45 protein-coding genes, 2 tRNA genes, 1 other RNA gene and 1 pseudogene (1 of these 49 running past the window's edge) are annotated in these 57,671 nt (G+C 72.1%); 21 read left to right on the forward strand and 28 right to left on the reverse strand.

The genetic code is table 11. The annotated features are described in order from the left end of the window. Positions 1 to 1,223: 1,223 nt before the first annotated feature. The 9 genes from Ani05nite_RS15125 to ffs all read right to left on the reverse strand — a co-directional run bounded on the left by Ani05nite_RS15125 (position 1,224) and on the right by ffs (position 12,686). On the reverse strand, positions 1,224 to 2,276 hold the full coding sequence (locus tag Ani05nite_RS15125) for an ABC transporter ATP-binding protein (RefSeq protein ID WP_203768861.1): 1,053 nt from the start codon (positions 2,274 to 2,276) through the stop codon (positions 1,224 to 1,226). A gap of 71 nt (positions 2,277 to 2,347) precedes the next feature. Next, complete coding sequence (locus tag Ani05nite_RS15130) at positions 2,348 to 3,415, reverse strand: ABC transporter ATP-binding protein (RefSeq protein ID WP_203768862.1); 1,068 nt, start codon at positions 3,413 to 3,415, stop codon at positions 2,348 to 2,350. Between the two features lie 12 nt (positions 3,416 to 3,427). Then, positions 3,428 to 4,429, reverse strand: a complete 1,002-nt coding sequence (locus Ani05nite_RS15135; RefSeq protein WP_203768863.1) for an ABC transporter permease — start codon at positions 4,427 to 4,429, stop codon at positions 3,428 to 3,430. Positions 4,430 to 4,528: 99 nt separating this feature from the next. After that, a complete protein-coding gene (locus Ani05nite_RS15140) occupies positions 4,529 to 6,307 on the reverse strand; it encodes an ABC transporter substrate-binding protein (protein ID WP_203768865.1) in 1,779 nt (592 codons plus the stop codon). Between the two features lie 69 nt (positions 6,308 to 6,376). Then, positions 6,377 to 7,384, reverse strand: coding sequence for an ABC transporter permease (locus tag Ani05nite_RS15145; RefSeq protein ID WP_203768867.1), 1,008 nt, complete (start codon positions 7,382 to 7,384; stop codon positions 6,377 to 6,379). A gap of 374 nt (positions 7,385 to 7,758) precedes the next feature. Further along, positions 7,759 to 8,352: a recombination mediator RecR gene (gene recR, locus Ani05nite_RS15150; RefSeq protein ID WP_203768869.1), complete on the reverse strand. Its 594-nt coding sequence runs from the start codon at positions 8,350 to 8,352 to the stop codon at positions 7,759 to 7,761. Between the two features lie 4 nt (positions 8,353 to 8,356). Then, positions 8,357 to 8,665 carry a YbaB/EbfC family nucleoid-associated protein gene (locus Ani05nite_RS15155; protein ID WP_239130031.1) on the reverse strand — a complete coding sequence of 103 codons (309 nt, stop codon included), beginning with the start codon at positions 8,663 to 8,665 and terminating at the stop codon, positions 8,357 to 8,359. Positions 8,666 to 8,761: 96 nt separating this feature from the next. Beyond that, a complete protein-coding gene (locus Ani05nite_RS42375) occupies positions 8,762 to 12,478 on the reverse strand; it encodes a DNA polymerase III subunit gamma and tau (RefSeq protein WP_203768873.1) in 3,717 nt (1,238 codons plus the stop codon). 112 nt (positions 12,479 to 12,590) lie between these two features. Next, positions 12,591 to 12,686, reverse strand: an RNA gene (gene ffs / locus Ani05nite_RS15165) — signal recognition particle sRNA small type. A 79-nt stretch (positions 12,687 to 12,765) separates the two neighbouring features. Here ffs and Ani05nite_RS15170 point away from each other — a divergent pair. Continuing rightward, a tRNA-Ser gene (locus Ani05nite_RS15170) sits at positions 12,766 to 12,853 on the forward strand. Positions 12,854 to 12,910: 57 nt separating this feature from the next. On the opposite strand, the gene Ani05nite_RS15175 is transcribed toward Ani05nite_RS15170, so the two are convergent. From Ani05nite_RS15175 to Ani05nite_RS15200, 6 genes are all read right to left on the reverse strand, one after another. Then, positions 12,911 to 14,575 (reverse strand): heparinase II/III domain-containing protein, encoded by a 1,665-nt coding sequence (locus tag Ani05nite_RS15175; protein WP_203768875.1) that lies wholly within the window; start codon positions 14,573 to 14,575, stop codon positions 12,911 to 12,913. Positions 14,576 to 14,781: 206 nt separating this feature from the next. Further along, complete coding sequence (locus tag Ani05nite_RS15180) at positions 14,782 to 15,123, reverse strand: STAS domain-containing protein (protein WP_203768877.1); 342 nt, start codon at positions 15,121 to 15,123, stop codon at positions 14,782 to 14,784. Positions 15,124 to 15,204: 81 nt separating this feature from the next. Next, positions 15,205 to 15,729: a DUF6886 family protein gene (locus Ani05nite_RS15185; RefSeq protein WP_203768879.1), complete on the reverse strand. Its 525-nt coding sequence runs from the start codon at positions 15,727 to 15,729 to the stop codon at positions 15,205 to 15,207. Between the two features lie 107 nt (positions 15,730 to 15,836). Continuing rightward, entirely contained in the window at positions 15,837 to 16,046 is a 210-nt protein-coding gene (locus Ani05nite_RS15190; protein ID WP_203768881.1) for a hypothetical protein, read from the reverse strand. Between the two features lie 228 nt (positions 16,047 to 16,274). Then, on the reverse strand, positions 16,275 to 16,748 hold the full coding sequence (locus tag Ani05nite_RS15195) for a universal stress protein (protein ID WP_203768883.1): 474 nt from the start codon (positions 16,746 to 16,748) through the stop codon (positions 16,275 to 16,277). Continuing rightward, the gene (locus tag Ani05nite_RS15200) at positions 16,745 to 17,971 is read right to left on the reverse strand and encodes an SLC13 family permease (RefSeq protein WP_203768885.1); all 1,227 of its coding nucleotides are present in this window, start codon (positions 17,969 to 17,971) and stop codon (positions 16,745 to 16,747) included. The genes Ani05nite_RS15195 and Ani05nite_RS15200 overlap by 4 nt, the downstream gene beginning before the upstream one ends. A 58-nt stretch (positions 17,972 to 18,029) precedes the next feature. On the opposite strand from Ani05nite_RS15200, the gene Ani05nite_RS15205 reads away from it, so the two are divergent. Beyond that, positions 18,030 to 18,443 carry a glutaredoxin domain-containing protein gene (locus Ani05nite_RS15205; protein ID WP_203768887.1) on the forward strand — a complete coding sequence of 138 codons (414 nt, stop codon included), beginning with the start codon at positions 18,030 to 18,032 and terminating at the stop codon, positions 18,441 to 18,443. Between the two features lie 12 nt (positions 18,444 to 18,455). Here Ani05nite_RS15205 and Ani05nite_RS15210 read toward each other — a convergent pair whose 3' ends face one another. Then, the gene (locus Ani05nite_RS15210; protein ID WP_203768889.1) at positions 18,456 to 19,535 is read right to left on the reverse strand and encodes a hypothetical protein; all 1,080 of its coding nucleotides are present in this window, start codon (positions 19,533 to 19,535) and stop codon (positions 18,456 to 18,458) included. 136 nt (positions 19,536 to 19,671) lie between these two features. Between Ani05nite_RS15210 and Ani05nite_RS15215 the strand changes: the two genes are divergently transcribed. Then, entirely contained in the window at positions 19,672 to 23,031 is a 3,360-nt protein-coding gene (locus Ani05nite_RS15215) for a TIR domain-containing protein (RefSeq protein WP_203768891.1), read from the forward strand. Here the strand turns inward: Ani05nite_RS15215 and Ani05nite_RS15220 are convergent. Beyond that, positions 22,991 to 23,404, reverse strand: coding sequence for a ribosomal maturation YjgA family protein (locus Ani05nite_RS15220; RefSeq protein WP_203768893.1), 414 nt, complete (start codon positions 23,402 to 23,404; stop codon positions 22,991 to 22,993). The genes Ani05nite_RS15215 and Ani05nite_RS15220 overlap by 41 nt on opposite strands. Before the next feature lie 1,425 nt (positions 23,405 to 24,829). Here Ani05nite_RS15220 and Ani05nite_RS41045 point away from each other — a divergent pair. Further along, positions 24,830 to 25,155, forward strand: a pseudogene (locus Ani05nite_RS41045) (transposase); the annotation flags it as partial. Positions 25,156 to 25,233: 78 nt separating this feature from the next. Here Ani05nite_RS41045 and Ani05nite_RS15225 read toward each other — a convergent pair. Beyond that, positions 25,234 to 25,323: transfer RNA gene (locus Ani05nite_RS15225), tRNA-Ser, on the reverse strand. Positions 25,324 to 25,431: 108 nt separating this feature from the next. Between Ani05nite_RS15225 and deoD the strand changes: the two genes are divergently transcribed. Next, a complete protein-coding gene (gene deoD / locus Ani05nite_RS15230; RefSeq protein WP_203768895.1) occupies positions 25,432 to 26,139 on the forward strand; it encodes a purine-nucleoside phosphorylase in 708 nt (235 codons plus the stop codon). Between the two features lie 30 nt (positions 26,140 to 26,169). On the opposite strand, the gene tadA is transcribed toward deoD, so the two are convergent. The 4 genes from tadA to Ani05nite_RS15250 all read right to left on the reverse strand — a co-directional run bounded on the left by tadA (position 26,170) and on the right by Ani05nite_RS15250 (position 27,886). Then, positions 26,170 to 26,616, reverse strand: a complete 447-nt coding sequence (gene tadA, locus Ani05nite_RS15235; RefSeq protein ID WP_203768896.1) for a tRNA adenosine(34) deaminase TadA — start codon at positions 26,614 to 26,616, stop codon at positions 26,170 to 26,172. Next, positions 26,616 to 27,140: a tRNA adenosine deaminase-associated protein gene (locus tag Ani05nite_RS15240; protein WP_203768897.1), complete on the reverse strand. Its 525-nt coding sequence runs from the start codon at positions 27,138 to 27,140 to the stop codon at positions 26,616 to 26,618. Before Ani05nite_RS15240 ends, tadA begins: the two co-directional genes overlap by 1 nt. A gap of 88 nt (positions 27,141 to 27,228) precedes the next feature. Beyond that, positions 27,229 to 27,432: a hypothetical protein gene (locus Ani05nite_RS15245; RefSeq protein WP_203769167.1), complete on the reverse strand. Its 204-nt coding sequence runs from the start codon at positions 27,430 to 27,432 to the stop codon at positions 27,229 to 27,231. Between the two features lie 67 nt (positions 27,433 to 27,499). Continuing rightward, positions 27,500 to 27,886 (reverse strand): hypothetical protein, encoded by a 387-nt coding sequence (locus Ani05nite_RS15250; protein WP_239129994.1) that lies wholly within the window; start codon positions 27,884 to 27,886, stop codon positions 27,500 to 27,502. Positions 27,887 to 27,952: 66 nt separating this feature from the next. Here Ani05nite_RS15250 and Ani05nite_RS15255 point away from each other — a divergent pair, with 66 nt between their 5' ends. Continuing rightward, positions 27,953 to 28,714 carry a M23 family metallopeptidase gene (locus tag Ani05nite_RS15255; protein ID WP_203768898.1) on the forward strand — a complete coding sequence of 254 codons (762 nt, stop codon included), beginning with the start codon at positions 27,953 to 27,955 and terminating at the stop codon, positions 28,712 to 28,714. Between the two features lie 74 nt (positions 28,715 to 28,788). Here the strand turns inward: Ani05nite_RS15255 and Ani05nite_RS15260 are convergent, their stop codons facing one another. Continuing rightward, entirely contained in the window at positions 28,789 to 29,919 is a 1,131-nt protein-coding gene (locus Ani05nite_RS15260; RefSeq protein WP_203769144.1) for a hypothetical protein, read from the reverse strand. 111 nt (positions 29,920 to 30,030) lie between these two features. On the opposite strand from Ani05nite_RS15260, the gene Ani05nite_RS15265 reads away from it, so the two are divergent. Both Ani05nite_RS15265 and Ani05nite_RS15270 read left to right on the forward strand, forming a co-directional pair. Beyond that, on the forward strand, positions 30,031 to 31,035 hold the full coding sequence (locus Ani05nite_RS15265) for a prephenate dehydrogenase (protein WP_203768899.1): 1,005 nt from the start codon (positions 30,031 to 30,033) through the stop codon (positions 31,033 to 31,035). A 41-nt stretch (positions 31,036 to 31,076) separates the two neighbouring features. Beyond that, a complete protein-coding gene (locus Ani05nite_RS15270) occupies positions 31,077 to 31,649 on the forward strand; it encodes a DinB family protein (protein WP_203768900.1) in 573 nt (190 codons plus the stop codon). Here the strand turns inward: Ani05nite_RS15270 and mtnA are convergent. After that, the gene (gene mtnA / locus Ani05nite_RS15275) at positions 31,646 to 32,608 is read right to left on the reverse strand and encodes an S-methyl-5-thioribose-1-phosphate isomerase (protein ID WP_203768901.1); all 963 of its coding nucleotides are present in this window, start codon (positions 32,606 to 32,608) and stop codon (positions 31,646 to 31,648) included. The two genes, Ani05nite_RS15270 and mtnA, sit on opposite strands and share 4 nt — an antisense overlap. A gap of 22 nt (positions 32,609 to 32,630) precedes the next feature. Continuing rightward, the gene (locus Ani05nite_RS15280) at positions 32,631 to 34,472 is read right to left on the reverse strand and encodes a M48 family metallopeptidase (RefSeq protein ID WP_203768903.1); all 1,842 of its coding nucleotides are present in this window, start codon (positions 34,470 to 34,472) and stop codon (positions 32,631 to 32,633) included. 133 nt (positions 34,473 to 34,605) lie between these two features. On the opposite strand from Ani05nite_RS15280, the gene Ani05nite_RS15285 reads away from it, so the two are divergent. The 9 genes from Ani05nite_RS15285 to Ani05nite_RS15325 all read left to right on the forward strand — a co-directional run bounded on the left by Ani05nite_RS15285 (position 34,606) and on the right by Ani05nite_RS15325 (position 45,169). Beyond that, the gene (locus tag Ani05nite_RS15285; RefSeq protein WP_203768904.1) at positions 34,606 to 35,574 is read left to right on the forward strand and encodes a DUF4034 domain-containing protein; all 969 of its coding nucleotides are present in this window, start codon (positions 34,606 to 34,608) and stop codon (positions 35,572 to 35,574) included. 18 nt (positions 35,575 to 35,592) lie between these two features. Further along, the gene (locus Ani05nite_RS15290; RefSeq protein WP_203768905.1) at positions 35,593 to 36,660 is read left to right on the forward strand and encodes a PHP domain-containing protein; all 1,068 of its coding nucleotides are present in this window, start codon (positions 35,593 to 35,595) and stop codon (positions 36,658 to 36,660) included. A 38-nt stretch (positions 36,661 to 36,698) separates the two neighbouring features. After that, positions 36,699 to 38,369 (forward strand): DUF885 domain-containing protein, encoded by a 1,671-nt coding sequence (locus Ani05nite_RS15295; protein WP_203768906.1) that lies wholly within the window; start codon positions 36,699 to 36,701, stop codon positions 38,367 to 38,369. 561 nt (positions 38,370 to 38,930) lie between these two features. Continuing rightward, complete coding sequence (locus Ani05nite_RS15300) at positions 38,931 to 40,007, forward strand: hypothetical protein (protein WP_239129997.1); 1,077 nt, start codon at positions 38,931 to 38,933, stop codon at positions 40,005 to 40,007. Continuing rightward, positions 39,994 to 42,798 carry a sensor histidine kinase gene (locus Ani05nite_RS15305; RefSeq protein WP_203768907.1) on the forward strand — a complete coding sequence of 935 codons (2,805 nt, stop codon included), beginning with the start codon at positions 39,994 to 39,996 and terminating at the stop codon, positions 42,796 to 42,798. Before Ani05nite_RS15300 ends, Ani05nite_RS15305 begins: the two co-directional genes overlap by 14 nt. Continuing rightward, positions 42,795 to 43,265 (forward strand): roadblock/LC7 domain-containing protein, encoded by a 471-nt coding sequence (locus tag Ani05nite_RS15310; protein WP_203768908.1) that lies wholly within the window; start codon positions 42,795 to 42,797, stop codon positions 43,263 to 43,265. Before Ani05nite_RS15305 ends, Ani05nite_RS15310 begins: the two co-directional genes overlap by 4 nt. Beyond that, a complete protein-coding gene (locus tag Ani05nite_RS15315) occupies positions 43,262 to 43,732 on the forward strand; it encodes a DUF742 domain-containing protein (RefSeq protein ID WP_203768910.1) in 471 nt (156 codons plus the stop codon). The genes Ani05nite_RS15310 and Ani05nite_RS15315 overlap by 4 nt, the downstream gene beginning before the upstream one ends. Further along, positions 43,710 to 44,342: a GTP-binding protein gene (locus Ani05nite_RS15320; RefSeq protein ID WP_203768912.1), complete on the forward strand. Its 633-nt coding sequence runs from the start codon at positions 43,710 to 43,712 to the stop codon at positions 44,340 to 44,342. Before Ani05nite_RS15315 ends, Ani05nite_RS15320 begins: the two co-directional genes overlap by 23 nt. A 134-nt stretch (positions 44,343 to 44,476) precedes the next feature. Then, positions 44,477 to 45,169, forward strand: coding sequence for a hypothetical protein (locus Ani05nite_RS15325; RefSeq protein WP_203768913.1), 693 nt, complete (start codon positions 44,477 to 44,479; stop codon positions 45,167 to 45,169). 10 nt (positions 45,170 to 45,179) lie between these two features. On the opposite strand, the gene Ani05nite_RS15330 is transcribed toward Ani05nite_RS15325, so the two are convergent. Genes Ani05nite_RS15330 through Ani05nite_RS15340 form a run of 3 tightly spaced genes read right to left on the reverse strand, consistent with a single transcriptional unit; the run spans position 45,180 to position 52,705 of the window. Next, positions 45,180 to 50,045, reverse strand: coding sequence for a DNA repair ATPase (locus Ani05nite_RS15330; RefSeq protein ID WP_239129998.1), 4,866 nt, complete (start codon positions 50,043 to 50,045; stop codon positions 45,180 to 45,182). After that, positions 50,042 to 52,105, reverse strand: coding sequence for an SPFH domain-containing protein (locus Ani05nite_RS15335; protein ID WP_239130000.1), 2,064 nt, complete (start codon positions 52,103 to 52,105; stop codon positions 50,042 to 50,044). Before Ani05nite_RS15335 ends, Ani05nite_RS15330 begins: the two co-directional genes overlap by 4 nt. 24 nt (positions 52,106 to 52,129) lie before the next feature. Then, positions 52,130 to 52,705, reverse strand: a complete 576-nt coding sequence (locus Ani05nite_RS15340; RefSeq protein WP_203768915.1) for a hypothetical protein — start codon at positions 52,703 to 52,705, stop codon at positions 52,130 to 52,132. 447 nt (positions 52,706 to 53,152) lie between these two features. Here Ani05nite_RS15340 and Ani05nite_RS15345 point away from each other — a divergent pair, with 447 nt between their 5' ends. The 4 genes in view from Ani05nite_RS15345 to Ani05nite_RS15360 are tightly spaced (at most 32 nt apart) and all read left to right on the forward strand, a layout consistent with a single transcriptional unit that may run on beyond the window. Further along, positions 53,153 to 54,502, forward strand: coding sequence for a glycosyltransferase family 2 protein (locus tag Ani05nite_RS15345; RefSeq protein ID WP_203768917.1), 1,350 nt, complete (start codon positions 53,153 to 53,155; stop codon positions 54,500 to 54,502). 32 nt (positions 54,503 to 54,534) lie between these two features. Further along, positions 54,535 to 55,731 (forward strand): non-hydrolyzing UDP-N-acetylglucosamine 2-epimerase, encoded by a 1,197-nt coding sequence (gene wecB, locus Ani05nite_RS15350; protein WP_203768919.1) that lies wholly within the window; start codon positions 54,535 to 54,537, stop codon positions 55,729 to 55,731. Next, positions 55,731 to 57,356: a DUF2334 domain-containing protein gene (locus Ani05nite_RS15355; RefSeq protein ID WP_203768921.1), complete on the forward strand. Its 1,626-nt coding sequence runs from the start codon at positions 55,731 to 55,733 to the stop codon at positions 57,354 to 57,356. Before wecB ends, Ani05nite_RS15355 begins: the two co-directional genes overlap by 1 nt. 2 nt (positions 57,357 to 57,358) lie before the next feature. Then, positions 57,359 to 57,671 carry the 5' portion of a hypothetical protein gene (locus Ani05nite_RS15360; protein ID WP_203768924.1) on the forward strand. 50 nt of this gene lie beyond the right edge of the window, so only the first 313 of its 363 coding nucleotides appear in the window; the start codon lies at positions 57,359 to 57,361; its stop codon lies beyond the right edge, outside the window.

Genomic DNA, 57,671 nt, shown 5'->3' on the forward strand with positions numbered 1-57,671 from the left:
AGGGCGGCGGCGCAGGGCGGCGGCGCAGGGCGGCGGCGCAGGGCGGCGGCGCAGGGCGGCGGCGCAGGGCGGCGGCGCAGGGCGGCGGCGCAGGGTGACCGCTCCGCGGTTGGTGGCGGGACGCGAGGGTGACGGGCGCAGCCGCAGCAGCAGCCGGCAACGGATAGCGGCGCGGTCCCTACCCGGTGGGGGCGTCGCGAGGGGGCAGCGCAGTCGCCGCCCCGTCACGGCCCCGCGGTTGGCGGGCGACGCGACGGTGACGGCGCAGCCGCAGCCGCTGCCGGCGACGGATGGGAGCCGCAATCGCTGCCCGATGCGGCGCGAATCGCTGCCCAATGCCGACTCCGCGGTTGGCACCACAGTCACGACCCGCTCGGGCGGCGGTGCACTCGCTGCCGCATGGCGGCGCGGCGACGCAGTTGCGGTCGCGGCCGATGGCGGCGACGCAGTTGCGGTCGCGTCGATTGCGGCGCGGCGACGCTATAGCCCCCTGGGCGGCACGACGGCGGTCGCAGCCCAGGAAGGAATGCCGGGGTGAGAGCGGAGCGGCGGCAATGGCAGTGGGCTGCCGGCGGCGCAGAGGTCGCGAGGCGGCGGTTACACCACGCACTACCCGCAGACACGGATCTTGTGGAGTCAGGGTCGGGTTTGAGGCACCGGCGCTTCAAGATCCAGCTAAATCGGACCTCGATGGCGGGCAGGGCGGCTGCAAATGGCCAGGACGCTCGGGGCGGGCCGGGAAGCTGGGGGTATTCAGGGTGACAAAGGCCGCGAGCCGGCCGGCAGGCCGCTGGACCGCCCCGCGCCACGCGGGAGCGAGGCTCATGCCGACCCCGCTCACGCGCGAGGCCGACTCCCGCGCTGGGTCAGCCGGATGCCGGATGCGGGATGCCGAGTGCCGCTGCCAGTGCCGATCCCGCTGCCCGGTGCCGAGTGCCGAGGGAACAGGAAAGGTCGTAGCGGCCGTCCCGAACCCCGCCCCCGCTCGTCGACGGGCACCCGGGGTGACACGGCGGCAAAGCGCCATCACCCGCGCCCCCATCACCCGCCGAAAAGCCCGAACTCCCAAAACCGAACCAGCCCGACCATGCACCCAGCCCGCACCGACTGGAACAAAGCACGAACCCCGCAATCGGCGGGAGCGACGGTCAGCACCATGCACCCAGGCACGACATCAAGATCTTGACCTAGAACTTGATCTTGATCTTGATGGGAATGAGGTCCTAGACCGAGGTGCCGGCCGGCGACCGCCCAACCACGATCTCTTCCTTGGTCACCGGGAAGTGGCAGGCCGTCTGGTGCGACTCCGGATCGTCCAGGCGGGCCACCAGCGGCGGCTCCTCCGTCGCGCAGATGTCCTGGGCCTTCCAGCAGCGGGTGCGGAAGCGGCAGCCCGAGGGCGGGTTGATCGGGCTCGGCACGTCGCCGGTGAGCAGCACCCGCTCGCGCTGCGCCCGGTCGCGCCGCGACGGGTCCGGCACCGGGACCGCCGACATCAGCGCCACCGTGTACGGGTGGCGGGGATTCTTGTACAGCTCGTTGCGGTCGCCGATCTCCACGATCTTGCCGAGGTACATGACGGCGACCCGGTCCGAGATGTGCCGGACCACCGACAGGTCGTGCGCGATGAACACGTAGGTCAGGTCGAACTCGCGCTGCAGGTCGTCGAGGAGGTTGACCACCTGAGCCTGGATCGACACGTCCAGCGCGGAGACCGGCTCGTCCGCGATGATCAGCTTGGGGCGCAGGGCCAGCGCGCGGGCGATGCCGATGCGCTGGCGCTGGCCGCCGGAGAACTCGTGCGGGTACCGGTTGTAGTGCTCCGGGTTGAGGCCGACCAGCTTGAGCAGGTCCTGCACCGCCGTCTTGACGCCGTTCGGCGTCGGGATCTTCTGGATCTGCAGCGGGGCCGCGATGATCGAGCCGACCGTGTGCCGCGGGTTCAGCGACGAGTACGGGTCCTGGAAGATCATCTGTACGTCGCGGCGCAACGGGCGCAGCTTGGTGGTGTTCAGGTGGCTGATGTCCTCGCCGTTGAAGACGATCTTGCCGCCGGTCGGCTCGAGGATGCGGGTGAACAGCCGGCCGGCCGTCGACTTGCCGCAGCCGGACTCGCCGACCAGGCCCAGCGTCTCGCCCTGGCGCACCGACACGTCGATGCCGTCGACCGCGCGCACCGCCCCGACCTGGCGCTTGAGGAGACCCTTCGTGATCGGGAAGTGCTTCTGCAGGCCAGTCACCTCGAGCAGGTTCTCGCCCTGAGCCGCCTTGGTCATACCGTCGTGGCCCTTCCCTTGTTCCTTGCTCCGGTGCAGGTCATGACCGTCCTCGTGAATCCCGCTCGTGCTCACAGGTTGGGCGCCACTTCCTGCTCGAAGATCCGCCGGCGGTCCTCCGGCGGCAGATGGCACGCCACGGCGTGCGCCCCGCCGCGCAGCTCCGGCACCTCGGTGAAGGAACGGTCGCCGTTGCGGCCCGCGTACGGGCAGCGGGGGTGGAAGGCGCAGCCGGACGGCAGATTGATCAGGCTGGGCGGCGAGCCCTTGACCGGGTTGAGCCGGTCGCGGACGTCGCGGTCGAGGCGGGGCATGGACCCGAGCAGACCCCAGGTGTACGGGTGCTGCGGGTCGTGGAAGACGCTCGTCGCCGGGCCACGTTCGATGATCTTGCCGCCGTACATGACCAGGACGTCGTCGGCGAGTTCGGCCACCACGCCGAGGTCGTGCGTGATCATGATGACCGCCGAGCCGAACTCCGCCTGCAGGTCCCGGATCAGGTCCAGGATCTGCGCCTGCACGGTCACGTCGAGCGCGGTGGTCGGCTCGTCGGCGATCAGCAGCTGGGGATCGTTGACCAGCGCCATGGCGATCATCGCGCGCTGGCGCATGCCGCCGGAGAACTGGTGGCCGTAGTCGCCGAAGCGCTTCGCCGGCTGCGGGATGCCGACCCGGGCGAGCATGTCGATGGCCCGCTCCCGGGCCTCCTTCTTGGACGCCTTCGGGTTGTGCACCCGGTACGCCTCGACGATCTGCGAACCGACCGTGAAGTACGGGTGCATCGCGCTCAGCGGGTCCTGGAAGATCATCGCCATCTTGCCGCCGCGCAGCTTGCGGACCTCTTCGTCGGTGGCGGTGACCAGTTCCTGGTCGTCCAGCCAGATCTGGCCGGAGACCTTGGCGTTGCTGCGGGTGCGGTGCAGGCCGAGCACCGCGAGCGAGGTGACGCTCTTGCCCGAGCCGGACTCACCGACGATGCCCAGCGTCTTGCCGCGCTCGACGGTGAACGACGAGCCCGAGACCGCCTGCACGATGCCGTCGTCGGTCTCGAAACGAACGGTGAGGTCCTTGACCTCGAGGAACGGTCGGGTGTTGCGGTCGCCCGGCAGGGTGAGGCCGGCGAGCGAGTCGGTAGACATGTGGTTCTCTCCTCAGCCCAGCCGGACCCGCGGGTCGATGAAGCCGTACAGCACATCGACGATGAGGTTGATGAAGACGATGAAGAACGCCGCGATCAGGGTCACGCCGATGATCACCGGCAGGTCGTTGCCGCGGATGGCCGTCAGCGCCTGGTAGCCCAGACCGCGCAGGTTGAACACCGCCTCGGTGAGGACGGCGCCGCCGAGCAGGGCGCCCAGGTCCAGGCCGAAGACGGTGACGAGCGGGGTCAGGCCGGAGCGCAGCGCGTGCTTGCCGATCACCGTGCGCTCCCCGAGGCCCTTGGCCCGGGCCGTACGGATGTAGTCCTCGCCCAGGGTCTCCAGCATGTTCGCCCGGGTGAGCCGGGCGTAGGTGGCGGCGAACAGGAAGGCCAGGGTGACCCAGGGCAGGATCAGGCCGGAGGCCCAGCTGAGCGGATTGACGAAGAACGACGTGTAGTCGGCGTTGGGCAGCCAGCCCAGCCAGTACACGAAAATGCTCAGCGCCAGCAGCCCGGTGAAGTAGATCGGCAGGGAAACGCCGGCCAGGGCGCCGGTCATCACCGCCCGATCCAGCAGGCTGCCTCTTCGGAGTGCGGAGATGACACCGGTGGAGACCCCGATGAGTACCCACAGCACCGCGGCTCCCAGCGCCAGCGACAGCGTGACGGGCAGGTCGCCCATCAGCAGCGGGAAGACTTCCTGGTCGGTCTTGAACGAGTAGCCCATGCAGGGTGCGGGGCAGTGCGTGACGTCGTTGCCGTTGGCGTAGTCCCGTCCGGCGACAAGACCCTTGAGGAACTTGCCGTACTGCACGATGACCGGGTCGGCCAGGCCCAGCTTGGTCCGGATGCCCTCCACCGACGCGGCGTCGGCGGTCTTTCCGATGTAGAGCAGCGCGGGGTCACTACCGGTGATCTTGGGCACCATGAAGAAGATGCCGAAGGTGACGAGCGTGACCACCAGGAGGGTGAGCACGGCGTTGACTGCCCGCCGGATGAGATATGTCAGCACGACGTTCGGCCGAACAGGGAGCGGGCGCCGTTTCCTCGCGGAACCGGCGCCCGCCCACTGCGGGCGGCCTTCACCTGCCCTTCGGTGCTAGAAGATCGACTACTTGCCGTCGCTCAGGCCGATGGCCTGGAAGTCGATCATGCTCAGGGCGGAGTGCTCGTAGACGTTCGTCAGCCGCGGGTTGCGGTAGTTGAGCGCCTTGTCGACCACGAACGGCAGGTAGTACGCGCCCTCCATGACCTTGGTGTTGATCTGCTTGTAGATGTCGGCCGCCTTGACCGGGTCGGTCTCGCCGGCGGCCTGGTCGTACAGCGCGTCGATCGAGGGGTCCTTGATCTCCGGCAGGTTGTAGTTGCCGTTGGCCGGGATGAAGCGGCTGTCCGACAGCGGCTGCATGAAGCCGGCGCCGGTCGGGTAGTCGGCGCCCCAGCCGCCGATGATGATCCCGTAGCCCTTCTTCTTCACGTTGTCGGGCGAACCGGTGATCGAGGCCTGCTGCGCGCCGTCGTACTGGTCGATCTTGGCGTTGATGTTCGACGCCTTGAGCGCGGCCTGCAGCGCCTCGGCGCTCTTGACCTCGGCCGGCTTGTTGTTGCGGACCGCGATGGTCACGTCGAAGCCGGTCGGCTTGCCACACGCCTCGAGCGCGGCCTTGGCCTTCTCCGGCTGCGGCTTGCCCTGGAGCCGGTTGTACGGGTCGTACGCCGGGTCGGAGCCGGCGATGTTCGGCGGCAGCATGTTGGTGCCGATGTCGCCACCCGCGATCGGACCACCGCGAGCGGTCTGCAGCGACGTCGGGTCGGCCGCGTAGATGATGGCCTTGCGGCAGTCGATGTTGTCCAGCGGCTTGACCGAGGTGGCCAGGCCCGCGTACCGCAGGAAGCCGGTGGTCGGGGCGTCGGAGTTCGCCTTGAGCTTCTCGTCCTGCAGGATCTGGGTGCGAGCCTGCGTCTGCACACCGGTCTGGCCGGCGTCCAGGTCGACCGTGCCGTCGATGAGACGCTTGTCCATGTCGTCGGCGTTGGTGGTGATCGTCAGGTTGATCGCGTCCGGCAGCGCCTTGCGGATCGTGTCGGTCGACTGGTCCCAGTTCGGGTTACGGACGAACGAGACGCTCTTGCCCGGCACGATCGCGCCCGGCTTGAGCATGTACGGGCCGGAGGACGCCGGGGCGGAGCCGTACTGCGCTCCGGTGTCCCGCGCCTTGGGCACCGGGCCCGAGCCCGGCATCGCCAGCAGGTAGAGGAAGTCCGAGAAGGGCTTCGCCAGCTTGAACACGATGGTCGAGTCGTCCGGCGTGGTGACGGACTTCAGGCCCAGCTTGTCGGGGTCGGTGTCCTTGTACGGGCCGGGGTACTTCTGGCCCTGGTCCAGGACGCCGGGCAGGTAGACCGGGCCGCCGGAGATGACGTCCGCCGCCCAGACCCGCTCGATGCCGTACTTGATGTCCTTCGACGTGATGGGAGCGCCGTCGTCGAACTTGATGCCGCTCTTCAGCTTGAAGGTGTAGGTCAGCTTGTCCGCGCTGATCTCGGGCTCGGCCGAGGCGAGGTCGGGGACCAGCTTGAGGCCGTCCTTGCCGGGCGCCGCGGCGTAGTCCACGAGCTTGCGGGTGTAGAGCCGGTTCAGGTTCCACACGAATGCGTAGTAGGCCCGCGCCGGGTCCATCGAGTCGACGTCCTGGGACGACATCAGCTTCAGCGTGCCGCCCTTCTTGTCACTCGGGTTGACCACACCGGTCAGCGCGGCGTTGTAGCCGGATTTGCCGTTCGACGAACCCTTGTCGGAGTCGCTGTCGGACGTGCCACCGCAAGCGGCGGTGAAGCCCAACGCGACGGCGAGCCCTGCGGCCGCCACCACCCTCGTCTTGCTAACCACCTGTACTCCTACCTCCTAGACAGCGAACCCGAAGGCCGCGGAACATGCTTTGGTGCTGTGGCCCCGGTGTCAGCGGGCCTTGGGATCGAGCGCGTCACGCAGGCCGTCACCGAAGAGGTTGAAGGCCAGCACGGTGATGAAGATCATTCCGCCCGGAACGATCATGTACATCGGGTCGTAGCGGTAGAAGTTCACCGCGTCCGACAGCATGCCGCCCCACGACGGGTTCGGCGGCGGGATGCCCACGCCCAGGAAGCTCAGGGCGGCCTCGGTGAGGATGTTGGTAGGAATGATCAGCGTCGTGTACACGAGGATCGGCGCCGCCAGGTTCGGCAGCAGTTCCCGGCCCAGGATGCGCGGCGAGCGGGCGCCGAGGCTCTTCGCCGCCTCGACGAACTCCCGTTCGCGCAGCGACAGCGTCTGACCGCGGACGATCCGGCCGATGTACGGCCAGCCGAAGAAGCCGATGACACCGACCAGCACGAGGACCCGCGACCAGCGGTCACCGAGCCCGAGCATCGAGTCGGGCAGCACCGAGACCAGGGCGATCGCGAAGAGCAGCTGCGGGAAGGCGAGCAGGAAATCCATGATCCGGCTGATCACCGCGTCGACCCAGCCACCGAGGTAGCCGGCCGAGAGACCGAAGATCACGCCCAGGACGGTCGAGAGGAAGGCCGACAGGAAGGCGACGGACAGCGAGGTCTGCGCGCCGTACACGATGCGGCTGAAGATGTCGCGGCCGGAGACGGGTTCGACACCGAGGAGGAACTCCCGGCTGATACCGCCCCAGGGTCCGATCGGGGTGCCCAACGTGGGGTCGATCTTGTCGCCGTGGAACTCGCCGATGGGGTGGCCGAACAGCTTGGTCAGCACCGGGGCCAGGATCGCGATGAACACCAGCACGAGCACGACGATGCCGCCGGCCAGCGCGACCTTGTCGCCCTTCAGGCGCCGCCATGCGATCTGCCTGAGCGACCGGCCGGCGATGGCCTTCTCTTCCAACGCCCGCTCGACGGCGGGATCGTCGGTGGGCGCCGACCGCTCATCGGTAATCGACGCCTCTGGGCCGATCGACATGTATCCGCCGGTCCTTTCCCCGGCCGCCGACCGCAGGTTTCCACAGCCGCGGTCGTGGGCAAGAAGCCCGGAAACCGCCGGCAATGGCTCCCGCAGCGCCCGGCAACCGATCGGTTATCGCAAGCCTCGAGTGCCGTTCCCCCGGGGAAACCGGTCAGGTCCGACCGGCTCCGCAGAGGCACGCGACAGCGGGTGTGCCGCCATCGTTAGGAACATTCACCTACGGCGGGGGTGCGGTCAAGGCCATCACCGGCACACGCGTGCTTCCGTGTCTCCCCCGTGATGTGACCGTGACCTGGGGACCCGTCAAGACGGAAAACTACCGGCTACATGGCTCTGAAGTGGCGGAAAGCGGGCAAAATGGGCCGGTTTCGCTATACGGCGCGCCGGCCCTCGAAGGCCCGGCCCAGGGTGATCTCGTCGGCGTATTCCAGGTCGCCGCCCACCGGCAGGCCACTGGCCAGCCGGGTGACGGCGATACCCATCGGCTTCACCATGATCGCGAGGTAGGTGGCGGTGGCCTCGCCCTCGGTGTTCGGGTCGGTGGCCAGGATCAGCTCCTTCACCTCGCCGGTGCCGAGCCGGATCAGCAGCTCACGGATCCGCAGGTTGTCGGGCCCGATGCCCTCCAGCGGATTGATGGCGCCACCCAGGACGTGATAGCGACCGCGGAACTCGCCGGTCCGCTCGATCGCGACGACGTCCTTGGGCTCCTCGACCACGCAGATGACCTCGTTGCTGCGACGGGTGTCGCGGCAGACCCGGCACTGCTCCGACTCGGCCACGTTGAAGCAGGTCGTGCAGAAACGGACCAGCTCCTTGACCTTGCGCAGGGAGTTGGCCAGCCGGGTGACGTCGGCGGGATCGGCGGACAGGACGTGGAAGGCGATCCGCTGGGCGCTCTTCGGGCCGACGCCCGGCAGGCGGCCCAGCTCGTCGATCAGGTCCTGGATGGCACCCTCGTACACGGGCTCAGAATCCCGGGAGGGACAGGCCGCCCAGGCCGCCGGTGGCCGGACCCATCTTCTGCTCGGTCAGCTCCCGCACCGCCTCGGACCCGTTGTGGATGGCCGCCAGCACCAGGTCCTCGAGCGTCTCGACGTCCTCGGGGTCGACCGCCTTCGGGTCGATCTTGATGGACTTGAACTCGCCCAGCCCGGTGACGACCACGGTGACCAGGCCACCGCCGGCCGTGCCGGTGACCTCGGCCTCGGCGAGCTCGGCCTGCGCCTGCGCGACCTGCTGCTGCATCTTCTGCGCCTGCTTCATGATCTGCTGCATGTTCGGCTGTCCACCGGGGCGCATCGCATTGCTCCTTATAAGCGGGGGTAGTCGCAACCATTGTCCCGTGCCCCGCACACCGGGCACGGAACCGGGTCAGGACTCGCTGATCTTCTCCGCCCCGAGGGCGTCACGGAGCAGCTGTACGGCCTGCTGCTCGCTGCTCTGCCGGGCGGTCTTCTCGTCGATGACGTCGTCGAGCGGCTCGTCGCCGGGGTCGAAGCCCTCGAACGCGGCGCCACCGCCGTTCCTGCCGCCGCCGTTGGGGTGGCCGCCGTTCGGGTGGCCGCCGTTCGGGCGGGGTGGGCCGTCGTACTCGGGGTCGTAGGGCGCTTCCTCGGTCGGTGAGCCGTCCGACCAGGCGCTGGTCTTGGCCGGCGGGGCGGCGTTGGTGCCGCGCCCGGCGCCGGCCGCGGCCGCGCGGGCGGCGGCCAGGCCGCTGGACGGGGCTCGCCCGCCTGGGCCCGGCGCGGCGGCTGCGGGTGGGCTGTTGCGGGATCCGGGCCGGTCCGGGCGGGAGGTGGGGTTGCCGGTCGGCTGGGCTGGGCGGTCGCGGGCCGGATCCCCGGTGGGCGCGCCGCCGGGGAGGGATGCGCCGGAGCCGGCGGCCGCACCACCGGGGACGGCCGAGCCGCCGGGGAGGGCCGCGCCTCCGGGGAGGGCCGCGCCTCCGGGGATGGCCGCGCCCCCCGGGATGGCCGCGCCTCCGGGGAGGGATGCGCCGGAGCCGGCGGCCGGGCCGCCGCTGGTCGCAAAGGCAGAACCAGCGCTGCCCGCGCCGCTACCTCCGACGCCACCAGCTGCACCACTTCCGAGGCCACCGGCCGCGCCGTTAGCTCCAGCAGCACCGATCGCGCTGCCATCACCAGGGCCACCCGCCGCGCCGCCACCTCCAGCACCGCCGGCCGAACCGCTTCCGAGGCCGCCAGCCGCAGCCGCACCGCCACCTCCAGCGCCGGCCGCGCCACTACCGGGGCCGCCAGCCGCGCCGCTTCCCAGGCCGCCAGCCGCGCCGCCGCCGAGGCCACCAGCCGCACCGCCGCCGATGTCACCGGCGACGCCGGTCGAACCGGAGAGGCGCTGACCCCCCTCCGCCTGGGCCGAGGAACCGTCAAAACCCTGCCCGCCACCCGGACCGCCGAAGTCGTCACCGACCGGGCTGGTCTGCCCCACGCTCGGGTCAGCCAAGCCCGGCCGCGCAGCCTCCCCCGCCCGCAGGCCGGCGCCACCGGGGCGCGCCGGCTCGGGCCACTCCTCGTCCTCCGCGGGAGGCGCCTCCGCTACCTGGGTGGCCACCGCCGTGGCCAGCCCTCCGGGACGGGCGGGCTCCGGCCACTCGTCGCCGGCATCACTCTCGACGGAGGCCGAGGCGCGGGGCGCGGCGGCCCGGGGAGCAGCCTCACGTTGCCGCGTGGGGGTCGCGCCGCCGCTTGCCGCGGTGCGGGCTGCGTCCTGGCGGGGCGGGCCGTCCTGGGCCTGTGGGGTGCGCTGCGTGGGGCCGGCCGGACCGCCGCGCGGGCCACGCGGGGCGGAACCGCCCGAACCCGGCGACGGGCCGCTCTCGCCCGCCACGTCGCAGCGGATCTGCCAGCGGCCGCCGAGCGCCTCGTAGAGCGCGTCGGAGATCAGCGCCGGCTCCGCGGCGACCATCTTGGCGTGCGCCGGGAAGCGGAACGTCAGCACCACGGTCTGGCCCTCGAGGTCCCGCACGGTGGCGCCCTGGGCGAGGGCGGCGATCTTCTTGCTCTTGCGGCTGACCGCGGTCATGATCTCGGGCCAGACCTCGCGGATCGCCGCGGCGGACAGCTGGCCGGGCACCTCGGCCTCGGCCGCGAAGCCGGGCTCCTCCGGCGCGTCGGGCATCAGGCCGGCGGGCTCGGGATGCCGCCCACCCGACCCCGGACCCGCGGCGACAGGACCACCCGGCACGGGGCCACCAGGCACGGGGCCACCAGAGACGGGACTACCGGAGACAGGACCACCGGAGACAGGACCACCGCGAGCGGGACCACCAGAGACGGGAACCGGCGTTCCGGAAGCGGGCCCGGCAGCACCCGAAGTCATCCCAGCGGCGTGAAGCGGCGTCCCCGCGCCGGAGACCGGCGAAGCCGAGGACGGGATTCCCGATCTCGGCAGCGGTCCGTCGGCGCTCGGCTCCGGATCCGTCACCCAAGGCGGCCCGAGGTCCGGCTCACCGGAAACCGGAGAAGCCGAGAAGGCGGAGACCGACGAAGCGGAGACCGGCGACGCCGAAGAGACCGGGGAAGCCGGCGAGGCCGAGACCGGCGACGCCGAAGAGACCGGCGAGGCGGAGACCGGAGAGGCCGAAGAGACCGGCGACGCCGACGATGCAGCGGCCGGCGACACGGAAGAGACCGGCGTAGCGGAGCCCACCCCACCCGCCGAAACCGGCGCGGCAGACCCGCTCACCGTGGGAACCGGCGCCGCTGACCCGTCCCCGGAGACCGCGCCAGGAACCGGCCCGGATTCGGAGAACGCCGAGCCGGCCGCCGCCTGCGCAGCCGCCCCGGGCGCGCGCCGTCCAGCCGCCGCGGCAGCCGCACGAGCAGCCGAGATGCCGCCGCCCCCGCCAGCCCCGGCCGCCGCCTCGGGAACGACGCCGGGCTGGGGGCGTACCTCGTCATCGGTGGAGAGCGCGAGCCGCCGCTCCATCCGCTCCAGCCGCTGCAGCAGCGCGTTCTGCGCGTCGTCCGCGCCGGGCAGCAGCATGCGGGCCGTGATCAGCTCGAGCAGCAGCCGCGGCGCGGTCGTGCCGCGCATCTCGACCAGGCCGTTGTGCACGATGTCCGCGCAGCGGGACAGCGTGGCCGGGCCGAGCCGGGTCGCCTGCGCGCCCATCTGTTCCAGCTGGTCGGCCGGGCCGTCGATCAGGCCCTTGGTGACCGCGTCGGGCACCTGCTGGAGCACGATCAGGTCGCGGAGGCGTTCGAGCAGGTCGGACGCGAAGCGCCGAGGGTCGTGGCCGGCCTCGGCGACCCGGTCGATGGTCTGGTACGCCGCCGCGCCGTCGCCGGCCGCCAGCGCGTCGCACATCTCGTCGATCAGCGCCGCGTCCGTCACGCCGAGCAGCGACACCGCCCGCGGGTAGCTGACGCCTTCCGGCCCGGCCCCCGAGATGAGCTGGTCGAGCACCGACAGGGTGTCCCGGGCGCTGCCGCCGCCGGCCCGCACCACCAGCGGGAGCACCGCCGGGTCGACGTGCACGCCCTCGGCCTCGGTGAGCTGCTGCAGGTACGGCCGGAGCACCGCCGGCGGGATCAGCCGGAACGGGTAGTGATGGGTGCGCGACCGGATCGTGCCGAGGACCTTCTCCGGCTCGGTCGTCGCGAAGATGAACTTCACGTAGTCGGGCGGCTCCTCGACGAGCTTGAGCAGCGCGTTGAAGCCCGCCGACGAGACCATGTGCGCCTCGTCGATGACGTAGATCTTGTAGCGGCTGCTGGCGGGGGCGAAGAACGCCTTCTCCCGGAGGTCACGGGCATCGTCGACGCCGCCGTGGCTGGCCGCGTCGATCTCGATGACGTCGATCGACCCGGCGCCGTCGTTGGCCAGCGACCGGCACGAGGCACAGACCCCGCACGGCTCCGGGGTGGGACCCTGCTCACAGTTGAGCGAGCGGGCCAGGATGCGCGCGCTGGACGTCTTGCCGCAGCCGCGCGGCCCGGAGAACAGATAGGCATGGTGCAGCCGGCCACTGCGCAAAGCCTGCGACAGCGGCTCGGTGACGTGCTCCTGCCCGATGACCTCGGCGAAGGTCCGGGGCCGGTACTTGCGGTAGAGGGCGAGTGCCACTCCTGCCACCTCCTGCGACGACCGCGCCATTCTCCGCCGAGGGTGTGACAACAACAAACCGCGCCCCGCGCGGGTGGCCCCGGGAGGGGCGGCGCCGGGGGTCCCGGGGGAAAGTAAGGACCCCCCGTGCACCCGTCAGAGCTCGCTTATCCTTGCTGCCTTCCGGCCCTGGGGAGGTTCACAAGATGACGCCGCACGAGGGGCTGGGGATAGAGTACCTGGCGCGGCCGAGCGATCGTGCGGCCCTCCCGGCAACGCCGCGCCGGCGGGTCTGTATCCTGGCCGACGGAGGATTCGCCTAGTGGCCTAGGGCGCACGCTTGGAAAGCGTGTTGGGATAAAACCCTCACGAGTTCGAATCTCGTATCCTCCGCCAGCACGAACGACGAAGGCCGGACCGCATGGTCCGGCCTTCCGTCTGTCCAGGGCCCCGTCAGCTGAGCTGGAAGCTCGTGATCGACGAACGGCCGTACGAGCGGATCACGATCTCGTACGCCCACACCCGGCTGCCCATCGCCGGGAAGTGCCAGCCCTGCGGCGGCCGGGTGATCCCCTGCACCGCTCCGGAGACCCGGCCGGTCGTCGTGATGGTGAGCCGGCGCCCGGAGGGATGCTTGAACACCATCTTGGTGCCGCCGCCGGCGCCCGACTCCAGGGTCCAGCCGGGAGCCAGGTGGAAGTACTGCCGCCACAGGTCGGCCTTGGGGAAGGAGTCGGAGACCTTCATCGTCTTCGTGTCGCGGTTGACGTTGACGCCGCGGGTGTGCGCGATGCCGAACATCGTGTCCTGCACGGTCCAGTTGTGCGCGGCCGCCTGGACGGTCGCCGCGGTGACCTTGCCGCCGGCGTTGGTCACCTTGGGGCCGGCCGGCAGCGCCACGTTGTGGCTGTTCGGTGACATCTGGTACGCGTTGTAGTTGTCGGTCTTCGTGTAGCTGTACCGGCCGGGGTTGACGAGCACCCGGACGCCCCCGGCGCTGAAGGTCACGCCGCCCGCCCGGTCGTGCTGGCCGTGCGCCCACCGCGCCGGACCGGAGCGGAGGGTGTAGTAGAGCGCGTTCGGGTCGGTCCACGACCAGCGGCCGATCGTCCAGCCGGTCTGGTCGTCGCGCAGCACGCGCGCCGTGGTGCTGGTTCCCGGTGTCCCGGAGCCTTCGTCGGAGTCGCCGATCTGCACGAGTTTGCCGTCCGGTTCGGTCATCCACTCGATGGCCGTACGGGCCCTGAGGACGGTCTTGTCGACCGTCTCGGCCGCGGCCTCCTCGCCCGGGATGGTCCGCAGCATGGCCACCGCGCTGGCCCACAGCCGGGTGTTGACGCCGTGGTACATCGAGGACTGCTCGTAGGAGATGCCCTGCGTGGAGAAGGCCAGCGGCGCCTCCCGCAGGATCCGCGCGGTGGCGGTCGTCTTCCAGGTCGGCACGACGAGCTGCTCACCGGCGCGCACGAGCTGCAGGTTGGCCATCAGGCCGTGGTTGTGCACCGAGGCGTACGGCGGGCCGTAGTACCGCTTGCCGAGCAGGACGTTGGCGTCGGCGGTCATGCCGGACCGCAGCTGCTCCGAGGCGGTCAGCGCGAAGAGGCAGTTCTCCGTCTCCAGGCGGCGCAGCGCCGTCCCCTCGTCCCAGCCGTAGTTGTTGTTGCCCGGGTCGGGGTTCTGGCGGTGGAACATGACCGCCTGATCGACCAGCGCCGCCAGCGACTGCAGCTGACCGTCCATCGCGGCCCGCCGCGCGAGCGGCCTCATCCACATCAGACCCTGGTACTGCATCCGCCAGGTCGCGTCCGCCACCGGCGGGGTACGCCAGGAGGTGGCGGCGATCGAGCCGACGGTGAAGACCGGCGCCGGCGGCATGCTCACCTTGATCGGCTCGCCGTCGGGCACGGGCTCGGCGGCCGGGTCGCCGCAGCGGGCGTCGGCGGTCGGGTCCTCGGCCAGGGCGCTGCGCGACGGTGCACCGTAGATCTGTTCCAGGGCGTCGATGTCGTCGACGGCGACCGGATCGGGCGGGATCACGTGCGGGCCGGCCGGGCCGGCGATCGCGGGGTCCGTGGTGAACAGCCCGGCGGAGAGCACGAGGACGGCGGTTGTGGCCACGACTCTGTGAAGAAGTTTCGGCACGGCGTCATGAGACCGCAGTGCCGGGGCCGGGCGCTGTCCCGTTGCGACGCCGCGGGCGGGGAACGACCGCGGGTACGAGCCAACTGTGCATTCGCGACTCGCCGAGCTCGCCCTTATGGACTATTGCGGCGAGCCGTCAACACAGGGCGTGACCGTACCGTTCCAGGTTCGGCGCCATCCCGCTACATCTGCGCGGCCGCGATGGCGTCGTCCACGTCGGGGAAGATGGCGAAGTACCGGCTCAGCCCGACCGTCCCCAGCAGCGAGACCAGGAACCGGTTGCCGCCCGCGAAGCTCATCCAGCCCCCGCGCGCGGCGATGACCTGCTTGGCGGTGATGAACGCGCTCAGCCCCACCGAGTCGCAGAACTTCAGGTCGGAGAGGTCCACCACGATCCGCGGCACCGGACGTTCCAGCAGCTCGGCCAGGAGCTTGTGCAGATCGGAGGCGGTGTCGGCGTCGAGTTCGCCGCTCAGGCGCAGCACGGCGACATCGGAGGGGGTGTCGGTCACGGTGGCCTGCATGGCATCACTTTCGTCCGGTTAGGCGGATGCCCAGCCTAGATCTACGCGAACGTTCGATGGCGGACATTTCGTCCGGCGGTTTCACTTTCGCGGGCGGGCGTTGCGCAGCCGGATGCCGCTGAACCGCAGGCTGCTCCGGACCACCCCGTCCATGATCGGCCACAGGTCGTCGACCAGCCGCAACTCGATCCCGGCGGCCTCGTGCGCGGCGAGCAGGTCGCCGACCGGCTCGGCCGGACCGAGCGGGGTTACCGCGGTGGTGGCGACCATCGCGTGCGGCCACGGTGAGCCGAAGGGGTGGAACGCGGCGGCGGCGAAGCGGTACGCGTACAGCCGGACCGACTGCAGGGCGGGCAGCCACCCGTACTCGATCGTGTGCGTGCGCCGGTCGCCGACCAGCCGGCGGTCAGCCGCGGCGGTCTCCGGGCCGGGCCAGGCCAGCACGCGGGGGCAGTCCCGGGGGAACCAGTACGACGGCGCCTGCTCGGCGTCGAGGGCCCAGACGTACGGCTCGCTCTGCCGCGCGGTGGCCGCGACGTGGGGCTCGAAGTGGGTGATGCGCGGGTCCTCGGAGAAGTGCAGGACCTGCCCGGCGGTGGGACGCACCGCTGGTTTCTACCAGAATCGGGCCGGACCCCGTGGGGTCCGGCCCGATCGACAGATGCGGCTGGCCGAGAAGTTCAAGCGTGCGGCACAGCCCCGGCTCCTGGCGCCTAGAGCTTGCGCCACTGCCAGCGTGGACCGCGCCACGCGTCGGCCAGGATCAGCGCGGACGCCTTTCCTGGACACTGCTGCACCTTGGATTTGCCCTGGGGCCCGCCCATCTGAGCTTCGACCTCCCAGACCTCGCCGTCGGTGCGGACGTAGACATCCCGGCGCGCGAGCCGGTTGTCACCATTCCACCAGTGCTGCTCAACTCTCACCTGACCAACCTTAGGGCAGACATAGACACCTTTGCGCGAGGCCGTCTTGTGAATCTTTTTCGCCGCCAGGGTAGGACGGGTTGTCCGATCCGGTGGATTTCGGCGCTACGTCTTGCAAAGAGGCGACATATTAGGGCGGCGTATTAACAGTTACTCCCGGTAATCTTCCCAGGTAACAACGCCGGTCCGCCAGGGACGAAACGGTACCGACACGCATCCGTCACCTGATCAGCGTTTTTGATCATGATGGGGCGGCGGCGGGAGGGTGCCGAGGCCCGGTGTCGACTCCGGCCAGACGAGCAAAACTTGGCACGGTGCGTGATCGACCACGAAGCGGGTGTGGTGCCCCAGACTGCGCGGGCCGAGCCGGCTGCGGTCGCCGTCGCGGGCCAGCACGAGAAGATCCACACCGGCGCAGGCGGCCACCACCTCGCGCTCCGGGCGGCCCCGCCGTACCTCTCGCTCCGCGTCCCGGCCGAGCCGCGCAGCGGCCGCGTCCAGCAGCTCCCGCTCCGCCCGGGCCAGCAGAAACTCGCCCTCGTCGGCGCGGACCGACCGCCCCAGCAGACCCGCCGGCGCGCTCAGCGCGGCGGCCGTCGCGGCATCCACGACATGCAGCAGCGTCACGTCCCCGGCGAGCGGGCGCACCGCATCGACGCACGCCGGCCAGGTGCCCTCCGCGACCCACACCAGGATCCTCACAACCCCGACACTCGCAGACTCACCCACAGTGACGCCACCCCGACGATCAGACAGGCCGGCACGGTGAGTGCACCCAGCCGCAGAAATTCACCCGTCACCGGCGGGTGACCACTCTTGTGCAGGATCTGGCGCCACAAAAGAGTGGCGAGCGAACCGACATACGTGAGATTCGGCCCGATGTTGGCCCCCAGCAGCACGGCGAGCACCAGCCCGGGGCTGTGCGCGGCCAGCGGCAGCAGCATCAGGGTCGCGGGCAGGTTGTTGAGCAGATTCGCCAGCACCGCGGCGAGGACGGCCATGAGCAGCAGACCCAGCAGGTCGGCGTGCTGCGGCGCGACCCGGTCGACCAGGCGGCCGAACCCGCCCCGGCTCACCCCGAGCACGACCACGCCCAGGGCCAGGACGAAAAGGCAGAACGCCGGATCGGCGCGGCGCAGGAGGGTGGGCACGCGGATGCGCAGCCGTACGGCGAGAGCCAGCGCGCCGGCCAACGCCACCCAGGCCGGGTGGATGCCCACCGGAGACGCCACGGCGAAGCCGGTCAGGGTCACCCCGAGCACGGCCAGGGCGAAGCGGGGGGCGGGCACCGGCTCGACCGGCGGCCGGTGCGCCGGCGTCGCCAGATCGTCGGCGAAGAAGCGGCTCAGGATCACGTACTCCACCGCGATGACGGCGAGCCAGGGCAGCGCCATCAGCGCCGCGAAGCCGAGGAACGAGAGCCCGGCCGCGGACATGGCCAGCAGGTTGGTGAGATTCGACACGGGCAGCAGCAGGGAGGCGGAATTGGCCAGGTGGTTGCAGGCGTACACGTGGGGTTTGGGGCGTACCGACAGCGTGGCGGCCGTGGCGAAGACGACCGGGGTGAGCAGCACGACGGTGGCGTCCAGGCTCAGCGCGGCGGTGACCGCGGCGGCGATGACGAAGACCAGCCCGAGCAGCCGGCGTGGCGAACCCCCGCTCCAGCGCGCCGCAGCGGCGCCGGCGAAGCGGAAGACACCGGCCTGGTCAGCCAGGTACGCGAGCAGCAGCACCGCCGCCAGGAAGCCCACGGTGGGCCCCAGGCCGGCCAGCTCGTCCAGCGCGGCCCGCCACGGCACGAGCCCGGTCACGACGGTGAGCACAGCTGCCGGCACGGCGCCGGTCGCCTCGGGCAGGCCGGCGGGCCGCACGACGGCGAAACCCAGTACCGCGACGAGCAGGAGCAACGAGATCGCGGTAGCCACGACTGCGCACCTTACGGCCGGTCGCGACGCCCTGCAGCGGGCGCGTAGCGTCGCCGCCATGCTTCGTCGATGGGGCCTGGCCGGCCTGCTCCTCGTTCTCGGCGCCCTGCTGTGGGTCACCGGCGGCTCGGTGTTCTTCTTCCTCGCCTTCGCCCTGCTGGCCGCGTTCGTGTCGCCGGCGCTGTTCCCCCGCTCGCTGACGGCGGCGGAGGCCCAGCGGCGCAGCGCCACCGACGGCCGGGCGATCGTCTACTGGCGTCCGGGCTGCCCGTTCTGCGTGCGCCTGCGGGCCACGCTGGGCGGCGCGGCCCGCCGGGCGCACTGGGTGGACATCTGGCGGGACCCGGAGGGCGCGGCCGCCGTGCGTGCGGTCGCCGACGGCAACGAGACCGTCCCGACTGTCGTGCTGGCCGGGACCCCGTACGTCAACCCGGACCCGCGGTGGCTGCTCAGCCGGCTACGCGCCGGCTGAGCGGCCCGCCGCTCAGGTGCCCCGGACGGTGAAGACCTTGGAGATTCCGCCGACCGCGTAGGTGTCTCCGGGCGCGTAGACCCGGTACGAGTACGTGGCCTTGCCCGGCGGGGTGGCCGCGAGGGTGTAACGGCCGCTGTCCCGTACCTTCGCGGTGCTCACCTTGCGCCACGTCTTGTCCGGGTACAGCCGCTGGAGCTGCATGACCTTGCCCTTGTTCAGGGGGCTGACGTTGCCGTTGACAGCGACGCTGGTGCCGGCCCGCACCGAGGTGGCGGCCGGCGTGGCGGTGACCTTGTAGCGCAGGGTCCGCACGTGGGCGCCGTCGGCGGCGATGATCGTCATCGGGTACGGCATGGTCGGCTGGTTCACGCCGGGGATCCAGGCGCACTGCAGCCACTGCCACTGAGCGGCGCTGAGGGTCCGCTGGTACGTGCCGTCCGCCCGGGTCCGCACCGGCGTGACGTTGCCCGGCTCCACGCAGCCGCTGTCGGAACTGAGCCGCACCGACAGGTTGGCCCACGGCTTGCCGGTGCTGGTGTCCCAGGCCCGGATCCGCTGGGTGACCGGCTTGCCCTTGACGGCCGGCTCCGGGGAGAAGGTCATGTCCAGCCCGGGGCGGTGCGAGCTCTGCACCTGCAGGGTGGGCGTGTCGACGATCGTCCGCGGGTCGGCGTTGAGCGCGTTGCCCCCCGTCTGATCCATCGCGTAGATGCCGATCGGCTGGATCGCCCCGCTCCAGGCGGACGTGACCGCGATCGTGCCGGTCCAGATGCCGTCCTGGTCGGTGCCCTCCGTCCGGCGCAGCAGCACCCAGGTGTTCGGCGCGGCGCTCATCTTCAGCCACGGCGACGCCAGCTCCTGGCTGGCCTGGTACTCGATCGGCTGCACACCGGTCTGGTCGGTCAGCCGGACCCGCACCCCGATGAGCTTGGTCTGCAGGCCGGACACGGTGACCGAGGAAGTGGCCACGGTGATCGACTTGAGTTCGGGCGGAGCGGTGTCCGCGGCCGGCGCGGCGAGAGCCGGCCCGGCGGGAATGAGGGACAGCACGAGAGCGGCGGCTGCCGGCGCGACCAGAGACGTTCGCATGATGCGCACAGTACGGATCAGCAGCCGCCCTGTCCGGCCCGTTCCGCCGTTGGCGCCGGATTCGGGCTCCTGTTGACGGTTCCCGGCACCGGCCGGGATTCGGGAAGTCCGGTACGTGGCCGGGCGGAGCGGCGGCATGGAGAATCGGTCGGCGTTGATGACCGACATCGGGGGCCCGGGCATGAGTTTCGACGGCTTCATCTCCTACAGCCACGCCGCGGACGGGCGGCTGGCGCCGGCCGTGCAGCGCGGTCTGCACCGGCTGGCCAAGCCGTGGCATCGCCGGCGGGCGTTGTGGATCTTCCGGGACCAGACCGGCCTGTCGGTGACGCCGGCCCTGTGGTCGTCGATCCAGCAGGCGCTGGACGACTCGGCCTGGCTCGTGCTGCTCGCGTCGCCGGAGGCGGCCGGGTCGCCGTGGGTGAACCGGGAGATCGAGCACTGGATCGCGACGAAGCCGGCCGACCGGATCCTGCCCGTGGTGACCGACGGGACCTGGCGGTGGGACGCGGAGCGGGGCGACCTGGCGGCCGACTCGACGGCCGTGCCGGACGCGCTGCGCGGCGTGTTCACCGAGGAGCCCCTCTTCCTCGACCTGCGCTGGGCGCACGAGGACGGGCTGCTCAGCCTGCGGCACTCCCGGTTCCGCGAGGCGATCGCCCAGCTGGCCGCCCCCATGCACGGCGTCAGCAAGGACCAGCTGGAGGGCGAGGACGTGCGGCAGCACCGCCGGCTCCGGCGGTTGCGCCGGGTGGCCGTGGCGGCGCTGGCAGTGCTCACCCTCGTGGCGTCGCTGGCCGGCGGGCTCGCGCAGCACAACGCCGACCGGGCCACCGCCTCGGCGGTGGAGGCCCGGCGCCAGGAACAGGTCGCCACGCAGCAGCGCGGCAACGCCGAGCGGTCCGCGCAGCAGGCGCAACGGCTGGAGGGCAACGTCCGCACCCAGCAGGCCCGCGCCCGAGCCGCCTCGGTGGAGGCGGAGCGCCAGGAGCAGCGCGCCCGGCACCAGCAGGGCGTGGCCGAGCGGGCGGCGGACGAGGCCGACCGGCAGCTGGCGAACGCGCGCCGGCAGCAGCAGCTGGCGGAACGGGCCCGGGCGCTGGCTGCGGAACAGCGGGCAGTGGCCCGCGAGCAGAGCGAGCTGGCCCAGCGGTCGGCGCGGGAGACGGCCCGCCAGAAGATCATCGCGGAGCAGCAGGAACGCCTCGCCGCGGAGGCCGCCGCGGAGACCGAGCGGCAGCGGCACATCGCGCGGCAACAGCAGCGGATGGCCGCGGAGGCCGCGGCGGAGGCGCACCGCCAGGAGGCCATCGCCCTCGAGAACGCGCGGAAGGCCGAGGAAGCCGCCGAGGAGGCCCGCCGGCAGGAGCGGAACGCCGCGGAGCAGAAGCAGATCGCGATCGGACGCCGGCTGCTGAACCAGGCCCGGGCGACGGTCGGCAACGATCCGGCGGCGGCGCTCCGGCTGGGGATCGCGGCGCAGCGGATCCAGCCCGGCGTCGAGGCCCGCCGCGAGCTGGCCGGCCTCACCACGTCCACGCGCCGGCTCGGCACCACCGGCAACATCCTGTACGCGGCGTACGGGCCCAACGGCATCCTCGCCGCCGTCGAGTCCGACTTCTCGGCGTCCCTGTGGAGCGTGGCCGACCCGGCCGCGCCCGTCCGGCTCGCCCCGCTCGACGGCATCTCGTTCGTCGGCCAGCCCGTCTTCAGCCCGGACGGCCGGACACTCGCCCTCGTGGGCGGCGACTGGGACTTCGCACCGGTTCTGTTCGACGTGTCCGATCCGGCCCGCCCGGCCGCCCTCGGCACGCTGCCCGCGCCGGACACCGGCTGGCTCACCTTCAGCCCGGACGGGCAGACGCTCGCCGCCGTCACCATCGACGGCGACTGGACCCTGTGGGACCTGGCCGACCGGGGCAGCCCCACCCTGCTCACCAGCCAGGCCAAGGGGTACGGCGCGCCGCTCACCTTCAGCCCCGACGGCCGCACCGTGGTGACCGCCGGCGCACCCGGCACCGTCTGGGACATCACCGACCGCACCCGTCCGGCCGAGGTGGGCACGCTGGAGGGCAGCTGGTGGCGGGTCGCGTTCAGCCCGGCCCGCCCCGTCCTGGCCACCAACGACAGCGACGGGAACCTCGCGCTCTGGCACCTGGGCAACCGGACGAAGCCGCGGAAGATCTCCACCACGCCGGGCCGCGCCTCGGCGGCGAAGTTCAGCGGCGACGGCCTTACCCTGGCCACCAGCGACCGCGACGGGACGGCGCGCCTCTGGGACGTGACGCAGAACAGCCCCGTCCACCTGACCGATCTGAACGACCACAGCGGATCCGGCGAATCGCTGGCGTTCAGCCCGGACGGCCGCACCCTGGCCACGACCGGTTCCACCGGAGCGCTGAGCCTGTGGACCGTCGACACCCACGGCGAACCGAAGATCCTCGGCCGGGCCGACGGCGAGTACCGGTCCGGGCTGACGGCCGCGCTCACCCCGGACGGGCAACGCCTGACCACCGTCCACTTCGACGGCACGGCAACCGTGTGGGACCTGACGGAGCCGGCCCGTCCGGCCGGGCGCGCCACCGTACGCGTCCATCCCACGTACGTGGACGCGGCGGCCGTCAGCCCCGGCGGCGACCTGATCGCCGCGTACGGGTGGGCGGCGGGCGGATCGGTGACGCTGACCGACCTCACCGATCCGGGCGCGCCGAAGCCGCTCGGCCCGCTGCCGGGCGGACGCCACGGCAGGGTGCTGGCCTTCGGCCCGGACGGACGCACCCTGGCCGTCGTCGGTGAGGCGTTCGACGTGGTGCTGTGGGACCTCACCGACCGGGCCCACCCGGTCCGGCTGGCCGAGCTCCCCGCGGAGGACCTGGTCTCGGCGATCGCGTTCAGCCCCGACGGCGGCACCGTCGCCGTCGCCGCCAACCGGACGATCGACCTGTGGACCCTGGCCGACCGGGCGCACCCCGTCCCGTACGGGACGCTCAAGGGACACTCCGACGTCGTGCAGGCAATGGCGTTCAGCCCGGACGGGCGCACCCTGGCCACCGGCAGCGCGGACCAGACGGCGGCGCTGTGGCACGTCGCCGACCGGACCCGCCTGCGCCGGCAGGCCATCCTGACCGGCAACGCCGCCCCGGTGTGGTCGGTGGCCTTCGCCCCCGACGGCCGCACCCTCGCCACCGGCACGAAGGACGACGCGGCGGCGCTCTGGGACGTGGCCGACCCGTCCGCCCCGGTCCGGGTCGCCACCCTCAGACGCGCCCACCTGAGGTCGGCTTCGCTGCTCTTCCACCCGGACGGGCACACGCTGACCACCGGCGGCACCAACCTGAGCAGCACCCGGGCGGTCCTCTGGGACTACTCGGCGCTGAACGACCTGCGCGCCGACCCCGCCGCCGTGGCCTGTGCCGTCGCCGGGGGCGGCTTCGACGCGGACGACTGGGCCGCCCTCATCCCGGAGGCGCCGTACCAGCCGACCTGTGCCCGCTGATGCCGTACCGGGCCGGGACCAGCCGCAGCGCGAGCACGAGCGGCCCGACGCCGACCGGATACCAGGCCACGTCCACCCAGTCGAACTGTGCCCCGAGCGCGAGCCGGGCCAGCCGGCTGCTCGCGGACAGCGCCGCGGGAACCCCGGTGAGCTGGAAGAACTCGACCGCCCAGCAGAACCCGACGGCGACGAGCCCGGCCCGGACGGGCGGTGCCGCCGGCCACACCACGAAGACCCCGGCGTAGCTCAGCGAGGCATAGAGCGCGGTGCCGGAATACTGCTCGAGCGGGCCGTCGGCCCAGGCCCGGATCCCGAACGCGACCCCGAGAATCGCGACCACCGCGACCACCGCCATCAGCCGTCTGCGCACCATGGTGGCGAGCTTAGGAAGCCGGTCGCAGGAATCGCCGCGGACGGCGCCGGACAGAGAGACGCCCGGTGACTCGGGGAGAGTCACCGGGCGTCTGCCCTGCTTGCTGGCGGTGGTGAAGGGATTTGAACCCTTGGAGGGCTTGCACCCTCACACGCTTTCAAGGTCTGTGATTAACAGTTCGCGCAAGGTCGGCACCATGCGTGAGCTGGCGAAGAGGGGTCCACCGGTCGTTCCCAATTGTCCGCGAACGCTCGCGAACGAGACCAGGACTGAGACCACGGACCCTTTGTGCCAGACGAGGATCTTGAGACCCCGACTACCAGGCCAGACCGTCATCTATATGAGCTGGTCGAGAGCGCGTCGCGGCGCGAGCGACGGCGCAGGCGGGGTCGCCCTTAACCAGACGTGCTGGGGGTTTGACATGCAGCATTGTCCCGACGACAGCGTTTCATACCTAGGTTCAAGATCATTGCTACAAGCGGCCAGTGAGCGATTAGGCTCCGAGGCATGGGCCATAGGTGGGGTCGCCCGGCTTTCGCTCGAGCGACCCCGACGGCGCCTCTTCGGTCGTCAACGCTTCCAGACGTTACCGACGACCGAAGGTTCGGAAGAGTATTGCGAGGGCCTGTGCTGTAGCGGCGAGGCCCTCGTAATGCTTGTACGAGCAGTACACGGAAGCCACATCCATCGCGATCGCTGCCTTGCCCCATGGGTCCCATGGCGGTCCCGGCTGACCTTGCTGGCTGCGTTCCGGCTCATCTTCCGATCTTGGTTGGCTGCGCGGCATGTCGTCCCCGGTGCTGTGGTCCTTCCGTACGAAGGGCCGGATGGCCACCCCATGTGCTTCGGTAAGCACGCGCGAACCCACCAAAGTTGATCGGGACCTCAACGGCGATGGGGAGTCGACCGCTCAGCTGATCAAATCCTACGGAAGCCGGACCTTGCCCCAGCGGAAAAGCACCAAATTCTCTACCCCAAAACTGTTGCCTATTCCGTGGGGTGATTGATCGCCTACACAGCGTGAAGACATCGCTTTTGTGGACCCGATTTAGGATGGATAAAGATCCGTTCCTTTAGTTCCTTTTATGTACAAAGCACGAGCTGAAAGACGAGGTCAGCGGGCTCGTAGCCGTGACGTTGCACCGGCCCGGCCCGGCCCGGCCGGAGTTGGCCTGGCTGACCCCGCGCAACAACGACTCCCTGCTGTTCGACGGCCGCCACCATCTCGCTGACAGTGACCGGCTTGGGCGAGGCTGCGGGTTGTCCCTGCCAGCCACTCTCCGTGCACCAGGGTCAGCCGTCGTCGCTGTTGCAGGGCTTGCGCAATCGACGCTTCGGAGTCTCGCGCGATGTAGGGGGCGGGACGGGGATCGTTGACTACCGCGCGGGTCGGCCAGGCGCGCGCCCCGCTGCGCATCGCCCTAGAAGATCAACGGACGCAAGCGGTTCATCGTCACCGACACGGCCGGCCTGCTGATCACCGCCTGCGTTCTGGCCGCCTCGTGGCAAGACCGTGACGGCGGAAAGTCCGCCCTGCTCGGCATGTATCTGACCAGTCCGGTCCGGCGTGTCTTCGCAGACCAAGGCTTCGCCGGCCGGTTCGTCGACTGGGCCCACGACACGCTCAAGACCACCGTCGAGATCGTGCGTAAACCCCCGACCAGCGCGGCTTCGCCGTGCACCCGGGCCGCTGGGTGGTGGAGAGGACCCTGGCCTGGCTCACCGCGCACCACCGCCTGGCCCTGATCAACACCTCAAACACTCACTGAGACCAGACAGAGAGACGCCCGGTGACTCGCTTGGAGTCACCGGGCGTCTGCCCTGCTTACTGGCGGTGGTGAAGGGATTTGAACCCTTGGAGGGCTTGCACCCTCACACGCTTTCGAGGCGTGCTCCTTAGGCCGCTCGGACACACCACCGCGCAGTAGATTACCCGATGCCCGGCGGCCCCCGCCGCCGGGTTGCCTTCCGGGGCAAAGCCCGAGGTCGTGCCGTGTGGGTCCGGCCCGCCTGGCAGGATCTCGACCATGAGTGTGCACATCGGCGCGCAGCCGGGCGACATCGCCGAGCGGGTCCTCCTACCGGGTGACCCCATGCGGGCGAAGTGGATCGCCGAGACGTTCCTGCAGGATCCCGTCTGCTATTCGCAGGTGCGGGGCATGCTGGGCTTCACCGGCACCTGGCAGGGCGTGCCCGTCTCCGTCCAGGGTTCCGGCATGGGGATGCCGTCGGCCTCGATCTACACCCACGAGCTGATCAACGACTACGGCGTCCGGTCGCTGATCCGGATCGGGTCCTGCGGGGCCATCATCGACGACCTGAATCTCGGTGACGTCATCGCCGCGATCGGGTCGGCCACCGACTCGAACATGAACCGGATGCGGTTCGACGGGCTGATCGACTATGCCCCGGTCGCGGACTTCTCGCTGCTGCGGACGGCCGCCGACGTCGCCGACCGGCGCGGCATCGCGCTGCGGGTGGGGCCGATCCTGGCCGCGGACGCGTTCTACACCGACCGGCCCGACCTGTACGACTCCCTCGCGGACTACGGCGTGCTCGCCGTCGAGATGGAGTCGGCGGCCATCTACACGATCGCCGCCCGGTACGGCGCCCGGGCGCTGACCATCCTGACCGTCAGCGACCACATCAAGCGCGGCGAGAAGATGGCCGCCGACCAGCGGGAGCAGGGTTTCTCCGACATGGTGCGGATCGGCCTGGACACCGCGATCGCCTGAGCGCCCGCTGAGCCGGCCGCTGGGGCGGTTTCAGGGCCGGAAGAAGTCCCGGAGCAGGGCGGCGCATTCGTCCTCCAGGATGCCCGCGTAGACCTCCGGGCGGTGGTTCAGGCGCCGGTCCCGGACCACGTCCCACAGCGAGCCCACCGCGCCCGTCTTCGGCTCCCAGGCGCCGAAGACGAGCCGGGACACCCGGGCCGACACCAGCGCCCCGGCGCACATCGTGCACGGCTCCAGCGTCACGACCAGGGTGCAGTCGGTCAGCCGCCAGCTGCCGGTGAGGACGGCGGCCCGCCGCAGCGCGATGATCTCCGCGTGCGCGGTCGGGTCGCCGGTCAGCTCGCGCTCGTTGCCGGCCGCGGCCAGCTCCTGGCCGTCCGGGCCGTAGACGACCGCGCCCACCGGCACGTCCTCGGCGGAGGAGGACGCGACCGACAGCGCCCGGCGCATCCAGGTCTCGTGCCGGGGGCGGAGCATCAGACCTCGCGCAGCTCTTCCAGCTCGTCGCCGCAGCCGAGGGTCTGGCAGATCTCGGCGGTCACGTCCGCGGGGAGCATGCCCTCGAGGCCGCACAGCGTCAGCAGCCGGTGCGAGCTGATGCCCAGGTCGGCCAGCAGCTCGACGTCGCCCACCGGGTCGGCGTCGGGGTCGGCGGCCGGCCGGTCCTCCTCCTCCTCGTCCGCGGCGGGACGCGGGGCGGCCAGCTCGTCCAGCTCGAGCGCCGGCGTCTCGACGTCGGCGAGCAGCAGGGCGCCCAGCCGCGACTCGTCGCCGTACGCCGAGTCGGAGCAGAACACCCGCACGTCCTCGACCTCGTCCAGGCGCAGGATCACCAGGTACTGATCGTCGGCCTCGACGAACAACAGCGACAACTCGGCGTCCGGCTCGGCGTCACGTAGCCGGTCCACCACCTCGTCGAGGTCGGCGGCGCCGGTGAGCTCGAGCTCGGATGCCGTCCAGCCGTTCTTGCCCCGAGCGACGGCGGCAGCGAAAGTCGACACGAATCCCCCCACGGAACTGTGGTCCTCAGCGCCTGACGGTAGCCGGTGACGCGGCGCGGGGGCCGCGCCACGCCCCGAAAGGGCGACCTCAGTTGGCGTGGCGGCGGCGATTCGCGATCAGCTCGCGGAGCCGGGCGCCGCGCAGTCGCTGCGGCTGGCTGTGCTCGCGGGCGGATTTGGCGTCCGCCAGAGCGGCCAGCAGCTCCAGTCGGCGACGGCGACGATCGGGGTCGAGCCGCTGCGGTACGTGGGCCATGAGGCCGAGCGTGCCCAGCCGCACGACGTTCGTCAAGGCCGAGTGCGCTGCGCCACCAAAGGGGCACGTTTCGTCGCTGACAACAGGGTGCAGAGCTGGACAATCACCACAGCGGCCAGTCGTTCGTGGAGATCCAGCGCACCGCCACGAAACCGGCGGCCGTCGATAGACCGATGCCGGCCGTGAGGGCCACGCCGGTGGCCACGCCGCGGTCGCCGAGCAGGGCCAGCACGGTGGCCACGGCCCAGGCCGAGACGGCCGCGGTGAGCGTCCACCACGCGTAGCCGGCGAGGTCCCGGCCGAGGCTGCCGAACAGGGCGAACCACACCAGGGTGGCGCCGACGCCGGAGAGCAGCGGCGCGACGGTGATGGGGTGCGGCTCCCGGTAGACCGGCCGCGGGGGCAGGCCGACGGGCGTGGCGGGCCGGTCGGGCAGCCAGCCGGCGGGCGGGTGGGCCGCCGCGGACCAGGCTCCGTGCTGTTCGGCCATGTCGCCTCCCTCTCCGGCTCATCGACCGTCCGGGCCAGCCTATCCACCGGCGGCGGGTAAGCGGGGATGGATGGCTTCTGCCAGGATGGCCGGGTGCTTTCCCTGCGTACCCTCTCGGTTCTGACCGTTGCGGCGTTCTCGCTCGCCGCCTGCGGCTCGTCCGGCGATGCGCCCGCGGCGACCGTGACGCCGCAGTTCGTGGAGCCGTCGCAGACGGCGCTGCCCGCGCCGGGCGGGGCCACTCCGGAGAAGGCCCCCGCGGGCACGGTGACGTCCTCGCCGACGCCCACCAAGGCGCCCCGCACGGCGGCGGCCGGCCCGGTGAAGTACGTCTTCCCGGTCAAGGCGTCCAACGTGGCGTTCCACCCGACCCACGCGAAGTATCCGGCGACCGACATCTTCGCCGACTGCGGCGAGTCGGTGGTGGCGACCACCGACGGCGTCGTGCTCGAGGTGAGCCGCCAGGACCGGTACGTCAAGGGCGCCCCGGACGGCCCGCTGAACGGCGGCTTGTCGGTGTCCATCCTCGGCGACGACGGGGTGCGCTACTACGGCTCGCACCTCAGCAGGATCCAGAGCGGGATCAAGGCGGGTGTCCGGGTCAAGGCCGGTCAGCTGCTCGGCCGGGTGGGCCACACCGGCAACGCCAACGGCGTCTGCCACCTGCACTACGGCATCTCACCGCCGTGCGCCCGGACCGGCGACTGGAAGGTCCGCCGCGGCGTGATCTGGCCGGCCACGTTCCTCACGTCGTGGCGGGCGAAGGGCAACAAGAGCCCGGTCGCCACGGTCGCGAAGTGGAAGAAGGCGCACGACTGCAAGGCCTGACGGCACAGGGCCGCATCCCTCGCCCAAGGGATGCGGCCCTGCCGTGCGGGTAAGGTTCCGTGGGCCGGCCGCGCTCAGCCGAACTGCGCGTAGCGCTTCTGGGCCCGGCCGCCGATCGTGGTGAAGGCGCCCCCGACGGCGATCGCCCCGAGGCTGGGGCGCACGGCCATGGTGAGCACGCCGACCACGCCGTTGGCGTCGGCGCTCCAGTCGAGCAGGTGGCCGTCGCCGGTGGCCAGCGCGGCCATCTTGACCCGGTCGTCGGAGCCGTCGAGGCAGGTGCCCTGGATTCCGGTACGGGCCGTCCGGCACGCCCGGTCGAAGTGGCCCCCGACGTAGACGGAGTCGCCGAGCACGCCGATCGCCTGGGCGTTGCCGTCGAACGTCGCCGTCCACCGCTTGGCCCCGGACAGGCTGTAGGAGCTGGCCGCTCCGCCCTGGCCGCCGTGCGCGGTGTAGACGCCGGTCGAGGTGACGGCGATGGCGAAGGTGACCACCGGCGGCCGCGGCTTGAAGCCGGTGACGATCGCGGCCGAGGACGGATTCAGCGCGACCAGCCGGTCGTACCCGCCGGTGCGGTTGACCTTGTGGAACTTGCCGCCGGCGTAGATCCGGCCGCCGCCGGCCGCCAGCGCCTCGACCTGGTCGTCCACGGCCGGCTTCCACCGGGTGTCGAGCGCGCCGCTGGTCAGGTTGAAGGCGGCCAGCCGGGTGCGGGTCGACCCGTCCACCCGGGTGATCGCGCCGCCCAGGTAGAGCCGGCCACCGGCGGCCGCCAGCGCGTACGGGCGGCCCTCGATGCTGTGCTTGAAGGTGCTGGAGAGCGCGCCGCTGCGCCCGTCGAGCCGGGCCAGGCTGTCGCGCCGCTGGCCGGCGACGGTGCCGAAGTCCCCGGCGATGTAGACGGAGGTGCCGCTGGTGGCGATCGCCTTGACCCGGCCGTCGGCGACGGGCGCCCAGGGCAGCAGTTCGCCGGTGAGGGCGTTGATCGCCGCCAGCCGGCTGCGCGCGACCGCCTTGCCGTTGACCACGGCGGCGGTGAAGTCGCCGCCGACATAGACAGTGCTGCCGGCGTAGGCCACCGACAGCACGGTGCCGTTGAAGCTCGGGGCGGTCTCCGGTGTCTGCGACGGCGCCGCCTGGGCCGGCGCGGCGAGCATGGTGAGGGTCGTGCCCACCACACCGAGAAAGGCCAGTTTGTCCATGTACGTCACTTGATCACCGTAACGGCGGCGGTTGCCCCGGCTATGTGGCAAAACGGACCAAAACCACAGGGCCGTACGGCTGATGTCCCCACGTGTGCGAGAGTCTGCCGCGTGAACGTCGCAGTCATCGGCCTCGGACTCATCGGCGGCTCGCTCCTGCGGGCCCTGGCCGCCCACGGGCACCGGGTGACCGGCTACGACGCCGACCCGCACACCCGGGACGCGGCCCGCGCTCTGGCCGAGGGCGCCGGGCTGCCCCGCTCCGCCGACCCGCGGACCCGCGCCGTCGAGGTCACCGGCGGCTGGGCGGTGGCCGAGAGCGTCCCGGCCGCGGCCGCCGGCGCCGACCTGGTCGTGCTGGCCGTGCCGCTGCCGGCGATCCCGGTCGTGCTGGCCGGGCTGGCCGGCCACCCCGGCCTCATCACCGACGTCACCTCGGTCCAGGGGCCCGTACGCGAGCTGCTGCGCGGGCGCCGGTTCGTCGGCGGGCACCCGATGGCCGGCAAGGAGTCGTCCGGCTTCCTCGCCTCCGACCCGTCCCTGTTCGACGGCTGCGCCTGGGTGCTCTGCCTGGAGGAGGAGACCGACCTGGCGGACTGGCTGGCGCTGGCCGGCCTCTGCACGGCGCTGGGCGCCCGGGTCGTGCCGGTCACCGCGGCCGAGCACGACCGTACGGTCGCCGGGATCAGCCACGTGCCGCATCTGCTGGCCGCCGCGCTGAGCACCGTGCTGGCCGGCAACCCGCTGGCCGGCACGCTGGCCGCCGGATCGTTCCGGGACGGCACCCGGGTGGCCGGCACCCGTCCCGAGCTGATCGCGGCGATGTGCGGCGGCAACGCCCCGGCGGTCCGGGAGGTGCTGGCCGGGATCCGGGCCGAGCTGGACGCCTACGCCGGGGACCTGGCCGCCGAGGACCCGATTGCCCTGCTCACCGAGCGGCTGCGGGAGCCCAGCGACCTGCGCCGGGCCTGGCCGCCGGGGCCGGGCGAGCCGAGCGGGGTGCCGGCCGAGCGCGGCGAGCTGCTGCGGCTGGGCCGGGCCGGCGGCTGGGTCACGGCGGTACGGGACGGCGAAGTCGTGGCAATGCGGCCAGGAACTGACCGGAATGGTTCCTAGGCTGAGCCGGTAACCCCGGGAACCACGGACAGGAGACAGTCATGCCAGGTCAGGTCGGTGCCATCGGCGACGAGCGGGAGGGCCTGCTCGCCTACCTCGCCCAGATGCGGTACGTCCTCAAGCTGACGGCGTACGGGCTCGACGCCCGGCAGGTGCGGGCCGCGCCCACGGCCAGCCCGCTCACCGTCGGCGGCTTGATCAAGCATTGCGCGCACACCGAGGAGGGCTGGATCGACACCGTCCGCCGCGAGCCGCGCGAGGTCGACCACCAGGCGTACGCCGACAACTTCGCCCTGCGCGACGACGAGACGATCGAGGACGTGATCGCGTACTACGACCGGGTCGCCGCCCGGACCGAGAAGACCGTCGCGGGGATCGCCGACCTGAACCAGGACGTGCCGGTCGACCACTCGGCGCCGTGGAACCCGCCGGACCTGGACAACTGGTCGGTGCGCTGGGTGCTGCTGCACCTCATCCAGGAGACGGCCCGGCACGCGGGGCACGCCGACATCATCCGCGAGGCGGTCGACGGCGCGACCGCGTACCCGCTGATGGCCGCCGCCGAGGGCTGGCCGGAGTCGCCCTGGATGAAGCCCTGGAAGCCGGGCGCCTAGAGCTTCTCGCCGCGGTCGAGGCGGATCACCCGGCGGTCCGTCACGATCGCGGTGACCAGGTCGTGCGGCGTGACGTCGAAGGCCGGGTTGACCGCCGCGGCGTACCCGGTGACCTCGGCCGCGCCCCGGTCCTCGATCTCCACCGCGGCGCCGTCCGGGGTCTGCGGATCCACTGTCGACTCGGGCGCGACCACGACGAACGGCAACCCGGCCCGGCGGGCGCCGAGCGCGTGCGCGTAGCTGCCGACCTTGTTGACCACGTCGCCGTTGGCGCAGATCCGGTCGGCGCCCAGGATCACCGCGTCGGCCTCGCCGCGGGCCAGCAGGAAGGGCCCGGCCGAGTCGACCGCGACCCGGAACTCGATGCCGGCCTCCCGCAGCTCCCAGGCGGTCAGCCGGGCGCCCTGCAGCAGCGGCCGGGTCTCGCTGGCGATCACCCCGGCCAGCGCGCCCCGGCGGTGCAGCTCGGTGACGACGCCGAGGGCGGTGCCGCCGGTCACCGCGGCCAGACCGCCGGTGTTGCAGTGGGTCAGCACCCGCGGCCGCGGGCCGCACAGCTCGACCATCAGGTCGGCGCCCAGGGTCGCCATCGCGGCGGAGGCCGCGATCTCCTCGTCGCGCACCGCGCAAGCCTCGGCCAGCACGGCCTCCGGACCGGCGGCCAGCCGGGCGGCGGCCCGCTGGGCGCCGCGCCCGAGGTTCACGGCAGTCGGCCGGGCCCGCTCGACCAGCTGTACGGCGTCAGCCAGCGCCCGCTCGTCACCGGCGAACTGCCGCGCCGCCAGGGCCACCCCGAACGCCCCGGCCACCCCGAGGGCCGGGGCCCCGCGTACGGCCAGCGACCGGATCGCCGCGACCAGCTCGGCGACCGTGGCGAGCCGCAGCATGCGCACCTCGCCCGGCAGCGCCGTCTGGTCGATGATCTCGATGGCGCCGTCCACCCAGTCGATCGTCCGCATGCCGCGGAGCCTAATCGCCCGGTCAGACCACCGAACGCTCGGCGATCCGGTCCAGCACGCCGAGCAGGGCGTCGCGGCTCTCGCCGAGTTGCTCGCCGGTCCACCGCTCCTCGAGGGTGACCGTCGCGCCGTCGTGCGTCCGCAGCTCCGCCCGCACCGGGGTGCGCTTGGTGACGGTGGCCGCGGCGATCTCCTCGTACGGCAGGAAGCGGAACCGGGTGGCCAGCTCCTCGACCGGCCCGGACCTCAGCAGCGCGCGCAGCCGGTCCTTGCCGTTGTCCGTCGACTTCGGCCCGGGCACGAACACCAGGCCGCGGTCCAGCAGCACCAGGTCGGTGTGCAGGCCGTCGATCTTGAGGTTGGCCATCGCGCCGACGACGTCGGAGCCGCTCGCGGTGGCCCGGCGCTCGACGATGGCCGCCGCCTCGACCCGGATGCCGGCCGCCGCGAGCGCGGCGCGGGCCTCCTCCAGGGTGTCCGGCGAGACCGCCAGCGCGGCGATCGGGGCGAAGTCGAGCTCGGCCCCGGCCGCGTCGGTCAGCGTGACCGGCCCGGTCCACGAGTGCCGCCAGTACGCCACGCCGGAGCGGATCGCGGCCAGCGTGAACAGCAGATCCATCGGGCCGGCGAACTTGGCCGCGGCCTCCTTGCGGGTGGCGTCCGGGTGGAACTCCGCGGCCAGCTCGCCGAGCCGGCCGGCGGCGACCAGGTCGAACAGGGTGCCCAGCCCGGGATCGGCGACGCCGGTGAGCCGGCCCAGGGACCGGAACACCCGGTCGGCGTTGCGCTGCAGGTTCGCGGTGGCCGCGGCGGCGGTGAACTGGGGCCAGGGCAGCACCTGGCGGTTGCCGACGTCGACCACCGCCTGCTGCAGGGCGAAACCGGCGGTCGCGATCGACGGCACCAGCATCGCGGCCGGCCGGCCGTCGACCGGGCGCGCGGTGCGCGGGGCGGTCCGCATCACGGCGATCCGCTCGGCGTTCGACGGGTGCGTGTCCCAGCGCGAGCGGTGCTCCTCGGGCTCGTCGTCGCGCAGCTTGGCCAGCTCCTCGTGCCGGGCCTTGACCAGCTGGCCGAAGCCGCCGAAGAAGTCGTCCGGGGCGTACCCGGCCTCCCAGCCCCAGGAGACGTACCGGCCGAAGTAGAAGTCCCAGGCCGCGTCGATGATCGGCAGCTCGCGCAGCGCCGAGACGGCCACGTCGGGGCCGGCCACCCGCACCGAGGCCCGGTCGGCGTCCAGCTCCTGGCGGCGCGACGCCGCGTTGTCGACCAGCAGGTAGAGCCGGGCGTACCCGCGGAAGGTCCAGCCCACCGGGTTCCAGGGGCCGATCCGGCCGATGGTGTGCCCGATCGCGAGCCGGCCCCGGTACGCGACCGCGCCCAGCCGGGTGTGCTGGCCGGAGTAGTGCCCGAGCTCGTGCGCGACGACCGAGCGCAGCTGGTCGACGCTGAGCGCCTGGAGCAGCGGCATGCCCAGGTAGAGCCGGCGCCGGCCGCCGATCAGGCCGAGCAGCCTGGTGTCCTCGCTGACCGCCGCGTTGACCTCGGGCACCAGCCGGATCTCGTCGGGCGTGCGGGTGCCGACCTCGGTGGCCAGGTGCTGCACCAGGCCCCAGAGCTCGGGGGCGTCGTGCGGCGCGACGATCAGGCCGTGCAGCGGCTCGGGCCGGGTGCGGATCGCCCGCCAGAGGCCGACGAACGTCGCGCCCACGGCGACGAGCAGCGGAAAGCCGAGTTTGATGCCGGCGCCCAGGTGTCCCTCGACCGCGATCCAGACCACCAGCGCGAGGACGAGCGCGGCCTGGATCAGGGCGATGACATAGAAGCCGAGCAGCATGAGTACGGACGCGGCAGCGCGCAGCATGGTGTTCCTCCCCCGTGGCACCGTCCGGCCACACCGGACGGCGCAGGGAAGATACCGACCTCGATCTCCACCGGCAACCCCCTTCCTCGCCGGGCCGGCGCGCGTCTACCATCCCGTCCGGACCTGGGGAGGAATGACAGTCATGTGGCCGTTCAAGCGGGCCGGCGCGACGGCCGCCGTGATCGATCCCTGTCTCGGCGACGAGACCGCCCGGCGGCTGCTGGAGGCGGCCGGCCGCGGCGACTGGCACGCGGTCGGCACCCTGCTGGCCCCGGTCGAGGACCAGGACCTGCGCGCCTTCTACGTGGGCGTGCTGGCCGACCGCCGCGGGCCGCAGCCGTGGCTCGGCCAGTGGCTGGACGCCGAGCCGCAGTCGGCCCTGCCGCACCTGGTCAAGGGCGCGCACGCGATCCAGTGGGCGTGGGAGGCGCGCGGCAACGGCACGGCGAGCACGGTCTCCGAGGCGCAGTTCGCCGCCTTCTTCCACCGGCTCAAGATCGCCGAGGACAGCCTGGACGAGGCGGTGAGCCGCGATCCCGACGACGCCACCGCCTGGGCGGAGCTGATCACCACCGCGATCGGCCGCCAGCTCGGGACGGCGGAGGCGGAGCGGCGCTTCAAGGAGGTCGTCGCCCGGCACCGCTGGCACCGGTCCGCCCACGCCCGGATGCTCCAGCAGAAGTGCGCGAAGTGGGGCGGCAGCGACGAGCTGGCGCTGGCGTTCGCCCGCGACACCGTCGAGCAGATGCCGGCCGGCTGCACCCTGGGCTCGATGGTGGCGGTGGCGCACTTCGAGGCGGCGCTGCAGGCGGACGGCAGAACCGAGGACTACCTGGCCCGGCCCGAGGTGCTCGCCGAGGTCCACGCCGCGGCCGACAAGTCGGTACGGCACCCGCAGTTCCGGCGCATCCCCGGCCACCAGACGGCCGACGGCTGGTTCGCCCTGGTCTTCCTCCTGGCCGGCGAGCACGCGGCGGCGGCCGAGCGCTTCGACGCCATCGGGGACCGGCCGACCGAGCTGCCCTGGGGCTACTACCGCGACGCGGGCCGGGCGTACGCGCAGCACCGCGCGAAGGCCTATCGGGCGGCCGGTCGCGGCTGAGGCCCTTACCCTGACGCCATGGCATCTCGTGATCCGGTCGCTGACCTGCGGCGCATCGCCTTTCTGCTGGAACGGGCCAACGAGGCGACGTACCGGGTCCGGGCGTTCCGGTCCGCGGCGGCGACGGTCGCCGCCCTGGGTCCGGCCGAGCTCGCCGAGCGCGCGGCCGCCGGCACCCTGGCCGAGCTGTCCGGGGTCGGCGACGTGACCGCCCGCTGCGTCACCGAGTCGCTGGCCGGCGAGGAGCCCGTCTACCTGCGGCGGCTGGCCGCCACCGAGGGCACGGATCTGCAGGGCGCCGCGGCGGTGCTGCGTGCGGCGCTGCGCGGGGACTGCCACGCGCACTCGGACTGGTCCGACGGCGGCTCGCCGATCGAGGAGATGGCGCTGGCCGCGGTCGAGATCGGCCACGAGTACCTGGTGCTCACCGACCACTCGCCGCGGCTGACGGTGGCCCGCGGGCTCACCGCGGCGCGGCTGCGCCGGCAGCTCGACCACGTGGCCAAGGTGAACGACGCCCTGCCGGAGGGCTTCCGCATCCTCACCGGCATCGAGGTGGACATCCTGGCCGACGGCTCGCTGGACCAGGAGGACGAGCTGCTGGCCCGGCTCGACGTGGTGGTCGGGTCGGTGCACAGCAACCTGCGCGACGACTCGGCCCGGATGACCCGCCGGATGCTGGCCGCGATCGAGAACCCGCACCTGGACATCCTCGGGCACCTGACCGGCCGCAAGGTCGCGGCGGCCGGCGCCGGCGACAAGGCGCACCGCGGCGGGCGGACCCGGCCGCCCAGCGACTTCGACCTGACCAGGGTGCTCGCGGCCTGCGTCGAGCACGGCAAGGCGGTGGAGATCAACTGTCGGCCGGACCGGCTCGACCCGCCGAAACGCATGCTCACCGTCGCGGTGGAGGCGGGCTGCCTGTTCAGCATCGACACCGACGCGCACGCGCCGGGTCAGCTCGACTGGCAGCGGTACGGCTGCGAGCGGGCGGCGCTGTGCGGCGTACCAGTGGACCGGGTGGTGAATTCCTGGCCGGCCGACCGCCTGCTGGCGTGGACCTCGGGTCACTCGGGCGGGAATTAGGGGCCGCACGCCGCCGGTGGCTCCCGTAGGGTCGGCCCGTGGGACAGATTGACGACCTCGCGAACCGTTACGTCGACGAGTGGGCTCCGCTCAACCCGACCGGCGCCACCTTCATCGGCGTCCCCGGCCACGACCGGGAGCTGGACGACCTGTCGCCGGAGGGCTTCGCGGCCCAGGCCGAGCTGACCCGGCGCACCCTGGCCGAGCTCGACCCGCTCGATCCGGGGTCGGAGTCCGAGCACGTCGCCAAGGACGCCATGCAGGAGCGCCTCGGCCTGGAGCTGGCCCGCCTCGACTCCGGCGACGTGGCCAGCGGCCTGAACGTCATCGCCAGCCCGCTGCACGGGCTGCGGATGGTCTTCGACCTGATGCCGACCCAGGGCGAGGAGGCGGTGGCCGACATCTCGGCCCGCCTCGCCGGCTTCCCGCGGGCCCTGGAGCAGTACAGGCGGACCCTGCTCGAGGAGGCCGCGCGCGGCAACGTCAGCGCCCGCGTGCAGATGGTCGAGGTCGCCGAGCAGTGCGACGCCTGGACGGATCCGGCCCGCGACAACTTCTTCCACCGGCTGGCCGACGGCCTGGGCGCCGAGGGCACCCTCGGGGCCGAGCTGCGGCGCAACGCCGCTGCCGCCACCGCCGCCACGGCCGGCTTCGGTGCGTTCCTGCGCGGCGAGCTGGCCCCGCTGGGCCGGGAGAAGCAGGCCGCCGGCCCGGAGCTGTACGCCCGCGCGTCGCAGTACTTCCTCGGCGCCCGGGTGGACCAGCAGGAGACGTACGAGTGGGGCTTCGCCGAACTGGCCCGCCTGGAGCAGGAGATGCGGGTCGTCGCGGCCGAGATCGCCGGGCCCGGGGCGAGCGTCGACGAGGCCGTCGCCCGGCTCGACGCCGACCCGGCCCGCCGCATCGCCGGCAAGGAGGCCTTCCGCGACTGGATGCAGGCGCTGGCCGACAAGGCGGTGTCGGAGCTCGACGGCACCCACTTCGACATCCCGGCGCCGGTCCGGACCATCGAGTGCTGCCTGGCGCCGACCAGCGACGGCGGCATCTACTACACCGCGCCGAGCGAGGACTTCAGCCGCCCGGGCCGGATGTGGTGGGCCGTGCCGGAGGGGCAGAAGCAGTTCTCCACGTGGCGGGAGGTGACCACGGTCTACCACGAGGGCGTACCGGGTCATTACCTGCAGATCGGTCAGACGATCTACCGGGCCGAGCTGCTCAACCGCTGGCAGCGGCTGCTCTGCTTCTGCTCCGGGCACAGCGAGGGCTGGGCCCTGTACGCCGAGCGGCTGATGGACGACCTCGGCTACCTGAGCGACCCGGGCGACCGGCTGGGCATGCTGGACGGCCAGGCGCTGCGGGCCAGCCGGGTGATCGTGGACATCGGCATGCACCTGGAGCTGCAGATCCCCCGCGACAACCCGTTCGGCTTCCACCCCGGCGAGCGCTGGACGCCCGAGCTGGGCTGGGAGTTCCTGCGGGCGCACACGCGGATGAACGACGAGGTGCTGCGCTTCGAGTGGAAGCGTTACCTGGGCTGGCCGGGCCAGGCGCCGTCGTACAAGGTCGGCGAGCGGATCTGGTTGCAGGCGCGGGCGGACGCCCAGGCCCGCCGGGGCGGGGACTTCGACCTGAAGGTCTTCCACCGGCAGGCGCTCGATCTGGGCGCCCTGGGCCTGGACCCGCTCCGGAAGGCGCTCGACCGGCTCTAGTTTCTCGATCTCCCCCTGCCAGAACAGCCCGCCCGGCGATCCGCCGGGCGGGTTTTCTCAGCGAATCGTCCGCATCGCGAGACGGACAGCGTGTCCGTCTCACTACTTTGCGTGAGATTTTAGCGCTACGTAATGTGTTCGTTACCAAACGGAGACAGTTCGGGCGGGTGCCATCCGCCTCCATTGTGGAACGCTTTCGAGGGTGCCGGCCGCGCGCTGAACGACCCCCGCAAGCCCGTTCCGCGCGCGCCCGGCAATGCTCCCCGAGCATCGTTCTCTATCCGTCCCGGCGCTGGCCGCGGCCGGTTTCCGCGACGCGGTACAACCAGCGCGCCCCCCGGGCGTATCCCCCGATCAGCCGAGCCAACTCTGACCCTTGGAAAGGGGTCTCATGATTATTTCTCGGATAGATTGACCCGGATCGGTGCGCCCGCTTGGCTACGGAGGGTAGCCGCCAAAACGGTCTATCGCGGATGCATGGCGGAGGAATGGGCAATGTCAGTCTCGGTGGACAACCGGCGAACCCGTGCGCGCTCAGCGCTCGCGGCTGTTTTGACGGTCTTGATTCTTGTCCCGGCGGCGATCCTGTTCGCCAGCGTCTGGGGCACCATCTCGGACAAGCGCGACAGCACGCAGCGGGAGAAGCAGGGCGTGGAGTACATCTCCTCGCTGGCGCCCCTGGTGAGCGCGCTGGCCGAGGCACAGTCCTCGGCCCTGGCCGGCGTCGCCGCCGCGCCGGGCTCGCTGACGGCCGCGGTCAACGGCGTCGCCGCCGTCGATCAGCGCCTCGGCGACGAGCTGAACACGCGTGAGCGCTGGACCGGCCTCAACCAGAAGATCGACCAGCTCGGCAAGGTGACCGGCGACCCGGTGGCGGTGTTCCAGGCCCACGCCGAGGTCACCGACCTGGCCCTGGCCCTCTACGACGCCGTCCGCGACAACTCCGAGCTGGTCCGCGACCCGGACAACGACATCTCGCACCTGCAGCAGGCGGTCGCCGCCGACCTGCCCGAGTCGGTCGTCCAGGTCAGCCGCATGGGCGACCTGGCCCAGCAGGTGGCCAGCGGCGACGCGAAGACCAAGGCGCAGCTCGCCCCGCAGTTCGGCGCCGCCGTCGAGCAGGTGAACTCCTCGGTGAGCGAGCTGACCGACAACCTGCAGGCCGCCGTCGACGACACCGGCAGCGTGACGCTGAGCGGCAACCTGGTCAACGGCCTGGACTCGTTCCGCCGCGGGGTGGAATCGCTGACCCGCGGCGCCAACCTGGGCGGCGCCCCGAACACCGCCACCATGGCGACCGCGCAGAGCCAGCTGCAGACCTCGCTGTCGAACCTCTCCGGCATCGTGACCCGGGAGATGACGGTCCTGCTGGACGACCGGCTCGACAGCCTCGACACCGACGCGATCGTGGCGCTCGCCTCCGCCGCCGCGGCCGTCCTGCTCGTCGCCACCGCCATGGTGCTGCCGCTGACCGGCACGGGCCGACGCATCTTCACCCCGGTTCCGGGCGCGGGCCCCCGCGACCTCGACCCGGGCCCGGCCGGCGCCGACCCCGGCCGCCCCGACGCCGGCCATCGCGCGCCGGCGTACGGCGAGACCAACCCGACACGGCGGGAGCGATCCGGTGCTCTTCGGTAGATTCCGCATCCTCGGCAAGCTGACGCTGCTCGTCCTGGTTCCGCTGCTCGGGGTCGTCGTGCTCGCCGTCCCGATCGTCGGCAACCGCATCGACGTCGCCCGGCGGGCCCAGGACACCGCCGACACCACGCTGCTGGCCACCCGGGTCGGCTCGGCCCTCCAGGAGCTGTCGGAGGAGCGGCTGCTCTCGGTCGGCTACCTGTTCGGCCTGGTGGACAAGCCGCAGCTGGTGGTGCAGAGCGCCGAGGCGACCGACCGCATCCTCGGCCTCAAGAACCTCGACGACCAGCCGCTCACCCCCGAGCTGACCAACGCCGTCGACGACGTGCGCAAGCTCGAGACCACCCGGGCCAACGTGCTCAACCGCAGCATCCGGCCGGACCTGATCGTCTCCGAGTTCACCGCCGTGATCTCCCCGATCATCGACGCGCTGGGCCTGCAGAAGGCCGCCGACCTCACCACCTCCACCGGTCGCCAGGTCTTCGCCCTGGACCAGGCGCTGCGCAGCGACGACCTGATCAGCCAGGCGTCCAGCCAGCTGACCAGCGCCGTGGCCACCCAGAACGCCGGCCTCATCAACCTGTTCTCGTCCACGCTGCTGCAGCTGCAGTTCATCATCGGTGGCGCGCAGGCCTACTTCACCACGGACCAGTACAAGCTCTACCTGGGCGCCCAGGTGGCGTTCTCGGCCCGCGTGGGTGACCAGTTCTTCGCCCGGGCCGCCACGGACCCCGCCTCGGCGGTCAAGCTGCTCAAGCCGGCCACCCTGTTCCCCTCGCTGGCCTCCGTCATCGTGCTCGGTGGCTTCGTGGAGAAGCGGATCGCCGCGGACGTGGACGCCGCGGTGGCCGACGACCGGCGGGAAGCGCTGCGCACTGCCGCGCTGGTCGGCGGCGGCGCCGTGCTGCTGCTGCTCGTCGTGGTCGCCCTGTCCCTGCTGATGGCCCGCGCGGTCGCCCGGCCGCTGCGCCGCCTCACCGTCTCGGCCGGCCGGATCGCCCGCGCCGCCGAGGCCGAGCTCGAACGGGTCGCCGACGACGACGCGGAGGTGGCCCGGCCGATCCGGCTGGACGCCGTCGACGTGCAGGCCCAGGACGAGATCGGCGACCTGGCCCGCGCCTTCGACCGGGTCCAGAACACCGCGGCCCGGCTGGTGGAACGGCAGGTGCTCGGCCGCCGCAACGTCGCGCAGATGTTCGGCCACGTCGGCCGCCGTACCCAGAACCTGGTCGGCCGCCAGCTCGCCCTGATCGACAACCTGGAGCGCCGGGAGACCGACAGCGACCGCCTGCGCGAGCTGTACCGGCTCGACCACATGTCCAGCCGCCTCCGCCGGAACGCGAGCAGCCTGGTGGTGCTCTCCGGCGCCGTCGGCGCGAACGACCACATGGCCCCGCTGGCCCTCTCCGACGTCGTGCGGCTCGCCCTCGGTGAGATCGAGGACTACACCCGCGTCGACGTCGAGGTGCCCGAGGAGATCGTGGTCGTGCCGGCCGTGCTGGCCGACCTGACCCTGCTGCTCGCCGAGCTGATGGAGAACGCGACGTCGTTCTCGCCGCCGCACACCCGGGTCACCGTTACCGCCGCGGAGCTGCGCGGCGGCGCCCGGCTCGCGATCGTCGACCGCGGCCTGGGCCTGTCGCCGGAACGCCTCGCCGAGGAGAACGCCCGGCTGACCCGCCGCGAGCGGCTCGACCTGGCGCCCAGTGAGGTGCTCGGCCTGTTCGTGGTCGGTCGCCTCGCCCGCCGGCACGGCATCGAGGTGACGCTCACCGACACCCCCGAGGGCGGCATCACCGCCTGGATCGACCTGAGCCCGGCCCACCTGGTGGCGCCCCGCGAGGCCATGCCGGCGATGCAGCCGATCCACGCCACGGTGCCCAGCCACCACACCGAGTTCGCGCCGCTGATCGCCGGCACGTCCGGCCGGTCGGTGCCCGGCAGCGCCCAGCCGTTCGACGCGAACGTGCTGCACCGGGCGACCAAGACCCTGGAGGCGGGCCGCTCCTGGAACGCGTTCGCCCCGATCCGCGCCGGCGTCCCGGCGCTGGAGGCGGCGCCGAGCAGCCACCCCGGGCAGCCCGTACGCCACCCGGCCTACGACGCCGGCACACCGGTCGCCGGCCGCTTCCCGGCGACCCCGGCCGAACTGCCCTCGGCCGGCCGGTACGTCGAGCCGGAGCCGCCCATGGTGGTGGAGGGCCCGATCGTCATGTCGGCGCCGGCGGACGCCATCCAGCTCCCCCGGCAGCGCACCGAGGCGGAGGCGTACCACCGCCCCGAGCCGGCCGCGTACCAGCAGCCGCCGGCCCAGAACCACCAGCCGGGCCAGTACCAGCCGGCCCAGCCCGCTCCCCCGGTGCCGCAGCAGCGCACCGGCCCGGAGTCGCGCAACGGCGCCCCCGTCGCCCCGCTGCGCCGCCGCGTGCCGGGCAACCAGCTCCCGGTCGAGACCGGGCCGAAGCTGCCCGCCGCGCCGCCCACCTCGGACGACGCGCTCGCGGCCCGGGATGCGTTCGAAGCCTTCGAGGCCGGGGTGTCCCGCGCCCAGTGGGACGTCATCGAGCAGGACATGTCCTCGCCGCCGGCCGCCGGCCACCCGCCGCTGATGCGCCGGGTACCGGGGGCGACGCTCCCGGTCGGCGACCCACCCATGAACCCGGTGCCCGCCGCCTCGCCGGCCCAGCCGCTCGACCCCGAGGCGGCCCGGGCATCGATGGAACAGTTCGAGTTCGGCGTCGCCCGAGCACTGCACGAAACCCAGCCGCAACCAGAGGGACAACCGCGATGACTTCCCCCTACTCCACCGAAACCGGCAACGGTCGCGACTACGCGCACTCCCAGCTGAGTGCCGAGGCGAAGACCTTCAACTGGCTGCTGGACTCCTTCACGTCCGGCACCGCGGGAGTCGTCGAAGCGATCGCCGTCTCCTCCGACGGTCTGCTGATGGCCATGTCCGCGATCAAGGACCGGCCCAACGCCGAACGGCTGGCGGCGGTCGTCTCGGGCCTGACCAGCCTGGCCGGCGGCGCCGCGAGCTGGTACGCGCTGGGCAGCCTCAACCGCGTCATCATCGACATGGCCGACGGCTACCTGCTGGTCACCGCGATCAGCGCCGGCTCGGTGCTGGGCGTCATCGCCGACCGCACCGCCAACCTGGGCACCTTGGCCTACGAGATGACGCTGTTCGCCACCCGGGCCGGCGGCGCGCTCAGCCCCCGACTCATCGCTGAATTGAAGAACGCCGTCCAGCAATGACGCACCCGGCCGACCCCGACGACCCGGCACACCCGGCGGCGCCGAGTGTCCGGCCGTTCCTGCGCAACTCGGGTCCCGGCGCGCGGTACCAACCGGCACCGCCGTCGGCGCCCGCACCCGGGCCCCCACCCGGTGAGCAGACCACGTCGCTGCGCCCGTTCGTCCTCACGTCCGGGCGCGTCGACGGTCTCGACCCCTCCATCGGGCTGGAGACCCAGGTCAGCTCGCACCCGGGCGCGCTGTCCGCGCGCCTGTCGCCCGAGCAGCGGGCGATCGTGCACCTCTGCGGCGAACCGCTGTCGGTGGCGGAGATCTCCGCCCGGCTCCGGATGCACCTCGGCGTCACCCGGATTCTCGTCGGCGACCTGAGGGCCGCCGGACATCTTGACGTTCACGTGTTGGAGAACGACTTCCCCGACCCCGAGACCATCATGCGAGTGATCCGTGGACTTCGATCCATATCCTGACAGCCGCATCGTCGGCACGGCCCGCGTCCCGAACGGGCCGCAGCGGACCGCACCCCCGGTGCCGGTCAAAATCATCGTGGCCGGCGGCTTCGGCGTGGGCAAGACGACGACCGTGGGCGCCATCTCCGAGATCTCGCCGCTGACCACCGAGGCGGAGATGACCATGGAGGGCGTCGGGGTGGACGACCCGGGCCAGGCGTCCGGCAAGACCACCACGACCATCGCCATGGACTTCGGCTGTGTGACCATCGACCAGACGCTGAAGCTGTACCTGTTCGGCACGCCCGGGCAGACGCGTTTCGCGTTCATGTGGGACGACCTCGTCCGCGGGGCGCTCGGGGCGCTCGTGGTGGTCGATACGACCCGGATCGATGACTGTTATCCCGCGGTGGACTATTTCGAGCGGGCCGGGCTTCCGTTCGTGGTGGGCGTCAACACGTTCAACGGGCAGCTGGGCTACAACCTCGACGAGGTCCGCTGGGCCCTCGCGGTCCGCGAGGACGTGCCGATCGTCCAGTTCGACGCCCGTTTCCGGGGGTCGGTGCGCGATGCTCTGCTCGTGGTGCTGGACCAGGCGCTCGACAAAGCCATGAAGATGAGGTCGTCGTAAGGTATCGGGTTTGCAGGGGTTTTCCGCTGCGGGTCGGCTCAGTGTGCGCCGCGTCGCTTCGTAGCCGGTTCCCAAACCTTGCTCCGAGCGGGCACAGTATTACCGGCGACGGCAAGTGACGGGAGGACGGTGACGTGCGAGGCGGACTGGACGATGCGCTCGACAAGTTGGCGCGCCGGGACGAGCTGCGCCGCCGCGCCGCGGCGGAGGCCAACGGCACCCCGCCGGCGGTGACGGAGCTGGTCGAGGCGATCGCCGCGGTGGTCGGCCGCAACCCCGAGCTGGGCGTGACCGTCGGCGTCGAGGGCGCGGGCGATCCGGTGCTGCTGCACTTCGCCGTCGAGGACGGCATCGTGCAGGTCAGCGCGGACAACACGGTCGCCGACCGGGTGGCCGAGGCGGCGCCGGCCGCACCTCGGCACGCGGACTTCGACATCGACCTGGACGAGCCGGAGGCGTACACCCCGCCGCACGGCTACCGGTTCGAGCAGCCCGCGGAGAACGGCGAGGAGACCCGCCGCCTGCACTATCCGGAGCCGGCCGCCCAGGACCGGTACGCCGAGCCGGCGCAGCGCCGCGCGGAGCAGTTCCAGCCGCACCCGTTCGCCGCGACGCCCCCGCCGGAGGTGCCGCCACAGGCCACCCGGCGCATCCACGCCGAGCAGCACCGGGCCCCGGAGGAGCCGAGCGCGGCCCAGCGCGGCATGCCGGCCCCGCTGCCCGAGCCGATCCCGCTGCGCGTCGACACGGAGGAGACGGAGATCGCGGCGAAGCGGCTGGCCGCCCTGCTGCGCGACAACCCGAGCCTGCTCCGCTCCCAGGACTGACCCGCCCGGCTCAGCCCGGCCCGGCCAGCCGGCCGATCGCCTGCTCCACCCCGCCGACGCGGTCGGCCAGCAGCCCCACCGCGCCCACCGCCCGGCTCATCGGGTCGTCCCCCTCGCCGCCCAGCGCCTGCTCCCGCAGGTACGCCGCCTTCACCTCGGCCCACCGCCGCTCCTGCTCCGGGGTGAGCCGCCCGCGCAGCTCGGCCAGCTTCAGCAGGTTCGCCTCCGCGCCGGTGGTCAGCGTCTGCGCCTCGCCCCGGTAGTGGTCGTCGATGACGGCCTCCAGCTCGGCGTCGTTCATCACCGGCACGATCCGCTCGGCCAGCTTGTTCATGTTGCGGTAGGACCCCTGCAGCTTGAACGGCGGCTCGGTGCGCGCCGCGTCGGACTGCCCGGCCGACGCGATGTACGCCTGGTTGTTGCGCAGCACCACCCGCTGCACCCGGCGCATCTTGCGCAGCACCGACAGCACCTGCTCCAGCTCGACGGCGGAGTACGCGTGGCTGAGCCGGTCGGGGCGTACCGAGTCGTCGCCCTCGGCCAGCCGGACCAGCAGCGGCAGGTCGGCCCGGTCGCGGGCGGACAGCGGGGCCAGCACCTGGTTCGAGGTCAGCGCGTTCTCCAGGTACGACAGCTCGAACACGTCGTCGCGCCCGGCCAGCACGTCGCCGAGGTTCCACACGTCGGCCCGGTTGGCCAGCATGTCCGGGATCCGGAACCGCTGCCCGCTCTCGGTGTACGGGTTGCCGGCCATGCACACCGCGAACCGCTTGCCCCGCATGTCGTACGTGCGGGTGCGGCCCTCCCAGACGCCTTCCATCCGGCGCTGGGCGTCGCAGAGCGAGATGAACTTCTGCAGCAGCTCCGGCGAGGTGTGCTGGATGTCGTCCAGGTAGAGCAGGACGTTGTTGCCGAGCTCCAGCGCGAAGGTGATCTTCTCGACCTCCTGGCGGGCGGTCGCGTTGGGCGCCTCGGCCGGGTCCAGCGACGTGACGTCGTGCCCCAGCGCCGGCCCGTTGACCTTGACGAGGACCAGGCCGAGGCGGTTGGCCACGTACTCCATGAGGGTCGTCTTGCCGTAGCCGGGCGGGGAGATCAGCAGCAGCAGGCCGGACTGGTCGGTGCGCTTGGCGTCGCCGGCCGCGCCGAGCTGGCGGGCCAGGTTGTCGCCGATCAGCGGCAGGTACACCTCGTCCAGCAGCCGGTTGCGCACGAACGCGCTCATCACCCCGGGCTTGAACTCGTCCAGGCGCAGGCGGGCGCGTTCGGCGGCGGCCAGGGCGGTCCGCTGCTTCTGGTACGCCCGGTACGCCGGCACCGCCGTGGCCCGGAACTCCCGGGTCCGGGTGAGCACCTCGTCCAGCCGCAGCGTGATCGTGCCGGCGACGATGCGCGGGTGGCTGCCCAGCAGCCCGGCGACCGTCTCAGTGAGCGCCGCCGCCGAGTCGTACCTGGTCAGCACGGTTCCGGTCAGTTCGAGGGCCACCGCCTCGGCGAGGTCGTCGGGTGCGCCGGCGTCCGGCTGCGCCGCCAGGAACGCGGTCAGCCAGGCGGTGACCAGCTGCCGGCGGGCCGGCAGATCATCGGCGAGCGCGCGCAGGTCGTCCGCGTACTCCCGGGTCGCCGCGGCCGGACCGCTGCTGAGCGCCCGGTGGAAGCGCTCGACCAGCGTGCGGGCGCCGGCGCCGGTGACGAACCCGGCCGGGGTGCTCGCCAGCTCCTCCACCAGGTACTCGCCGACCAGCGGCTCCGCGCTGAGCTCGGCGCACAGCTCGGGCAGCGCGGACCCGGCCGAGCCGAACATCTCCCGGGCCCGGACCAGCGAGGCGGCCCGGCGCTGCCAGGCCTGCTTGTCGCCGTCGCCGAAGGCCCAGCGGAGCTGCGCCGCCGCGCGGACCGGGCCGGGATAGCGCAGCAGGCCGGCGGAGGCGCGCAGGCGGACCAGCGCGTCCAGGATCAGCGCCGCGTCGGCGTCGTGGACGCCGCGCTCGTAGCCCTCGTCGTACCGGGCCTCGGCCGCCCGGCGCACGAGCGCGGGCAGCGTGCCGGCGGCCGCGGCCGCCGCGACCCCGGCCGGGTCCTCGGCCAGCAGGGCGGCGGCGAGGTGCTCACCGCGGTAGACCGCGGGGGTCTCGGAGACCACGGTCTGGTCCCAGTACGCCCGGGTGGCCGCGAACGAGGCGTCCCGGACCGGCGCGCGGTAGTCGGTGCCGGTGATCGCGAACGCCAGCTCGGGCCCGTCCGGCACCAGCGTCAGGTCGATGGCCTGGGTATTCACCGCGAACGTGTGCCGGCCCAGGCGGATCGTGCTGCCGTCGGAGCCGTAGAGGTCGAGGCGGTCGCGCAGGGCCCGGCCGGCCTCCTGCCGGGCCGCCTTGACCCGCCCGTCCAGCTCCTCGGCCCGTACGGTGTCGCCGAGGGTACGCAGCTCGCCCGCGACCGAGCGCAGCTTGCCGACCATCGGATCGGTGGCGAAATAGGTGTTGACCTCGTCGAGCGTGCCCAGCGCGGCGACCCGGCGCTGCACGCTGGCCAGCGTGCGCTGGGCGGAGTCGACGAGCCGGTCGGCGCGGCGGGCCCGGTCGTCGAGCAGCGATTGCCGGCGGGCCGCGAACGCCTCGTAGACCTCGGAGCGCTTGGCGCTGAGCTGGTCGGTGAAGTCGTCGAAGTCGCCGAACCGCGACTCCAGCGCCTCCACCTGGAGCATCAGCTTGGCGACCTGCTCGTCGCTGCGTTCCGGGGTGTCCGCGGCGGCCAGCCCGGCCGTCACCGACTGGCCGAGCAGGGCGAACTCGGCGGCGAAGGCGGCCCGGCCCTCGACCGCGGCCAGCTCCCGCCGGCGCGCGTCCAGCGTGGCCCGGGCCCGGTTCACGCCGCCGAGCACCTCGCCGATGCGCTCCAGGATGGCGACCCGGACGGTGGCGTCGGCGATGTCGAGCCCGCCCACCACCTCGGTGACGACCTGGAGGCCGTCGGCCTGTTCGGTGAGCCGCTCGCCGACCGGGCCCGCCTCGGCGACCGTGGCGATCGCGGCCGCGTCGGTGACCAGTTGCTCGACGGACTGCTGGTAACCGGTGAACGCGTCGGCACGCTGGAGGAACTCCACGGCCCGGCGGGCGGTCGAGTCGACCTCCGCCACCAGCTCCTGCCCGAGGGCGTCGAGGCGGGCCAGGTCGACGTAGCGCAGCTCGCGCAGGCTCACGATCCGGCCCTGGGCCTGGCGCAGCGCGGCGAGCTGACGGATCCAGGCGTCGGTCGTGGTGGGCACCTCCCCCCGGGCCCGGCGGATCAGCGAGGTGGTGGCGGCGCCGGCCTCCTCGACCGCGGTGGCGGCCTGGGCGGTCAGCTCCTGCACGGACTCGTACTCGTCCAGCACCTGCTCGGCGGTCGCCCGGACCTCCGACAGCGGGCCGCGCAGGTCACCCAGCTCGCGCTCGCCGAGCCAGTGGTAGTTGTCGAAGAGCCGGCCGCACGCGGCGATGATGGCCTCGAAGACCGCGCCGGACGGCGTCATCTCGTCGACCATCCGCGCCACCGAGAGCGCGTCGGCGATGCCCCGGACCAGGTCGGCGTTGCCGACGCGCTCCAGCGGCCCGCTGCCGACGGGCTGCGCGGCGGCGTACGTGTCCGACACGTACGGCGTCTGCCACACCTGCATCGGGTGCACCCGGGTCGGCTCGTCGGTGACGTGCCGGAACGCGATCAGCGTGCCGTCGTCGAACAGCGAGAACCCGTGGCAGGTGATCGGGGTGGCGACCTCCTTGCGGATCACGTTGTACGGCAGCAGCAGGTACCGCCCGGTGTCGCGGGCGTGGAAGACGTACAGCACGTCCTCGCCGTTGACCGACCGCACCACCCGTTCGAACTCCAGCCCGGCGACCTCGGCGTCGAAGGTCTTCGCGACGCCGGTGGCCAGGTAGTAGCCGCCCGGGAAGATGACGCCCTGGTCCTCGGGCAGCCGCTGGCAGGCCTGCCCGATGCCGTCGAGGCGCTGCACGTCCCGGGTCCGGGTGTTGAAGACCAGGTAACGCTGCACGGTCTCCTTGTACGGCAGCACCCGCAGCAGGATCAGCGGCCCGATCCGGGCGTACGCGATCTCCGCGTCGGCGAGGCTCTGCAGCGGCTCGTCGACCGGCTCGGAGAAGACGCCCTCGCCGTCCTCGGTGTTGTTCTCCACCTTGACGGTCAGGGTGCCGCCGACGGCCTCCACGAAGACCTCGTCCTCGATCGACACGTGCGGGTGCCGGCCCAGGACGTGCTGCTCGCGGGTCGTCGGCGTCCAGGTGAAGTCGTGCGCGGGCGGGAAGACGTGGTCGCGTTCGCCGCGGTTGTCCACGTACGACACCGTGCCGTCCACGCCGACCTTCCAGCGCAGCACCTTGAGGTCGTCGGCCCGCGCCCCGGTCTGGAAGACCGCCAGCAGCAGGCCCTCCAGCCGGCGCAGCTGCAACAGGCGGGTCTCCCGGTAGTAGCGGTACAGCTCGGCGAAGTCGCGCTGGAAGACCGGGTCGTCGAGCAGGCCCGGCAGCGCGGCGCCGGCGTCGAAGCGGAACGCCTCGCCGTCGCGGGTGAAGCCGTGCACCGCGAAGACGTCGTCGATCGCCGTCTCGGTCTTGAGCCCGATGAACACGTTGTAGCCGAACAGCATCGAGCCGCCGACCTGCACGATGTCCCGCGGCACGCAGTTGTTGCCGGTACGGATGCGCTCCGCGCCGAGCAGCCGCATCTGCTGCCCGCCGAACGTCTCCGTCCGGCGGGCGTTGAGCTGTTCCGCGCGCTCGGCCAGCTCCTTGGCCTGGCCGGCGAGGCGGGCCCGCAGCACCTCGTACGTGCCCGCATCCATAGCCGTCTCCGCGGCGAGGGCGGTGTCGGTCACTGCTGGGCCACCACCGCGCCGTTGGTGGGCAGCAAGGTCGCGACGCGGTTGTCCGCCACGCCGAGCTTCTGCGCGGCGGCGAGCAGCTCACGCAGCTTGCCCGCGTCGGCGCCGCCGGCCTTGATCTGCTGGGTCAGGAACGCGGCGAGCGTCAGGTTGGCCACGTCGCCGGTCGAGACCGAGCCGAGCAGCCGACCCAGGTCGTCGGTGATGCTGGCCGACCCGTCGAGGTAGCGCGAGCCGAGGCCCTGCGCCACGGTCGAGTGCTCGACGAAGCCGTCGAGGCTCTTGCCCATGGTGATCGACCCGAGCAGCTTGTCGAAGAAGACCGAGTCCCCGCCGACGATGTCGATGTTCGCCTTCTCCAGGCCGGCCGCGACGACCATCGCCTGCGACTCGGCGATCTCCTTGTGCACGGTGATGCCGGCGAGCCGGATCTCCTTCTCCATCTCCAGCCGCAGCCGGTACTCCTCGTGCTCGCGGGTGGCGTCGTCCAGCGCGCCCATCGCGGCGGCCTTCTCGGTCAGGCCCTCGGCCTCGCCCTTGAGCTTCTCGCGGATCGCCTCGGCGGCGACCAGCGCCTTCTCCCGGTCGACCGTCGCCTCGGCGCGGCCGGTCTGCTCGATCACGGCGGCCTCGGCGCGGCCGGTCTTCTCGATCACCTCGGCGTTGCGCTCGCGTACCTGGACGTCGGCGAGGCCGGCCGCGGCCGCCTCGGCCTGCGTACCCTCGGCCAGCCGGATCTTGGCGCGGGCGTCCAGCTCCGCGGTCTGCTGGCGGGCCTCGGCCAGCAGCAGTTCCTCGCGGGCCTTGAACCGGGCGGCCGCCTCGGCCGCCTCCGCCGCCTTGATGTCCTTGACCAGGGCCTCCTGGGCCTCGGCCTCGGCGTTGATGACGACGGCCTGGCGGGTGCGCTCGGCCTCCTCGACCATGCGCAGGCGCTTGATGTTCTCCTCCTGCTCGGCCACCGTCTTCTCCACCGCGATGCGCTCGCGGATCACCTCGGCGATCGCCCGCTTCTCGCCCTCGACCTCCTTGTTCTTACTGATCGTGGAGAGCTCGGTCTCCCGCTCGCGACCGATGACCTCCAGCATCCGGTCCTTCTCGATGCGCTCGGTCTCGATGGCGATGACCCGCTCGCGGTTCTTCTCGGCGACCGCGATCTCCCGGTCCTTGTTCTGCTTCTGCACGCCGAGCTGCTGCTCGGTGCGCAGGTGCGCGCCCTCGGCGCGGAGCCGCTCCTCGGCCTGCGCGAGCTGGATCTCCGCCTCCTCGCGGGCCCGGATGGTCTCGATCTCCCGGCGCTGCTTGATCTCCGCGTCGGCCTGCCGGCGCTCCAGTTCGAGGATCGCCTCCTTGGCGTCCACGTTCTGCCGGGTGATCTCCTTCTCCTCGTTGCGCCGGAAGTCGTTGGTGCGGACCGCCTCGATCGCGGTCAGCTCGGTGATCTTCCGGATGCCCTGCGCGTCCAGGATGTTCTTCGGGTCGAGCGACATCATCGGCGTCTGCTCGAGGAAGTCGATCGCCGCGTCCTCCAGGCTGTAGCCGTTGAGGTCGGTGCCGATCACCTCGATGATCTGGTCCCGGAACTCGTTGCGCTTGGTGTAGAGGTCGACGAAGTCGAGCTGCTTGCCGACCGTCTTGAGCGCCTCGGAGAACTTGGCGTTGAAGAGCTCCTGCAGCGTCTGCTCGCTGCTGGCCCGCGTGGTGCCGATCGCCTGGGCGACCTTGATGACGTCCTCGGTGGTCTTGTTGACCCGGACGAAGAAGGTGATCCGGATGTCCGCCCGGATGTTGTCCCGGCAGATCAGCCCCTCCCGGCCGGTCCGGGAGATCTCGATGGTCTTCACCGAGATGTCCATGGTCTCGGCCTTGTGCAGCACCGGCAGCACGACGGCGCCGGTGAAGGTCACGTCGACCCGGCGCACCTTCGACACGATGAGCGCCTTGCCCTGTTCCACCTTGCGGAACATGCGGCTGAGGAAGAAGACGACGCCGAGCACGATGAGCAGCACGACGGCGATGAGCACACCGAGACCGGTGGAAATCACGTCCATCATTGATCCTTCTTGCCGAGGGGCTGACTAGAGAGCTACGTCTGCGGGGACGATCCAGAAGAACTCGCCGTCCGCGTCGAAGTCGTAGAGGACGGCGACGGTGCCGGCGCGCAGGTCGTCGTGGCCGGCCTGGCGTACCTGGACCACCGCCGAGGAGCCGTCGGGGGAGTGCACCTCCGCCTGGCCGAAGGTCGCGGTGACCCGCCCGGTGCGCACGACGCAGGTCATCCCGACGAAGTCGGCGCGCGACGGCTCGGCGCCGGACGGCAGGAAGCGCCGCAGCAGCAGGACGGCCAGCCGCGCGACCACCCACGCCACCACGACCGCCCCGGCCAGCACCAGCCCGGCCGGGACCGCGCCGAGCAGCTCGCCGCCGGCCAGCGCGGCGAACCAGGCGACCGCGACGAGCAGGGAGAGCACCACCGAGGCGGGCACGCCGCCGAAACCCAGGAAGCCGAGGAAGCCGCCGTCGGTGTCGACGCCGTCCCCGTCGGGATCCGCGCCGCCGGCGATGACCACGAGCCAGTAGCCGATGACGACCACCAGCAGCGGGGTGAAGATCACGGCGGGGAAGCTGAGCGCAGCCTCGAAGAACCCACCCATGCATCCGCCCCGTTTCCCCGTGTGCCGCCCGCCTGCGGTGATGTCGATGATGTCAGGGGTCGTCAACGCACGTTGCCCCCGAACCGACCACAACGGGTCAGCTCTTCAGTCGGAAGCCCGACCCGACGTCACTCAGAGTGCGCAATCGGCAACCTCTCCGCTGCGGCGGCCCACAACACTCTGAGTAATCAATTCCTTGCCGTCGCACCCCGCTTGTCCGCCTTTGTGGGTCCCCGTCCTCACGTGGGGTGACGCGGCTTTTCGGGGTTAATGCACCGATTCGCCCTAACCGAGATGTCTGTCATAGACCGAAAGGTCAGTTCGGCCCGGCGGTCCGGTCGCCGCTATTGAATCACGCTGGGTAGCGACCTAATGTCCTAATACGTCCGGCAGCGTCGCCTCGCCACGAGGCTTCGTAACACGGTTAGTGACGACGGGAGGCGAGCGATGACGGCAGCCCACAGCTGGTACCTGGTGATCGCCGGATACGCCATCATGCTGGCCTGGCCGGTCTCCACGCTGGCGCTGGTGAGCTTCGCGCTCCGTTACGTCGCGTCCCACCGCACCGCCCTGGTCAGCCGCTCCCTCGAGCGCGGCGACGGCACCCCGCAGCACTTCTGGATCATCGTGCCGGCGCTGAACGAAGAGGTCGTCGTCGGCAACACCGTCAACGCCGCCCTCGCCCTTGGCGGCCCCGGCGGCACCCTGGCCCGGGTGCTCGTCGTGGACGACGGGTCCGACGACCGCACCCCCGAGGTCCTCGCGGCCATCGACCACCCCCGGCTGCAGGTGCTGCGCCGCGACCTGCCGGAGGCCCGCCAGGGCAAGGGCGAGGCGCTGAACGCCGCGTACCGCTACATCGCCGAGCGCACCGCCGAGGCCGGCATCGACCCGGAACGGGTGGTCATCGGGATCATCGACGGCGACGGGCAGGGCAGCCGCAACATCCTGCTCGAGGTGTCCCGGATGATGCGCGACACCCGGATCGGCGCCGTCCAGGTGCAGGTCCGCATCCGCAACCGCGACAAGCTGCTCGGCGCGGTCCAGGACCTGGAATTCGGCGCGATCGTCAACGCCTGCCAGAGCCTGCGCGACACCATCGACACCGTCGGGCTCGGCGGCAACGGCCAGTTCACCCGGCTGTCCGCGCTGCTCGCCCTGGGCGACGCGCCGTGGTCGGCCTGCCTGGTCGAGGACCTCGAGCTGGGCCTGCGGATGCACCTCGACGGGGTCGGCATCCGCTACACCGCCCGGGCCAGCGTCACCCAGCAGGCCGTGGTCGACCTGCGCCGGCTCACCCGGCAGCGCACCCGCTGGGCCCAGGGCAACATCCAGTGCGTCCGCTACCTGCGCCGCCTGATGGCCGCCAAGCAGATCACCACCACCTCGCTGCTGGAGGTCATGCACTACCTGATCTCCCCGTGGATCAACGCGGTGGTCACCGTCGTGCTGATCGTTGCCACCGCCGCGGCCACCGTGGGCCTGCTCGCCGGCCACCCGGTGCCGTACCTCAACACCTGGTCGGCCCTCGCCGAGACCGGCGGGATCTGGTTCGCGGTCACGTTCTTCCCCGGCTTCGTCTGGGCGCTGGTGCACCGCCACCGGCTGCGGGACGAGAGCCTGCGCCGGCTGCTGACCGCCGCGGCCGCGTACCCGATCTTCCTGCTCCTCGGCCTGATCGCCACCTACCGCGCCATCGGCCGCCAGGCCACCGGCCGGCAGGCCTGGGCCAAGACCGAACGGCTCGCCGAGGAGCCGCTCGCCCCGCAGTCCCTGCAGCACGCACTCGCCGCCTGAAGGCTCCCCCTCCGTCAGAAAAGGCTCCCCCCATGTCGCTCCCCGAAGTTCACCTGATCGGCGGCACCCGCCCCGAGGCCGTCAAGCTCGCCCCCGTCGCCCTGGCGATGCGCGACGCCGGCCTGGTCGCCCCGGTCCTGGTCGCCAGCGGCCAGCACCCGGCCATGGTCAGCCAGGCGCTCGCCGCCTTCGACCTCACCCCCGACGTCACGCTGCGGGTCGAGCGGGGCACCGGCAGCCAGGCCGAGCTGCTCACCGAGATGATCCGGCAGCTCGACGCGCTGTGGGCCGAGCGGACCCCCGCCGCCGTGCTCGTGCAGGGTGACACCACCACCAGCCTGGCCGGCGCGCTGGCCGCCTTCTGGCGCCGCATCCCGGTGGTGCACCTCGAGGCCGGGCTGCGCTCCGGCGACCTCGACTCGCCGTTCCCCGAGGAGGCCAACCGCCGGCTGGTCGCGCAGGTCGCCGCGCTGCACCTGGCGCCGACCCCGCTGGCCGCGATGAACCTGCTCGACGAGAACATCGCCACCGCGGACGTGCTGATCACCGGCAACACCGTGGTGGACGCGACGCTGGCGGTCGCCGGCCGCCGGCTGCCGTTCGAGAACCCGCAGGTCGCGGCGGCCCGGGCCAACGCCGCCGGCCGCCGGCTGGTGGTCGTGACGGCCCACCGGCGCGAGTCGTGGGGCGCGCCGCTGGACCGCATCCTGGCCGCGGTCCGCCGGCTCGTCGAGCGGTACGCCGACATCGACGTGATCCTGCCCAGCCACCCCAACCCGGCCGTCCGCGCCCAGGTGGAGGCCGGGCTCGCCGGCATCGACCGGGTCACGGTCACCGACCCGCTGCCCTACCCCGACCTGTCCCGGCTGCTGTCGGAGGCCTACCTCGTGCTCACCGACTCCGGTGGCATCCAGGAGGAGGCCCCGTCGTTCGGCGTGCCGGCCCTGGTGCTGCGCGACGTCACCGAGCGGGTCGAGTCGCTGCACGCCGGCTGTGCCCTGCTGGTCGGCTCCGACACCGACCTGATCGTCAAGGAGGCGGCCGTGCTGCTCGACAGCCGGGTCCGCCGCGACGCGATGACCGCGGGCGGCAACCCGTACGGCGACGGGCTCGCCGCCGCCCGTACCGCCCAGGCCACCGCCGCCCTGCTCGGCCTGGCCACGGCGCCGTCCCCCATGCCCGCCGGCGCCTCCCCCGCCCCCACCGCCACGTTCGGAGCGTCCCACTGATGCGCACCTCCAAGATCTCGCGCCGCGCCCTGCTCGGCGCCGGCGCCGCCGCCACCGCGACCGCCGTCCTGGGCTTCGGAGCCGTCAACGCCGACGCCGCCGCCGTCACCCCGATCGCCGCCAGGTCCGGCAAGGCCGCACCCGGCGGCGGCACCGCGAAGACGCTGGTCCTCTACGACACCACCGGCGACTACGGCTGGATGGGCGAGGTCTACGCGACGCAGACGGCGAACCTGGCGTCGCACTTCGGCTCCTGGACCGCCGCGCCCGTGGCCACCTACCAGGCCGGCGACCTGTCCGCGTACACCGCGGTGATCTACCTCGGCTCGACCTACGACGAGCCGCTGCCGACCGCGTTCCTGGACGACGTCATCGCCACCACCAAGCCGGTGACCTGGGTCTTCGACAACATCTGGCAGCTCGCGGCGCGGGACGCGGGCTTCGCCGCCAGCCGGGGCTTCACCAGCGGCACGTTCGACTTCGCCGCGGTGGCCGAGGTCGGCTACAAGGGCCGCACGCTCACCCGCGACACCACCGACCGCTCCGGGATCATGAACCTGTCGATCACCGACCCCGCCAAGGTCAGGACCCTGGCGACGGCGGTACGCCCGGACGGCTCCACCTTCGGCTGGGCCGTGCAGTCGGGCAACCTCACCTACGTGGCCGAGATCCCGTTCGCGTACGTGAGCCACGACGACCGCTACCTGGCCTTCGCCGACCTGCTCTTCGACTCCCTGGGTGACACCGGCGTCGCCCGTGAGCGGCACCGCGCCCTGGCCCGCATCGAGGACGTCGGCCCCGACTCCGACCCGGCCGAGCTGCGTGCGATCGCCGACTACCTGTACGCGCAGAAGGTGCCGTTCAGCGTGGCCGTCTACCCGCGCTACCGTGACCCCAAGGGCGTACAGAACGGCGGCACGGCCCAGGACTACACGCTGGTGCAGAGGCCGAAGGTGGTGGCGGCACTGAAGTACATGCAGCAGCGCGGCGGCACCCTGCTCATGCACGGCTACACCCACCAGTACGGCAATGTGGCCAACCCGTACGACGGCGAGAGCGCCAACGACTTCGAGTTCTACGCGGCGCACATCGACGGCAACAACAGCGTCATCTACGACGGTCCCGTACCCGGCGACTCCGCCGCGTGGGCCGCCAACCGGATCGCCGCCTCGGGCCTCACCTTCGCGCTGGCCGGCCTGGGTGTGCCCAGCGTCTTCGAGTTCCCGCACTACGCCGGCAGCGCCGTGGACTACCAGGCGGTCAACGCGGCCATGGGCAAGCGCTACGACCGCGGCCTGTACTTCCCGGGCGTGCTGACCGGGGCGAAGATCGACTACACCCGCCAGTTCGGACAGTTCTTCCCGTACACCGTGCGGGACGTCTACGGCTCGGTGGTCATCCCGGAGAACATCGGCAACGTCGAGCCGGAGGCGTTCAACAACCACCCGGCCCGGCTGCCCGCCGACCTGCTCGCCTCGGCCGGGCGCAACCTGGTGGTCCGCGACGGCGTGGCCAGCTTCTTCTACCACCCGTACCTGGGCACGGACTACCTGAAGGACCTGGTCACCGGCATCAAGGCGCAGGGCTACACCTTCGTCAGCGGCACCTCGATGCTGGCCGGCTGACCATGTCGGGTACGGCGGAGGTCGTCGCCTTCTACGCGCAGTCCTGGATCAGCCGGGACCCCCGCGCCGTCCGCAGGGTGATCGCGGGTGACGCCGAGATCGAGTGGAACCTGGACGTGCCGGTCGACGACGAGGAACTGGTGCAGACCCTGGACCGGATCGCGGCGTTCGCCGACGCGGTCACCCTGGTCTCCACCACCTGCGCCGGCGACCGGGCCTGGCTCGTCTACGACTGCGCGGCCCCGTTCGGGACCGTACGGATCGCCGAGTTCCTGACGGTCGCCGACGGCGCCGTCACCGGCATCCGGCAGGTGT

This window comes from Actinoplanes nipponensis (genome assembly GCF_016862275.1).
GTDB lineage: Bacteria > Actinomycetota > Actinomycetes > Mycobacteriales > Micromonosporaceae > Actinoplanes > Actinoplanes nipponensis.

Bases quoted from the DNA above. Each gene is read 5' to 3' on its own strand.
- Ani05nite_RS15125 (WP_203768861.1), bottom strand. From the start codon at position 2,276: ATGACCAAGGCGGCTCAGGGCGAGAACCTGCTCGAGGTGACTGGCCTG.
- Ani05nite_RS15130 (WP_203768862.1), bottom strand. From the start codon at position 3,415: ATGTCTACCGACTCGCTCGCCGGCCTCACCCTGCCGGGCGACCGCAAC.
- Ani05nite_RS15145 (WP_203768867.1), bottom strand. From the start codon at position 7,384: ATGTCGATCGGCCCAGAGGCGTCGATTACCGATGAGCGGTCGGCGCCC.
- Ani05nite_RS15155 (WP_239130031.1), bottom strand. From the start codon at position 8,665: ATGCAGCAGATCATGAAGCAGGCGCAGAAGATGCAGCAGCAGGTCGCG.
- Ani05nite_RS15180 (WP_203768877.1), bottom strand. From the start codon at position 15,123: ATGCAGGCCACCGTGACCGACACCCCCTCCGATGTCGCCGTGCTGCGC.
- Ani05nite_RS15205 (WP_203768887.1), top strand. From the start codon at position 18,030: ATGCTTCGTCGATGGGGCCTGGCCGGCCTGCTCCTCGTTCTCGGCGCC.
- Ani05nite_RS15210 (WP_203768889.1), bottom strand. From the start codon at position 19,535: ATGCGAACGTCTCTGGTCGCGCCGGCAGCCGCCGCTCTCGTGCTGTCC.
- Ani05nite_RS15215 (WP_203768891.1), top strand. From the start codon at position 19,672: ATGGAGAATCGGTCGGCGTTGATGACCGACATCGGGGGCCCGGGCATG.
- Ani05nite_RS15220 (WP_203768893.1), bottom strand. From the start codon at position 23,404: ATGGTGCGCAGACGGCTGATGGCGGTGGTCGCGGTGGTCGCGATTCTC.
- deoD (WP_203768895.1), top strand. From the start codon at position 25,432: ATGAGTGTGCACATCGGCGCGCAGCCGGGCGACATCGCCGAGCGGGTC.
- tadA (WP_203768896.1), bottom strand. From the start codon at position 26,616: ATGCTCCGCCCCCGGCACGAGACCTGGATGCGCCGGGCGCTGTCGGTC.
- Ani05nite_RS15250 (WP_239129994.1), bottom strand. From the start codon at position 27,886: ATGGCCGAACAGCACGGAGCCTGGTCCGCGGCGGCCCACCCGCCCGCC.
- Ani05nite_RS15255 (WP_203768898.1), top strand. From the start codon at position 27,953: ATGGATGGCTTCTGCCAGGATGGCCGGGTGCTTTCCCTGCGTACCCTC.
- Ani05nite_RS15260 (WP_203769144.1), bottom strand. From the start codon at position 29,919: ATGGACAAACTGGCCTTTCTCGGTGTGGTGGGCACGACCCTCACCATG.
- Ani05nite_RS15270 (WP_203768900.1), top strand. From the start codon at position 31,077: ATGCCAGGTCAGGTCGGTGCCATCGGCGACGAGCGGGAGGGCCTGCTC.
- mtnA (WP_203768901.1), bottom strand. From the start codon at position 32,608: ATGCGGACGATCGACTGGGTGGACGGCGCCATCGAGATCATCGACCAG.
- Ani05nite_RS15280 (WP_203768903.1), bottom strand. From the start codon at position 34,472: ATGCTGCGCGCTGCCGCGTCCGTACTCATGCTGCTCGGCTTCTATGTC.
- Ani05nite_RS15285 (WP_203768904.1), top strand. From the start codon at position 34,606: ATGACAGTCATGTGGCCGTTCAAGCGGGCCGGCGCGACGGCCGCCGTG.
- Ani05nite_RS15290 (WP_203768905.1), top strand. From the start codon at position 35,593: ATGGCATCTCGTGATCCGGTCGCTGACCTGCGGCGCATCGCCTTTCTG.
- Ani05nite_RS15310 (WP_203768908.1), top strand. From the start codon at position 42,795: ATGACTTCCCCCTACTCCACCGAAACCGGCAACGGTCGCGACTACGCG.
- Ani05nite_RS15315 (WP_203768910.1), top strand. From the start codon at position 43,262: ATGACGCACCCGGCCGACCCCGACGACCCGGCACACCCGGCGGCGCCG.
- Ani05nite_RS15335 (WP_239130000.1), bottom strand. From the start codon at position 52,105: ATGATGGACGTGATTTCCACCGGTCTCGGTGTGCTCATCGCCGTCGTG.
- Ani05nite_RS15340 (WP_203768915.1), bottom strand. From the start codon at position 52,705: ATGGGTGGGTTCTTCGAGGCTGCGCTCAGCTTCCCCGCCGTGATCTTC.
- Ani05nite_RS15345 (WP_203768917.1), top strand. From the start codon at position 53,153: ATGACGGCAGCCCACAGCTGGTACCTGGTGATCGCCGGATACGCCATC.
- wecB (WP_203768919.1), top strand. From the start codon at position 54,535: ATGTCGCTCCCCGAAGTTCACCTGATCGGCGGCACCCGCCCCGAGGCC.
- Ani05nite_RS15355 (WP_203768921.1), top strand. From the start codon at position 55,731: ATGCGCACCTCCAAGATCTCGCGCCGCGCCCTGCTCGGCGCCGGCGCC.